Below are 55779 nucleotides of genomic sequence, written 5' to 3'. Positions count from 1 at the left end.
CCGATCCGCACCGGCACGGAGTTCTCATAGCCGGGCAGGTGCGGCAGCTCCCGTTCCATCAGGTTCCGGTCCCCGGTGATCGAGTACATGATCTGCAACCGCTCGGGGTCCCCGGCGATCGCCCGCAGCAGCCACTCCCGCCACCCCGCGGCGCCGTCGACGTGCCCGTGGGTCAGCAGCGCCTCGAGCGAGAGCGCCGCATCGCGCAGCCAGCAGAAGCGGTAATCCCAGTTGCGCACCCCGCCGAAATCCTCGGGGAGGCTGGTGGTGGCCGCGGCGACGATCCCCCCGGTGCGGCGATGGGTCAGTGCCCGCAGCACCAGCAGGGAACGGGCCACCGGCTGGGCATGCTCCTCGTGGACCCTCACCTTTCCCAGCCAGTCCGTCCACTCCGCGGTGGTGCGCTCGAGCTCCCTGCGGGTGTCCCGCGCCGGGGGCACCTCGAGCCAGGAGGGGAACCAGGTGAGGATCCAGGCAGCCTCCTCTCCGACGGTCAGGAGGTGACGTCCCTGGTGGGAACGGTTCTCTCCGGCGGTCAGCGGCGGTCCGTGCAGCGCGATCCCATCACCGCCTGCGATCGCGATCAGCACCTCCTCGCCGGCCGTGTCCTCGCCCCGCCGCACCCAGGGCGCGGCCAGCCCGTACTCGAAGCGGATCTTCAGCTCCTGGACCACCTCGACCTCGCCGCTGGTGCAGCGCACCAGGCGGATCAGATCGGCGTGGTCCTCGACGTCGCCGCGCAGGGACGCCGCGGAGCCGGGCGACGTGCCGGACGCGGAACCCGCCGCGGAGCCGGCGGCCTCTCCAGTCTCCTCGCCGTCACGTGCCGCGTCGGAGCCCTTCGCACCGGCCGACCCGCTGCCGGGCATTCCGGAGTCGGTGCTCTCGGCCTCGGTCGTGGAGGCGTCACCCCCGGCGATCGGCATGAACTCGGTGATGGTCGCCGTCCCGGTGGGGGAGCGCCACTGGGTCTCCAGCACCATCGTGCCGGGGAGGTATCGGCGCGAGAGGACCTCGCCGTCGGCGATCTGCAGCGACCAGTGGCCGTGCTCCTCAGTGCCCAGAAGCGAGCAGAACACCGCATCGGAGTCGAAGCGAGGCAGACACAGCCAGTCGATGTCCCCCTCGCGTGTGACGAGCGCGGTGGTGCGCTGATCGGAGAGCAGGGCGTGGTCTTCGATGAGGGGTGCAGCCATGGTGCCAGTCCATCACGGCCGGGGCGGTTCGGGGAGGACTGCGGTGGATTCATGACTGCCGCGCCTCCGCGCTCGCCGAGGGGCGGGAGATCCTGGTGGCGGGCCGTCGGGTCGCGACCATCAAGAACAAGACCGTCGGGACGCTCTCCCCACCGCCATGAGCGGGGGCCTCGCAGAAATGCACCCCGGCGACTCATGCGCGGGCCGTCATGAGTCGCCAGTGTGCATTTCTGACCTCGGGGGAGAGCCGGGGGTCAGTCCTCGTCGTCGGCGGACTGCTCAGGCTCCGCACCGGTGACGAACTCGCTGAGGTGCTGCGAGAGGGCGAGCCGGCTGGGCTCGTGGCAGTACATCATGTGCCCCGCCTCGTAGTACTCGATGCGGATCCGCTCGCTGTAGTCCTCGCGCGGGATCGCGAGCTGGGCGAGCACGGTCTCGCTGGCGTGGAACGGGGTCGCGGCGTCGTGATAGCCGTGGGAGACCAGCACCTTGGTGTGCGGGGACTTCCGCAGCAGCCGGGCGAGATCCGAGGCGACCTCGACCGAGCGGTTCTCGAAGTCCTTGTAGCTCCACGGGTGGACGCGGCCGGACATGATCTCGTAGATGACGTCGGAGGAGAACCCGAGCTCGCTGCGCAGGTACTGGTTGATCGCCGCGGTGTACGACGGGGCGAGCTGATCGATCGACGGATCCGTCTCCATCTTCGCGGAGTTCCCGTGACCCGCCGGGGCGGTGAAGCGGCCGTCGATCCGCCCGGTGACCAGGCCCTGGTCGCGCAGCAGCTCGGCGAGGAAGGCCAGGTGCTCCACGCGCAGATTCGCGCGCTCCACCCACTCCGGCTCCACCCCGATCAGGGCGCCGATGCGGGCAGCGGCCTCCTGCAGTTGCTCGGGGGCCAGGCGCAGCCCGGCGGCGAGCAGCGCGGGGTACTCCTGCTCGGCGAAGGCCTCCGCCTCATCGACCACATCCTGCAGCAGCCTGCCCTCGTGCTTGCCGTGCGCGTGGGCGATCGCCGCGTAGGTGGGCAGGTAGTGGAGGTAGGGGCTGTCGTTGCCCGCGGAGAACACGATCGTGCCGAAGTCGAGCACCGGCGAGATCAGCGCGATCCCGGCGACGGCCACGTAGTAGCGGTCCATCAGATGGGCGGCGACCGCGGAGGCGCGGGTGGTGCCGTACGACTCCCCGGCCAGGTGGATCGGGGAGGTCCAGCGCTGATTGCGGCTCAGCCAGTCGATGATGAACACGGCGATGAGGTCACGGTCGGCGGTGAGCCCGTGATGGCGGTCCGGCTTCTGCCCGGGAGCGGGGCGGGAGTAGCCGGTGGTCATCGCATCGACCACCACGAGATCGGCGTCGCGCAGGATCGTCTCGTGGTTGTCCAGCAGCCGGTGCGGGGGAGCGGTCGGGGCGCCGGCATCCCCGGAGTCCACGCGGCGGGGTCCCAGCAGGCCCAGGTGCAGCCAGACGGTCGAGGCGCCCGGCCCGCCGTTGAAGGCGAACAACACCGGGCGCGGCTCCGTGCCGTCGACGCCCTGGGCGACGTAGGAGACGGAGAACAGCTCCGCGTAAGCGGTGCCGCGCCCGTACTCCTCACCCTCGGGCTCCTCCTTCAGCACCACGGTGCCCGCGGTGGCCGTGTAGTCGAGCGCGCCGTCCGGGAGGGTCAGCGAGTGCAGTGTGGTGACCAGGTGGTCCTCACGGGCGGACTGCTCGGCGGCGGTCGACGGGTCGGGGGATGTGCCTGCGGCGGTCACTGCGGGGTGCGGCTGGTCGGTCACTCGTGCTCCTTCGTCGGATGCGGCGTCGCCATCGATGCTATGCGAGCCGTGCAGGCCTGCGACGCGCGGGCGCGGGACTCGCGAGGCCACCGCGACACGCGGGTGGGGAGTGCACGAAACCACCGACATCTGCCAGGAATGGGAGATATCGGTGGTGTCGACGGCCTCCGCCCGGCGCGTCCGAGGCAGGCCCCGGCGCATCGGGGGCAGGACCGGGGACGTCCGCCGAGGTCCGGCGCGTCCGAGATCGGAGCGGGGAAGCTGAGTCCGGGCGAGACTCGGCGGGCTCAGTCGAGCGCTGCGATGTCGCGGGGCTCCTCGGCGCCGTCCTCGTTCTCGCGCACGATCATCCGGATCGGGTCCAGCTTCGTCCAGACGAGGAAGAGGATCCCGACGATGACCATCGTCAGGCCCGCCCAGAGATTGGCGTTGACCCCGCCGGTCTTCGCGGCCTCGGCCGGGGTGAAGGCGAACAGGCCCATCACCAGCAGCACCAGGCCGAACAGGCCCAGCAGGGTGCCGATGAAGTTGCGGATGTCGAAGGCGCCTGCGGTCCGGACCGCAGCGGCTTCGGGGGTGCCGGATCCGCGGTCCGCGGTCCGGTTCTGATCCTTGTGTGTGTTCATGGGTTCTCTTCTCCGTCCGCGCTCAGGCGAAGACGATGTTCAGGATGATGACCAGGACCAGGGCGATGCCGGCCATGGGGGCGGGACGGCGCCAGAAGGGCAGGTCCTTCTCGTCGGGATCCACCAGGTCGGCCTTCGGGGTCTCCGAGTAGACCAGGCCCTTCAGCTCGTGCGCGGGCTTCGGGGCGGTGAACTGGGTGACGATCACCGAGACCACGATGTCGACGACGAACGCCGTCGCGGCGCTCACGAAGGCGAGGCCCTGGCCCGGCAGCTCGAAGACGCCGAAGAAGGTCGAGGCGCTCCACAGGGCGACGGCGGCGAGGGTGCCGGAGACCAGCCCGGCCCAGCCGGCCGTCGGCGTCATCCTCTTCCAGAACATGCCCAGGATGAAGGTCGCGAACAGCGGGGCGTTGAAGAACCCGAAGAGGGTCTGCAGGTAGTCCATGAGGTTCGAGAACTGGCCGGCGATCAGTGCGGTGAAGATCGCGATCACGCAGGCCGCGGCGGTCGCGATGCGGCCCACCTTCATGTAGTGGCCGTCGGGCGCGTCCTTCTTCACGTACTGCTGGTAGAGGTCGTAGCTGACCACCGTGTTGAAGGCGGAGATGTTCGCGGCCATGCCGGCCATGAACGCGGCCAGCAGGCCGGCGATCGCCACACCCAGCAGGCCGTTGGGCAGCACGTCCCGCATCAGCAGCAGCAGGGCGTCGTTGTAGGTGACACCGGTGGCCGCGGCACCGGCCGCGTCCCCGCCCACGTCCAGCTGCTTGAACTCGGTGAGCTCGCCGACCAGGATCGCGGCGATCATGCCGGGGACGATCACGATGAAGGGGATCAGCATCTTGGGGAAGGCGCCGATGATCGGGGTCATCCGGGCGGCGGTGATCGACTTGCTGGCCATTGCGCGCTGGACCTCCACGAAGTTCGTGGTCCAGTAGCCGAAGGAGAGCACGAAGCCGAGGCCGAACACGATGCCCACCACGGACAGCACCGGGCTGTCGAAGCCGGAGAGCGCCTGGCCGGGCCAGGTGTGCAGCTGCTCCTCGCCGAGCATGCCGTCACCGGCGATGCGCTCCTTCATCCCGCTCCACCCGCCCACGCGGTGCAGGCCGATCAGGGTCAGCGGCAGCAGCGCTGCGACGATCACGAAGAACTGCAGCACCTCGTTGTAGATCGCGGCGGAGAGCCCGCCCACGGTGATGTAGAACAGCACGAAAGCGGCGGCGAGCACGAGGCCCACCCACATCGGCCAGCCCAGCAGGCGATTCACGATCGTGGCCAGCAGTGAGAGGTTCACGCCGGCGATCAGCAGCTGCGCGACGGCGAAGCTGATCGAGTTCACCAGGTGCGCCCCGGTGCCGAAGCGCATGCGCATGAACTCGGGGACCGAGCGCACCTTGGAGCCGTAGTAGAAGGGCATCATCACCACGCCCAGGAACAGCATCGCGGGCACCGCGCCGACCCAGAAGTAGTGCATGGTCGGCATGCCGTACTGGGCGCCGGTGGCGGACATGCCCATGATCTCGACGGCGCCGAGGTTGGCGGAGATGAAGGCGAGGCCGGTGACCCAGGCGGGCAGCGAGCGTCCCGAGAGGAAGAATTCGATGGAGGTGGAGACGCCGCGCTTGGCGTACCAGCCCACTCCGAGCACGAAGGCGAAGTACAACGCGATGATCGCGTAGTCGATCCATTGGGCGTCGAGGCGGAGGTCGACCATGAAGCAATTCCTTGGGGACGGGGAGGCGCGGGGCGGCGGAGGCCGCGGGGAGCGCGCGGATGAGGCGGCAGCCGGAGGTGCCGGAGCGCGACGTTACCACCGGGTAGTTCGTCAGGTGCACCGGATGCAGGCAACGGCGGGCCAAGAGGGCGGCAGTGTGGTGCTTACCGCATCTGCAGGGCCTCGAGCGGGGCGCTGTGCGGTGCGCCGCGAGGGACTCGACGGGGATGCGCGGCGTGTCGGACCGCGCCCGCTCTTCCTATTCGTGAACGTTCACGGTAGCATCCTTGCCATCCACCGGATCGGCGCTACGCTCTGGGGGTATTCACCGACGAATTGTGACAGGGAGAGCGATGACGCCACGTCTTTCACGCCGAGCCGCGCTGGCGGGAGGCGGTGCGGCATTCGCCGCCGGCCTTGCCGCCTGCGCGCCGCCGAACCCCGGAGAGGTGAACGCAGAGCCCACCATTCCGCCGGCGGACGGCAAAGTCCACCTCAGCTATTGGGCCTGGCTCAAGGACCTGCAGAACGTCTGCGATGTCTTCAACCAGTCCCAGGACCGGATCCAGGTCGACGCCACGTGGATCCCCGGAGGCAACAGCGGCGGCTACGCGAAGATCCTCTCCGCCATCGCCGCCGGCGGCGGGCCGGACATCGCCCAGGTCGAGCTGCGTCAGATCCCCGAGTTCGCGCTCGCCGGCGCGCTGGTGGACCTCTCCCGCTACGGCTTCAACGAGAAGGAGTCCCTCTTCGATCCGGGTGCGATCACTCAGGCGAAGGTCGGCGACACCATCTGGGGCGTCCCGCAGGACACCGGCCCTGTGGCCACCTTCTACAACCGTGCGGTGCTCGAGGAGGAGCTGGGCCTCGCGGCCCCCGCCACCTGGGACGAGTTCTACGAGACCGCGGGCATCGTCTCCGAGGCCGGCAAGATGCTCATCAGCCTCGACCCCTCCGACGGCTCCCACCCGATCGCCTGGGTGATGCAGGCCGGCGCCAACTGGTTCCGCCCCGAGGGCGACGGGTGGATCGTCGACATGACCGGCGACGCCTCGATGCAGGTCGCCGAGTACTGGGACCGGATCTTCGCCGAGAAGCTGGTGGGCACCGGCTACGGCTCCTTCACCACGCCCTGGTATGCGGCGGCGGCCGACGGGAACGTGCTCGCCTCCATCAGCGGCTCCTGGTCCGACGCGCTGGTCAAGACCGTCCCCGACGGCGAGGGCAAGTGGGCCGTGGCGCCCATGCCCACCTGGCCCGACGGCTATGCCTCCGGCGGCCACGGCGGCTCTGCGGCCGCGGTGTCCTCCACCAGCCAGCATCCCGCCGAGGCGCTCGAGTTCCTGACCTGGATGTGCACCGACCCCGCCGGGATCGACGCCATGATCAAGCACTCCGGCATCGGCTGGTCCCCGGCCGCCGACTACATCGGCGAGAGCCGCCAGCAGCCCGATGAGTTCTTCTCGGGCCAGAACTACAACGAGGAGGTCATCGTGCCGATGGCCGAGGGTCAGAACCTCGAGTGGACCTGGGCGCCGCTGATGCAGCGGGTCCAGGCCATCGTCGGGGACGGCATGACCACCGCCGTCACCGGCGAGGTCCCGCTCGCAGACATGTTCGCCGCGGCGCAGACGGAGATCGTCGAGATCATGCGCACCATCGGCCTGAACGCGGAGGAGGCGCGATGAGATCGAGAACTGCCCCGTGGGTGCTGCTGGCACCCTTCCTGGTCCTGTTCATCGGCACGATGATCATTCCGATCATCATGGCGATCGGCTACAGCTTCACCCGAGTCGAGCGCTCCGGCCTGCTGGGGGAGGGTGGCACCAAGAGCGTCTTCGCGGGCCTGGACAACTACCTCGCCGCGCTGACCAACGCGAACTTCATCGAGTCGATCGGGCGCATGATCCTGTTCGGCGTGGTGCAGGTGACCGTGATGATCGTGGCCGCCACGATCCTGGCGCTGCTGCTGGAGAGCGCCTCGGCGAAATGGCCGGGCTTCTTCCGCGCCACCTACTTCCTGCCCTACGGGATCCCCGGCGTGATCGCCACGATCCTGTGGTCGTTCCTGTACATCCCCGGCCTCTCGCCGATCGTGGATGTCCTGGCAGTGGTCGGCATCGACGTCGACTTCCTGGGCCCGAGCATGGTGCTGTGGTCGATTGCGAACATCGTGACCTGGACCTACACCGGCTACAACATGCTGATCATCATCGCGCAGCTGAAGTCGATCCCGGGTGAGCTGTACGAGGCCGCGAAGATCGACGGCGCGACCTCCTTCCGGGTCGCGATGGCGATCCAGCTGCCGCTGATCCGCCCCGCTCTGATGCTCACGATCATCTTCTCGATCATCGGCACCCTGCAGCTGTTCGCCGAACCGCGACTGCTGCAGACCATGAGCGCAGGCATCACCTCGGAGTACACCCCGAACATGTCCGCCTACGCCTTCGCGTTCCAGTACAACGACATCGGCATGGCGGCGGCGCAGTCCGTGATCATCGCACTGGCCGCCTTCCTGCTCTCGGCGGTCGCGCTGGGGGTCTCCAACTGGACGGAGAAGCGCTCATGAGCACCGCCGAGATCGACACGACGACCACCGGACGACGCAAGCCGCTCGGCAACGCCGCCAAGGCAGCCCGAGGAGACGGTCGCGCCGGAGCCCGCGACGCCGGTCGCAAGCCGACCACCACGATCATCGTCACCGCACTGCTGGCGATCGTGGCGCTCTACTTCCTGGTCCCCGTCTACTGGGTGGTCATCAACGCCACCAAGTCCACCGAGGACCTGTTCGGCACCAGCGGCTTCTGGTTCGGTGAGAACTTCCAGCTGCTGGAGAACATGCGCGCCGTGCTCGACGCGAACGGCGGCATCTTCCCGCGCTGGGGTCTGAACTCCCTGCTGTATGCGGGCGTCGGCTCGGTGCTGGCGACCTACTTCGCCACCGCCGCCGGCTACGCCCTGGCCAAGTACCGCTTCCGGGGCCGAAACTTCGTGTACGCGCTGGTCCTGGGGGGAGTGCTGGTCCCCGGCACCGCCGTCGCCCTGCCGCTGTTCTTCCTGTTCAGCTCGATGGGCATCACCAACACCTACTGGTCGGTGCTGATCCCCTCGCTGGTGAGCCCGTTCGGGCTGTTCCTCGCCTCGATCTACGCGAGCGCCGCAGTGCCCGAGGAGATGCTCGAGGCGGGCCGGATCGACGGGGTGGGGGAGCTGGGCCTGTTCCATCGCCTCGCCCTGCCGCAGCTGACCCCCGCGCTGGTGACCATCCTGCTGTTCCAGTTCGTCGCGATCTGGAACAACTACATGCTCCCGCTGGTCATGCTGGCCGACGAGAAGCTGTACCCGATCACCCTGGGCCTGGACAACTGGCGGGCGCAGACGGATCGCCTGCCGGAGTTCTACCAGCTCACCATCGGTGGCGCCCTGCTCTCGGTGATCCCGCTGGCGATCCTCATCCTGGTGCTGCAGCGCTTCTGGCGCGGCGGCCTCACAGAGGGCTCGGTCAAGGGCTGACCCCCGGCCATCGGCCTGAGAGGACGCGGCCCGGCCCGCGCTGACAGGGGCCGACCCGGCCTGCGCCGACGCGATTGTGCGCTGTGCTTCCGTTCTTGGAAGCACAGCGCACAATCGCGTTTGAGGGTAGGGACCAGGGCAGGGGTCGGGACAGGGGGGGGAGGGAGAGTCGGCGGAGCGGGGTCACAGCGGCAGAACCGCGTCGATGCATCCCCCGGAAGGGGATGGCCCGGCAGTGAGCGCGCCACCCAGCACAGCGGCTCCGCCTCTTGCGTCCGTGGTGGGGCATCGCCTTTGATAGCGGCATGACCATTGACGTTCCCGGCCTCCCGCCACGCTCGCCGCTGGGCCGTCTCTCGCTCGGCCGCCGCGTGGTGCTCGCCGGTGCAGCGGCCCTGCCGCTGGCCGCCGTCGGCCTGACCGCCTGCGGCACGGAGGGCGACGGCGGGGCCGAGCCCGATCTCAGCGCGGAGCTCCCGCGGGCCGAGCCGGGCCCGGCGGAGGGCGCCGGCGACATGGTGGCTCCCTTCACCGCGAGGATGCTCGGCGCGATCGACCGCTCCGAGGTCAATGCGGTCTGCTCGCCGCTGTCTGCGCAGGTCGCGCTCACCATGGCCGGGATGGGCGCGGCCGGGAGCACCCGTTCCCAGATGGAGGAGGTGCTCGGCGGGAGCATGGAGGACCTCGCCGAGGGCGCGAACACGCTCTCGCAGCTGCTGGCGACCGTCGGCGAGCAGGAGCGGGAGCAGGATGACGACGAAGCGCCCGAGCCGGCGGTCGCCTCGCTCGTGAACGGCACCTGGCTCCAGGAGGGCTTCGAGGTCCAGCAGAGCTTCCTCGAGGACCTCGCCACCTGGTTCGGCAGCGGGGTCTTCGAGGCGGACTTCACCGATGACGCCACGCGGGAGGGGGCGCGGCAAGGGATCAACGACTGGGTCGAGGAGTCCACGGACGACCTCATCGAAGAGCTCCTCCCGGAGGGCATCCTGACCGCCGACACCCGACTGGTGCTCGTCAACGCCCTGCATCTGAAGGCCGCCTGGCCCGAGGAGCTCACGAAGAGCGGCGGCACCTTCACCACCGCGGACGGTGAGGAGCTGAGCGCCGAGCTGCTCCACGGCAGCACCTCCACCTGGTACGAGGACGGGACCTGCCGCGCCACCTCCCTGGACACCTATGGCGAGGACCTCGCGCTGGCGCTCGTCCAGCCCATCGGCGGGCTCGCCGAGGTCCTCGACGCCTGGGCAGAGGCTGCCTCCGAGCAGGGCTCCGGCCTTGCTGCCCTGCTGAGCGGCCTCGAGGACTCCCACGCTTCCACTCAGCTCACCGTCCCCGCCTTCGACATCGGGTGGGACTCCTCGCTCAAGGGAACGCTCGAGAGCCTCGGCATGACCGACGCCTTCAGCAGCGCGGCCGACTTCTCGGGCATCACCGGCACGGCGGAACTGGTGATCGACGAGGTGCTGCAGAAGGCCGTGATCACGATCGACGAGCAGGGCATGGAGGCCGCTGCGGCGACTGCGGTGATCATGGCCGAGACCTCTGCCCAGATTCCTGACCATGAGCTCGTGCTGGACGCGCCGTTCCTGTTCCTCGCCTATGAGCGCTCCACGCTCGCCCCGCTGGTGGTCGGCTGGATCGGCGATCCCACCGAGACCCGCTGACGGACAGTCCCGGGCCGCAGCGCTGCTGGCGACTACCCTGGTCAGACGCACTTCTGGATCGTTCTCGCAATGGAGGAGACATGACCGCTGCACGCCCCTGGCCGCTCGGAGTCCACGGGATCGCCTACGGCGGGGACTACAACCCCGAGCAGTGGCCCCGAGAAGTCCGCCTCGAGGACATCGAGCTGATGCGCGAGGCGGGCGTGAGTCTGCTCAGCGTCGCGATCTTCTCCTGGGCCATGCTCGAGCCGCGTGAGGGCGAGTACGACTTCGAGTGGCTCGACGAGGTCATGGGCAACCTCGCCGATGCCGGGATCAAGGTCGCCCTTGCCACCGCGACCGCCTCCCCGCCGCCGTGGCTCACCCGGAAGCACCCAGAGATACTCCCGGTCACCGAGGACGGCACCGTGCTCGGCCAGGGAGGCCGGCAGGCCTACGCCGTCTCCTCGCCCCGATTCCGCGAGTACGCGCTGCGGATGACCCGCGTGATGGCCGAGCGCTATCAGGAGCATCCCGCGCTCGCGCTCTGGCATGTCGACAACGAGCTGGGCTGCCATGTTCCCCATGACTTCTCCGACCACGCCGCCGTGGCCTTCCGCCGCTGGCTCGAGGCGCGCTACCAGAGCATCGAAGCGCTGAACCACGCCTGGGGCACCGCCTTCTGGTCCCAGCGCTACGACTCCTTCGAGGAGATCCTGCCGCCGCGCGCCGCCCCCACCTACGCCAACCCCAGCCAGCAGCTCGACTTCGCCCGCTACTCGAGCGATGAGCTGCTGACCCATTACCGGGCGCTGCGCGACGTGCTGCGCGAGGTCACCCCGCACGTCCCCGCCACCACGAACTTCATGCTCTCGAGCGCCACGAAGTGGATTGACTACTTCTCCTGGGCGGGGGACGTGGACGTGGTCGCCAACGACCACTACCTGATCGCCGCCGACCCGCGCAGTCAGATCGAGCTGGCCTTCGCCGCGGACCTCTCCCGCGGCGTCGCCGGCGGCGACCCGTGGATCGTCATGGAGCACTCCACCTCCGCGGTCAACTGGCAGCCCCGCAACCGCACCAAGGGCCGCGGGGAGATGCTGCGCAACTCCCTCTCGCACGTCGCCCGCGGGGCCGACGGGGTGATGTTCTTCCAATGGCGCCAGTCCCGGGCCGGCGCCGAGAAATTCCACTCGGCGATGGTGCCCCACGGCGGGCGCGACACCGACGTGTGGCGCGGCACCGTGGCGCTGGGCCGGGCGCTGCGATCCCTGGCCCCGGTGCATGGCAGCCGCGTGCTGAACCGGGTGGCGCTGGTGATGGACTACCCCTCCTGGTGGGCCAGCGAGCTGGACTCCCACCCCACCCAGGCCCTGCGCTACAGCGAGGAGATGCTGCGCTGGTACACCGCGCTGTGGGACCTCGGCATCGGCGTGGACATCGTCCCCACCAGCGCAGATCTGACCGGCTATGAGCTGGTGATCGCCCCGACGCTCTACACGGTCAGCGCGCCAGAGGCAGAGCGCCTGGCCGCGGCCGCCCGCGCCGGAGCGCAGGTGGTCATCACCTTCTTCTCCGGGATCGTGGACGAGAACGAGCACATCCACCTCGGCGGATATCCGGGCGCCTTCCGGGATCTGCTCGGTGTGCGCACCGAGGAGTTCTACGCGCTGCAGGAGGGAGAGATCCTGCATCTGGATGACGGCACCGCGGCGGACCTGTGGAGCGAGAAGACGCACCTCGAGGGCGCCGAGGCGATGCGCTCCTGGGCCGACGGGCCGCTGCACGGCTGGCCCGCGATCACCCGCAACGTCGTGGGGGAGGAGGGCGGCGCCGCCTGGTACGTCGCCGCGCGGCCCTCGGCCGAGGGGCTCGAGGCCCTGGTGGAGGAGATCGCCGGTGCCGCGGGCGTGGAGCCGGCGGTGCCCGGCCTGCACCGCGACGTCGAGGCGGTGCGCCGCTTCGCCGAGGACGGCACCACCTACCTCTTCGTGCTCAACCACTCCGATCGGGACCAGGTGGTGCAGGTCGACGGCCGCGAGCTGCTCACGGGCACCGAGGCGGTCGGCGCCCACACCGTGCCCGCCGGCGCGGTGGCAGTGATCCGGGAGAGCTGAGCGGCGGGGCCTGGCACGTGCCCTGCGTCCCGCCGCCCTGCCCCGCCCCTCTTCCGTCCACCGTTGCGCAGTGGGCGCTCTCAAGCCCCAGAACACCAACTATGCAACGGTCGGCCCGGGACCGCCGACTATGCGACGGTCGGCCCGAGGCGCGTGATGCCACGGGCCGGCCCGGCGTGCGCGATGAAGGTCCCGGCTGAGTCGCGCGTGATGCCGCGGCACACACCGCCCCGTTGCCGTGGACTTCCCGCGCTCAGCTCCGCCTGACACACTTGTGCAATACGTTTCACACGAGAGGACTCTCGACGATGACCGCCCTGCTCCAGCCCACCCCCAACGGCTTCCTGCGCGCCGGGGAGCCGCACCTGGTGATCTCCGGTGCGCTCCACTACTTCCGCATCCATCCCGAGCAGTGGCGCGACCGGCTGCGCCGCCTGGTCGTGATGGGCTGCAACACGGTGGAGACCTACGTGGCCTGGAACGTGCACCAGCCGGCCCGCGAGACCACCACCTTCGAGGGCTTCGCGGACCTCGGCCGTTTCCTCGACATCGCCGCCGAGGAGGGGTTGGACGCGATCGTGCGCCCCGGTCCCTACATCTGCGCCGAATGGGAGAACGGGGGCTTCCCCGGCTGGATCCTCGCCGACCGCAACCTGCGCCTGCGCAACCGCAATGCCCCCTACCTGCAGCTGGTCGACGCCTGGTTCGACGAGCTGATCCCGGTGATCGCCGAGCGCCAGGCCGCCCGCGGCGGGAACGTGGTGATGGTGCAGGTGGAGAACGAGTACGGCAGCTTCGGTGACGACAAGGCATACCTCGCGCACCTGCGCGACGGGCTCCTCGAGCGCGGCATCGAGGAGCTGCTGGTGACCTCCGACGGGCCGGCACGGATGTGGCTGACGGGCGGCACCGTCGACGGGGCGCTCGGCACCGTCAACTTCGGCTCCCGCACCCTGGAGGTGCTGGCGATGGCCGAGCGGGAGCTGCCCGCTCAGCCCCAGATGTGCATGGAGTTCTGGAACGGCTGGTTCGACCACTGGGGCGAGGAGCACCACGAGCGCACCGGCGGCGACGCCGCCGGCGAGCTCGCCGACATGCTCGAGCACGGCATGAGCGTGAACTTCTACATGGCCCACGGCGGCACCAACTTCGGCCTGCAGGCCGGCGCCAACCACGACGGCACCCTGCAGCCCACCACCACCAGCTACGACTACGACGCCCCGATCGCCGAGAACGGCGCGCTGACCGACAAGTTCCGCGCCTTCCGCGAGGTCATCGCCGCCCATCGCGAGCTGCCCTCGCTCGAGGAGCACCTTGCGCAGCTCGGCCTCGCCGAGAAGCCCGCCACCCTCCCTTCGGGTGCGCTTGCGATCGAGAAAGTCGCCTCCCTGCGCGGCACCGACCGCTTCACGCGCACGGCCGGGGTGCACCCGATGCCGCCCGCCTTCGAGGACCTCGGCCTCGAGCGAGGCGTGCTGCGCCTCTCGCGAGAGATCGAGATCCAGGCGATCGAGCGCGACGGTCGCCGCGAGATCTCCCCGCTGAAGCTCTACGACCTGCACGACCGCGCGTGGGTGTATGTCGACGGGTTCTACCTCGGCGCGACCGGCGTGGTCGGCAACGAGGAGCACGAGATCGATCCGGCCACCGTCGAACTGACCCCCTTCGTGGAACGTCTGCTGCCGGATGGCGGTCACCGCACCGTGCGCGTCGAGATCCTGGTCGAGAATTTGGGCCGCGTGAACTTCGGCCCGAAGCTCGGAGAGCGCAAGGGCATCCTCGGCGGCGTCTGGCAGAGCATCCGCTTCCTCAACGGCTGGGAGGCCGACGCGTGGCCGCTCGAGGACATGGGGGAGGAGCTGGCCGCGCTGCTCGAGGCCGCCCCCGCGCTCGCCGACGGGGCCGACGCAGCAGCTCCCGATGTCGCAGCATCCGATCCGATTGCGCCCGACGCCGATGCGCTGCCGGTGCTGGTGGGAGCATCCTTCGAGACAGAGAGCCCTGCGGATACCTTCCTCGACGTCTCCGACGCCGGCCACGGGGTGGCCTATGTGAACGGTTTCTGCGTGGGCCGCTACTGGAACATCGGCCCGCAGCTGACCCTCTACGTCCCCGCGCCGCTGGTGCGCGAGGGTCGCAACGAGGTGCTGCTGCTGGACCTCGAGAAGCAGCCCGTACAGCTCGCGCTCGCCGCGGAGCACGTGTTCGGGCGCACCGACCGCTGAGAGCGCGGGGAACGTGTTCCCCTTGACAGGGTGACGCAGATCGTAAATGCTTTCACACCATGTGTACATCAGTTCACCACGGAGGAGCACTGCGCTCCGGCTGCGAAGCTGTGACGATGAAGCAGTGCTGTCCCGGCTCCTCGTGAAAGTGGTCCCCTCATGAACGACCTCCGCATCGGCGTCATCGGCTTCGGCTCGCGCCATACCGTCGCCCTGCACGCCCATCAGCCGGGAGAGGGCTCGGCGATCACCGTCGTGGCCGATCCGAGCGAGCGCGGAAAAGCGAACGCGCGCGAGGCGCTCGGCGAGGACATCCCGACCGTGGACTCCGTCGAGCAGCTGCTGGCCGACCATGAGGTCGACGCGGTCATGATCCTGACCCCGGACTTCGCGCACGCCTCGGTCGCGCTGACCACCCTTGATGCTGGGATCCCCACCTTCTGCGAGAAGCCGATGGCGATCAGTGTCGAGGACACCGACGCGATGCTCGCGCTCGCGAAGGAGAAGCGGGCCCGGCTGTACATCGGCCACAACATGCGCCATATGCCGGTGGTGCGGCAGATGAAGGCGATCGTCGATTCGGGCCGGATCGGCCGGGTGCGCGCGATCTGGTGCCGCCACTTCGTGGGCGCCGGCGGCGACTTCTACTTCAAGGACTGGCACGCCGAGCGCGCGAAGTCGATGAGCCTGCTGCTGCAGAAGGGCGCCCATGACATCGACGTGATCCATTGGCTGGCCGGCGGCTACACACGCCGGGTCTCCGGCATCGGTGACCTCGCCGTCTACGGGGACGTCACCGATCGGCGCGACAACTCCGACCGGCTGATGCGCGATTGGTACGACGCCGACATCTGGCCTCCCACCGCTCAGAAGGAGCTCAATCCCGTCATCGACGTCGAGGACATCTCGATGCTGAACATGACGCTGGACAACGGCGTGCTCGCTTCCTACCAGCAGTGCCATTTCACCCCGGACTACTTCCGCAATTACACGGTGATCGGGGACGCGGGTCGGATCGAGAACATGGGCGACGACAGCGGGGACCAGATCCACCTCTGGGAGTCGCGCCGCTCGGGCCCCGGCCGGCCCGACGCCGTCGAGGTGATCGCCCGGGCCGACGGCGGCCACGGGGGTGCGGATCCCAGCCTGGTCGCCGAATTCCTGCGCTTCGCCCGTTCCGGCGGAACCACCGAGGTCTCCGCCGTCGCCGCGCGCGAAGCAGTGGCCACCGGCGTCTACGGCGCGGAGTCCATCCGCAGCGGCGGGGTGCCGCTGGACGTGCCGCCGGTCCCGCAGGAGCTGCGCGATTACTTCGACGACGGGCAGGTCTGAGGCCTCACCGTCGCCTCCCGTGTCGCCCGGGCCGTCCGCAGGCGGTCGCGCGGGCGGTCGTGGCGGCGCCGCAGCTCGCAGCATCGCGCTCAGACACCAGCCCGTCGCCCACGGCATCGATGCCGCGCAAGGAGCCCCGATGACAAGGAGCCCCGATGACCAGCGCCATCCCCACCTCTCGCGATGGCTGAGCGGCTCGCGCCGCGGCGGGCGAGCGTGCTCAGGCCGTAGCGGGGTGGGCGGTGACGACCTTGCCCCCGTAGCGGCGGCGGAAGCGCTCGATGCGGCCGGCGGTGTCGACCACACCGCTGCGTCCGGTCCAGAACGGGTGCGAGGCCGCCGAGACCTCGACGTCGATGACCGGGTACTCACGTCCGTCCTCCCAGGTCACGGTCCGCTCGGACGTGCGAGTCGAGTTCGTGAGGAAGGCGGTGTCTGCGCTCCGGTCACGGAAGATGACGGGGCGGTAGTCGGGGTGGATGTTCTTCTGCATGAGGATCTCCTCCGTTGATGACTGAAAGTTCAACGGAGTGGCAGGGCTGAGTATTCCCGCGCCGGAGAAGATTTGTCGGACGGGCCATCACGAGGCGGGAATGGTGCCGCTCAGCGGATCGCGCCGTACGCCGTGAGGGCCGCGTCGATGTCGACCGTCGCCACCGCCCCGGCGTGGACCGGCCAGGATGCTGCGACATAGCCATCCGGCCGCACCAGGTAGAGGTGGTCCCTCTGCAGCCGTCCGAGCGGATCCGGAGGGAAGGGGAGAGGTCCCTCGATCCAGCCGGGAGCGGCGGCGGGCCGGTCCGCACCGCACCCGTAGGTGTGCAGCTGCCAGGCCATCGCGCGCAGAGCCGCCGCATTCGCCTCCGTCGGCGGCAGCCGCAGACCGACGGCCCGGTCGCGCGCCCAGCGCGGCGTCGCCTGCCCCTTCGGCACTGGGTGATACCGGATCCGATACTGCCCGAGCAGCCCCGCAGCGTACGGGCCGAACGAGGTGCGCAGCAGCCGTGGTGCGAGCACCGCGAGCACATCCCGGCCCCGTCGGCGCAGGAGAGCACTGCGCCGGCCCGGCCGGGCGATCGCCCCGAAGGCGCGATCCGTCGCCCGGATCAGGGTGAGGGCCACCGGCCGGCGCTCGTCCTGGTAGCGGTCCAGCGCCGCGTGGTCGAGATGCCCGTCGGCGACCTCCGCCAGCAGGTTCGCCAGGTGATGAGCGTCCTGCAGACCGGTGTTCATGCCCTGACCACCCACGGGGGAGTGCACATGGGCCGCGTCGCCGGCGAGGAACACGGGACCGGCGCGGAAGGTCGAGGCGACCCGGTGATGGACCCGGTAGGCCGAGAACCAGTCGACCCGTTCGTAGCGGATGCCGAGGTCCTCCCAGGCGCCGGCCAGAGCCTGCTCCTGGTCGGGTTCGGCGTCGCCATGCAGCCAGATCAGCCGGGCGTGGCCGTGTGGTCCCAGCGGGAAGAGCAGCGCGAAGCGCTCCTGGCCGAAGCGCACCGACAGTGCATCGGACGGAGCACCTTCGACCCCGTGCAGATCGGCGACGCAGAAGGTCGCATCGTCCGTCACCCCGTCGAAGCCGAGTCCCAGCTGGTGACGCACCGGGGAGCTCGCGCCGTCGGCCCCGATCAGCCACCGGGCGCGGATCCGCAGCGGGCCGTCCGGGCCCTCGACGAGCGCCTGGACCCTGTCGTCACCGCCCGCAGGCTGCACCTCGAACGAGACGAGCCCGTGCCCGAACAGCACCGGCCGGCCCTCTGCGGCGAGCGTCTCGCCCAGCAGCGTCTCGGTGCGGTTCTGCTCGAACATCTGGGCGCCGGGGAAGGGTGTCCAGCCCTGCTGCTGGGTGGCGAATTCGATCCCGGCAGCGGCGCGCCCGCCGCGCAGGCGGACGCCGAGGGCGCTCTGGCCACTCTCCAGCACGGTCCGGGCAAGTCCCAGCTGGTCGAGGATCTCCATGCTGCGGGCCTGGATCACGATCGCCCGAGACTCCCGGGTGGGGCCCGGTTTCGGGTCGATGACCAGCGCAGAGACATTCCGTCGGGCGAGGACCAGTCCCGCCATCAGGCCGGTGGGTCCGGCGCCGACGACCAGCACTTCGGTCTCTCGCAGCGGTGGTTCCTGCGTTCTCATCACAGCGGCACCTCGTCTCGCGGCGGCCCGCGGCGGGCCCTGGCTCCACGGTAGACCCGGGCTGCGGCGCGCGCTATGCGCGTGATGTGGAGCGCTCATGCCGGGCCGGCCGGTCCGCGACTCGTGCCGGGCCGGCGGGTCGGTGCGCAGGGGTCGGCGCGGCCGACCCCGCCCGGCTCAGGCCGCGGCGCCGGCCAGCTCCCGCTGGGGGTGACGTGCCTGCTGGCGCGCCAGGTGCGCCGCGGAGGACACGTCCACCTCCACGACGGGGTAGACGTTGCCGTCCTCCCAGGTGGTGGTGTGCTCCGAGGTGCGGGTGGAGCGGGTGAGATAGCGCAGGCCCGCGCTCTGGTCGCGGAAGACGACGAGATGCGACTGTGGGGACTGCCTGTGGTGCTCGTGATTCTTGGTCGTGAACTGCATGGGAACTGCTCCTTCGGAGTCGGCCCTGGGCCGACGGATGTCTGGGTCCGGCGGAACGCCGGGGTGCGCATGCTGCGCGGGGTGCGAGGTGTCCGCTGGGGCGGATGGTCGCTGGCCGGGCTCCGCTGGGGCGGGGCCGAGGCCGGTGGCGCGCACCGGTCGCGATGCTCCACGGGAGGCCGCCGAGTCGGCGGGATGGAGGCGGCGCGAGGGCGCAGGCCCTGCGAGGCGGGCTCGGGATGCGCTGCCGTCATGGCAGTGCGCGAGCCGCGGGATTCGCAATGGTCGAGCAGGCGGATTCCACGCCCAGGTGGCGGGTTTCTCCGCCTGGTGACGACACATCGTCAGTCCGATTCGTGGGCTCGACCACCCATGAACTCGTCGGACGATATCAGGGATCAACCGAGAAGCCCAGGGTTTTATTCCCAGGGCCGACGGGATCACCTGTGGTGCCGGGGCTCGGGCCCGTCGACCAGCAGAACGGCCCGGACGTGCGTGTCGCCACGACACATCCGGACCGCCGTGCGGAGCGGGTCAGGAAGGTGAGGCCGGCGCTGCGGGGCGCCGTGGTCACCAGCTGGATTTCGTGATGCCGGGCAGCTCGCCGCGGTGCGCCATCTCGCGGAAGCGCACCCGGGAGACCCCTAGGAGCCGTGGCCCTGCGCTATGAGGTCCACGAGAACGCCTCCGCCCTGCGGCGGCCCCTCGTCGCGGCCGACGGTGTGATCGAGGACGAGCTGGCCCACCTCGAGGGTCAGGGGACCTCGTCGTCCCGGTGCCCCTTCCGTGCCTCGGGGTCCACGATCATCAGCACATCCACCGGGCCGCCCTCGGCGCCGAAGGCGTGGGGCAGCATCGTGTCGAACTCGGCGGACTGGTTCGTGTCGACCCGGTAGCGGCGTTCGCCGAGCAGCAGGGTGAGGGTCCCCGAGAGCACCACCAGCCACTCGTGTCCGGGGTGGGCGCGCAGGCGATCCGGCGCTGGCGGCGGGCCGGTGACGCGCCGGCGCAGGATCACCGAGTCCGGGGCGTGGCGGATCCGCCAGCGCAGGGCGTCCTGCCCGTGATCCGTGCTCGGATGGGAGACCACCTCCTGGTTCTGCATCTCCACCAGCTCGTCGAGGCCGGTGTCCAGCGCGCGGGCGAGGGTGACCAGCTGATCGAGCGCGAGGCGGCGCTGACCGTTCTCGATCCGGGAGAGGGTGGAGGGGCTGAGGTGGGCGCGCTCGGCGAGGTCGCCGAGCGAGAGGCCCTGGGCGTGGCGCAGGGCACGCAGCCGCTGGCGCACCAGGCCATCCACACCCTCGGAAGTTTGCGTCATGGGCAAGATGCTATGCATAAGGGGCAAGGCGTGTCTAGCGTGGCAGCCATGAACACCACAGATGCCTCCCAGTTCCAGGACCTGCCCGCCGACCTCGTGGATGTCGCCGTGATCGGTGGCGGCGCCGCCGGTCTCAACGGCGCGCTGATGCTCGCCCGCTCCCGCCGCAACGTCGTCGTGATCGATTCCGGCACTCCTCGCAACGCCCCCGCCGAGGGAATCCACGGCCTGCTCGGCAATGAGGGCACCCCGCCCGCGGAGTACCTGGCGCGCGGCCGCGCCGAGGTGCGCCGGTACGGCGGCGTGATCGTCGCCGGGGAGGTCGCCTCCACTCGCGCCGCCGCCCCGGCGGTCGACGGGGACCTCCGCTTCGAGATCGTCCTCGCCGACGGCCGCCTGCTCACCGCCCGTCGACTCCTGATCGCGACCGGAACCCGCGACGAGCTGCCCGAGATCCCGGGGCTCGCCGCCCACTGGGGCCGCAGTCTCGTGCACTGCCCCTTCTGTCACGGCTGGGAGGTGCGCGACCAGGCCATCGGCGTCCTCGCCACCCGCCCCATGTCCCTCCATCAGGCCGTGATGTTCCGTGCCCTCAGCGAGGACATCACGGTCTTCGCCGCCGAGGGGGTCGAGATCGACGCCGAGACCCGTGAGCGCTTCGAGGCGCTGGGCATCGCTGTCATCGAGAGCCCGGTCGAGGAGATCGTCGCGGACGCCGAGGGCCGCCTCGTCGGGGTGCGGCTCGTCGGCGGAGAACTGGTTCCGCGCACCGTGCTGACCACCGCGACCGTGCTGAGCCCGCGCCTCGACGGGCTCGAGGACCTCGGGCTCACCCTCGAGGAGATGCCCGCCGGGATGGGGCAGAAGATCGCCGCCGGCAACGCGGGTGCCACCGAGGTGCCCGGAGTGTGGGTCGCCGGCAATGCCGCAGACCCTGCCGCCCAGGTCGGGGCGTCCGCGGCGGGCGGCGCGCTCGCCGGTGGGCACATCCACGGGATGCTCGTGATGGCCGACGCCGACGCGGCGATCGCCGCGCACCGGGCGCGCCGCGCCGCCTGAGCCCGCCGCGTCCAGTGGAGCGCGACCGGGGGTGCAGGGCCGGCAGCGGTACCTTCCGTCGGCTTCGGGAGCGCATGACGTGCGCACTCGCGGCTCCGGGCAGTCGAGGGGTTCCGACGGTCGGATAGGGTGCTGTGCCTGGACCCAGCGATGCCGCAGCCGGGTGCCGGAGCCGGACCGGGGACGAGGGAAGCCCAGCCCCCGCGCGGATCGTCGACGACAAGGACTCCCATGCCACGCGCCCTCGCCCCTGGACAGCGCTCACGGATCCACGTGCTCGACGTGGAGACGGGGGAGGACCAGATCCTCCACGAGTCCGAGGCAGTGCTGTACGAGGCACCGAACTGGACCCTGGACGGCGCCGCGCTGATCCTCAACGGCGACGGCCACCTGTTCCGCCTGGACCTGGACGGGGACGGGGACCTGCACGTCGGCGGGGACCTGGACCGCCCGGACCGGACCGGCGGTGCGCCGCAGCGGATCCCGCTCGACGGCATGGCGCCTCTGAACAATGACCACGTGCTCGATCCCGACGGGGAGCACGTGTTCGTCTCCGCCGACGACAGCCACATCCACCGAGCCCTGCTCACCGGTGGCCCCGCCGAGCAAGTCACCCTCGGGGACGGGCTCCTGCACTACCTCCATGGCGTCAGCCCGGACGGTGCCACGCTCGCCTACACCGGCGTCCAGCGGCGCTCCGACGGGTCCTGGGTGCCCCCGAACCTGTTCACGATGCGCGCTGAGGGCGGCGAGAGCACCCAGCTCACCGAGGACGAGTTCCCCGACGACGGCCCGGAGTACTCCCCGGACGGGGCCTGGATCTACTTCAACTCCGAGCGGTCCCGCACCGTGGCCGGGCACGCCCAGCTCTTCCGCATGCGACCCGACGGCACCGGGATGGAGCAGCTCACCGATGATGAGCGCGTGAACTGGTTCCCGCACCTCTCTCCGGACGGTGCCCGCCTCGCCTACGTCAGCTTCCCGCCCGGCACCGAAGGGCACCCGGCGGATCGCGAGGTGATCCTGCGCCTGGGCGCAGCCGACGGCACCGGCATCCGCGATCTGGCCGCCGTGTTCGGTGGGCAGGGCACCATGAACGTGAACAGCTGGGCGCCGGACTCCCGCCGGCTCGCCTACGTGGACTATCCGCTGCAGAGCTGATCCCGGAGCGGTCGACCGCCACGGCGCCGGACCGGGCGCTGGGCTCCTGACGGGTCGGCCCGGACCTCTAGGTCGAACCGACTGCTCGTCAGTCGCCCGCAGCGTCCGTCCACGGGCGCTGCGGAGGGACGGCATCGATGCGGTCCCGCCGGATCCCGCCCGGACCGCGCACGACGTTCGAGGCCAGCGGGATCTGGTGCGAGGCGCTCTCGAGGATGTGCATGAGATAGCCGGCGGTGTTCGGCAGCGCCACCACGTCGCCGATCGCCACTCCGCCCGGGAAGCGCAGGCGCCGCCGCAGGATCAGCTCGGCCTCGATGCAGTAGGCGCCCACGAGGAAGGCGTCCACCGGGGCCGACGCCTCCCCGCCGGTCCTCACCAGGATCGGGTCGACGAGGAAGTCCTCGGAGGTGGAACGGCACTGGGTGCGGTTCATCTCCAGGCCGATCAGGGGGATCCCGTCGCTGGTCGTGGTGCGCTGGACGGTGCGGGCGAGGGTCATCCCGCAGCCGTCGAGCATCGACCGGCCGGGCTCGCAGCGCAGCTCCAGCTCCCGCTCCTGCAGCGCGTCGGCGGCGCGGACCCCGGGCTGGACCTCCGCTCCGAGGAGGGTGCGCAGCCACTGACCGCGCACCACCTGCTGGTGGTAGGGATAGACCTGCCGCAGCGGCTCCCCGCGCCAGGTCAGAGAATCCGTCGGATCGTCGCTCTGGTGGTCGTGGGCCTCCCAGAACGCTGCCCACTGCTCGGCATCATCGAGGTAGGACATGGGGATCCCGCCGCCGATGTCGATGAAGCTCGCGGGGTGGCCGCTCGACCGCAGGGCGTCGACCAGGCCGAGGGCCTCGCCGAGGGCATGAGCTCGGGCGAGGGGGTCGTAGCCGTGCAGGTGGAAGTGGATCCCCTGGATCTGCAGTCCGTCGCGGGAGCCCTCCCGGGATCCGGCCCAGCTCTGCCAGCTGGAGGCGGATTCGCCGAAGCGGGTGGGGCCCACGACGTCGCTCGGCGTCGGCGCGAGACGCAGCGCGACGGGCCGCGGCGGGTCGAGCGGCTCGCGGGCGATCTCCGCGTAGACGGCGGCGGCCTCGTCGAGGTTGTCGAGCACGAGCATCGCTCCGGAATCCAGCGCGAGGCGCAGCAGCGGGGCCGGCTTGATGGCGGCGGTGACGACCACGTCGTCGGCGGGCACGCCGAGATCGAGGACCTGGGAGAGCTCGCGATGGCTGCCCACGTCGAGTCCCAGCCCGGCCGCGTGCGCGGCGCGGACCAGCCCGAGCGTCTTGTTGGCCTTGCGGGCCACGAAGATCCTCAGGGCGACGCCCTCGGAGTCGGCCACGGCGGTCAGCTCGTCCGCGTTGCGCGTGAGCGCGCCGAAGTCGTGCACGTTCAGCGGGCTGCCGTGCTCCTCGAGCAGCGCCGCGCACGCCGTGGGGTCGGCGAGCAGCTCCCGCATCCACGGCTCGAGCCGTGCCGACAGGGACGGGATGCCCCGGCACCCCGTGCGCAGGCCGTCCCCCTCAGACACGGCATCGTCCGTGCCGAGGCCCTCTGTGCGCGCTGTCGTCGTCATTCCCTGCGCTCTCCCTGCTCTCTCAGTGCGTTCCGGCGGCGGACCTCGCCGCCGGGTCGTCTGCAGTGGATTCTCCCGGAGAACGGCCCTCGGCCGCGCCGTCGCCCATCCTCCCTGCGGCGAGGCCCCCGGCAGGTCCATTCATGGAGCGCCCGACGGAGCGGTCGATCGCGCGTCCGACGGGATCCCTCAGGGTGTGTGCGAGTCGAGCGGCCCAGTGCTCGATCTCGCTGTGCAGGTGCCGGTTGAGGGTGTCGTGGCCGATCACGTGGTCCTCCGTCGGGCGGCCGAGCAGCGCGAGTCCTTCCGCACGGCTCCCGTCGGCCCGGCGCGCCGTGGCGTCGGGATCGATGATCGCCCCGCGTCGTCCTGGGCGGACGCTCACCAGACCCGACCGGAGCAGGTGCTCCGTGAGCTCGTCGGCGATCCCGACGACCCCGGGCGGGGACAGCACCGCGTCGACCACGAGGTCTGCGGCCCCGGCACCCTGCGGGATCCCCTGGAGACCGCGGGCATCGATCGCAGTGCCTGCCTCGAGCCAGGACAGGTCCACCGCGCCGGAATCGAGCATGGCCAGCAGTTTGCGGGCATTGACCAGCGGCGGCCCGAAGGCGAATCTCTCCATCACCTGGGCGGTGCGACGAAAGGCGTCCCACTCGGCCACCGTCATGTCGCTGCCGCGGAGACCGGCGGTGATCAGCGGGTAGAGCGCGGACCAGGTGCGGCCCAGCGCCCAGGCGGGGCCCGGCGCACGGGCACCCTCCGCCACGGCCACGCTGCGGCGCAGGGCCCGCTCGGCCCGACCCGGGCCGGAGGGAAGGTCGGGCTCGGCACCGGTGGCGAGGGTGTGCTCGACCGCGCGGTACCGCTCGGCGGCGGAGACTCCCGTTCCCCGGAGCATGGCGGTCGCGGCATCGAGGACCACATCGAGCACCACATCCCGGGCGATCTCCCCCTGGGAGCTGGTCGCGGCCCGGAGACGCCGCTTCCCGTCCTCGATCGCAGCGGCGCCGACGGGAGGCAGCGGCGTGCCGGGATCGGGTTTCGCGTCCAGCAGCAGGCCGTGGCGCGCGGTCGGGAGGATCGTGGCCGGCTCCTCCGCTCCCCGGACGTGGACGACCGTCCTCTCGCGACGGGGATCCGGGTCGAACCTGCCGCCCCGCCCTTCGGTGAGGGCGAGCGCGGCGTCGAGGAAGGTCAGCGCCGCGCCTCGGACCGCCACCCGGGCCCCGGGAGGGATCTGCTCGGGACCGAGCATGGCCTCCACCGGGAGCACGGCAGGTCGGAGGGGGAGCGGGCCGCCCCATGACCTGGCGAGCGCGCCATGGTGGCGGGCCGCATGGCCGGTCGCCAGGAGCACCTCGTCGAACCGATCGAGCAGGGTGGATGCCATCTCCCGGGGCGCCGCGCCGTCGGCCGTGGCGGGCTGCTCGATCCCGACCCCCCACCGTCCACCACGGGGCTCCACCGAGACGACCCGGCAGCGGAGGTGGCGCAGGGTGCCGACGCGGGACAGCGAGTCCTCCATCCATGCCCACCGCTGCGTGAGATAGGCGCCGACGACGGCACGCGGCGGATACGGATCCTCGGCGAGCCCGGGGTGCTCCCGGCGCACCCAGGAGGGGAACGACGTCCCCGTCCCGGTGGCGGGTTCATCGAGGATCCCCGCGGTGACGTTCAGGCGGAGGTAGGGCGGCTGGTCGAGGGCATAGGCGGCGCCGGTCCCGGGAGGCCCGGCGGGGTCCAGCACCGTCACGTCCACGACGGCGGCGCCGGCCGTCCGGGTGCTGACGGCCCCGGCGCCGGCGGCGAGGTCTGCGGTGAGGCGCGCCGCGAGCGCTTCGAGGGCGAACAGCGCCTTCGGTCCCGCTCCCACCACGGCCAGCCGTCGCCCGGGACCGGTCGCGTCGGCGCCGGTCACGGGGTGTCCTGGGTGCTCATGGACGCTCTGGCCCGCCACGTCGCGCGGCGGCCTGCCGGGATGCCGTGGCCTGCAATGATGCGGTGGCGTCGGCGAGGGCGTCGGCGTCGGCCCCGAGGGTCTGCTCGACCCAGTCGTCGTCGTAGACCGTGCTGAGATAGGGCACGCCGCCGTCGTGCACGATGAACGCCACCCGCGAGCCGGGCGCCAGCTCGGGAACCAGGGAGCCCAGCGTGTGGACGATGCCGCCGGTGGAGGCGCCGGCGAGGATGCCCTCGCGGCGGGCCAGCAGGCGCGCCCCGACCACGCAGTCCAGCCCGCTGACGCGCACCACGCGATCCGGATCGACTGTGCGGGAGATGTCGGTGACCACGCCCGCACCCAATCCGGGCAGCGGGCGCGGTGCAGCCGTGCCGCCGAACAGGACGCTGCCCTCGGCGTCGACCGCGACCGTGCGGGTGTCCATGGAGTTCTCGCGGAGGTACGCGGTGCACCCGGCGATCGTGCCGGTGGTGCTCACGGCCGCCATCAGCACGTCCAGGCGATGATCGGTGGCCTCGGCGATCTCGGCCATGGTGCCGGCCGCGTGAGCGCCGGGGTTCGCAGGATTGCCGTACTGGTAGAGGTTCACCGCGCCCGGGATCTGCGCGAGCAGCTGCTCGACGCGGTGCAGCCGGGCGGTGAGCAGGTCCCCGGTCTCCGGATCGGGCTCCGAGACCATCTCGACCTGCCCGCCGAGCGCCCGGATGGTGGCCACCGTGGTGGCATTGGTGCGGGAATCGACCACGCACACGAAGTTCACCCCGTGCGTGGAGCACACTCGTGCCAGGGCGACCCCGAGGTTGCCGGAGCTCGACTCGACCACCGTGCCCCCGGCCACGAGGTGCCCGCGTGCGAAGGCGTCGCGCACCATCGCCAGCGCCGGACGGTCCTTGGTGCTGCCGCCAGGGTTGACGGACTCGAGCTTGGCGAGGATCTCGATCCCGGAGTCCGGGAACAGACGGTCGAGACGGATCAGGGGGGTGCGGCCCACGGCGGCGGAGATGCCGACGGTGATGCCGAGAGCGACGGCGCCGGAGGTGCCGAGGCGGGGCTCCGGGGCTGGCTGCGCGAAGTCTGTGGTCACTTTCGTCAAAATACGGCATCGCGGGGCTCGCGACGAGGGGTGTTCGGTACCGAACGGTCGGTTCCGCGCCCGGGACAGGAGGAGGCTTGTACCGTCGGACGGGACAGCACCGGCGACACGGGAGGATCCCAGATGACCGACGACACCCTGGCACTGAAGGACGTCGTGGACACGCTCCGCGACGCCGACATCGTCATGCTCACCACCGCCCTTCCGAACGGCAAGCTCCTGTCGCACCCCCTGTCCGTCCAGGGCGTGACCGATGACGGGGACGTCTGGTTCTTCGTCGGACTGCAGGGTGGGCAGGCCGAGGCGCTGCGCAGCGGCCCGCAGGTGAACCTCTCGATCTCGCAGGCAGGGTCGTGGCTGTCGGTGGCCGGGAGCGCTGAGTTCGTCGAGGACCGTGCCCTGGTCGAGCAGCTGTGGACCAAACGGGCGGAGGCCTACTTCCCCGGCGGCGCGGACGACCCGAATCTGGGGCTGCTGCGGGTCAGCGGCGAATCCGCCCAGTTCTGGGGTCTGCCTGGAGGCAAGGCCACCGGGATCGCGCAGATCCTCAAAGCGAAGGTGTCCGGCGAGCGCCCGCCCGGAGGCACCGCCACGACCGAGCTCTGACCACGGACGTCATGGGTCAGCCGGGAGGGGACGAGGGCCCGGAGCGGACACCCGACGGTCGATACATCGTGGTGCGCGGCCGCCGGTGGCGAGCCACTGACCCCGATCTCGCCGAGGAGATCACCGGCCCCCTGCGCTCCGAGCTGGGGCGGGCCCGCTCCGCGATCGGCAGGTCCCAGGACCCCGACGAGGTGCGGGCCTGGCGGGACCGGGTCCAGCTCGCCAAGGAGGGCCTGGGGGAGCGCGGCGAGGCCTGGTGGGAGATGGGGCCGGCCGATCGTGCGGAGCGGGCCCGCGAACGCCTGGACCGCCTGCGCTCCACGGACGTCACGGGTTGCTCCGCTCCGTGAGGATCGCGGGCCGAGAGATCAGACCGGCAGGCCGGTCTCGCGGACCGTCGCCCGATGCTTCGCCTCACGACCGGCCTTGCGCCAGCCGTCGATGGTGTCCCACGCAGCGACCCCGATGACGCTCAGCACGAACAGGACCACGACCACGCGAGCCGTGTCCGGCCCGCTCCCGTCGCTGGGGAGGATGAGGCCCATGAACTCGGGATTCACCAGGCGCTCGTTGCCCAGCAGGGTCAGGATCACGCTGACCCACACCGCCGCGAGAGCGGTGTTGGCGACAGCCAGGCCCGTGGTCCAGCCGCGGCGCAGATGGACGAGGACGGCGAGACCGACCTCGAGCAGGAGAAGCACGACCATGCCGAGCAGCGCCCAGGGCCACAGCTGCGGGTGGAGGATCTGGAGGTCGTGGGCCTGGCCGTCGATCTGCACGAATCCGCGGAAGCGGTCCCAGAGCACCGCGCCGATCATCAGTCCGGCGAACACCACGGAGGCGACCACCTCGGAGCGGCCCGCCCCCGTGGGGCGCGGCTCCGGCAGCTGGTCGAGATCCCAGTCGTGGCCGGTATCGGACCCGGTGCGCTCCAGGATGACGAACATCAGCGTCACCCAGAAGAACAGGTGCACGGTGGCGGAGATCCCCACGCTGATCGCCTGCCCGATGACCTCCCCGCCGGGGCGCCGATGATGACCTGGACGAGGGCGACACCGCCGACAGCGGCGGCGGGCACGATGGCCAGCAGGAGCTTGAGCAGCCGCCACCAGGCCAGATAGTAGCGCGGTCCCAGCAGGTGCAGCGGCCGGTCGGTGTAGCTCGCGGCGAGGGCGACCGGGTCACCGAGATCGGTGAGCACGGCGCGCTCGGCCTCAGCAGGGTCCTCGCCCTGCTCGAGACGCGACTCGATGGCGTCGGCGATGGAGGCCTCGAGCTCGGCGCGCACGTCGCTCTGGGTCTCGAGCGGGAGGGAACCGGTCGTGGCGCTGATGTAGCGCTCGGTCAAGGTGGTGGTCATGTCAGTTCTCCTCGGGCGTTCCCAGGTCGTCGGTGAGGGAGGCGATGGACCGGGAGAGATTGACCCAGTCCTGGCTGAGGGTCTCGGCCAGGCTGGAGCCGTCGGCCGAGGTGACGTAGAACTTCCGGGGTCTGGAATCCTCGGTGTTCCACTCGCTGGTCAGGAATCCCTGCTTCTCGAGACGCCGCAACAGGGGATAGAGCGTGTTGGCATCCGTCGTGAAGCCGCGTGACTCGAGCTGCTCGAGCAGGCTGTATCCGTACCCGGGGGTGCGCAGCAGCCGCAGGCACGCCAGTACGACGGTGCCGCGCCGAAGCTCCTGCAGGTGGGGATCGAAGGACTCGCTCATGCCCCACACCATAGTGTGCGTGACACACCATTGTCCAGGGGACTGCGCTGTCTCGGTGGTGCTGTCCGGGTGGTGCTGTCTAGGCGGTGCCCTCGGGAGATGGCCCGCGGCCGCGGAACAGGAACTGGGGGGTGCCGTCGTCGGCCGTGGCGCGTTCGGCAGCGACCCCGTAGGTGGCGCTGACCAGGGATGCGGGCAGTGCCTCCCGCGGAGGGCCCTCCGCCTGCACGAGCCCATCGGCCAGCACCAGCACCCGATCGCAGTAGCGGGCGGCGAGGTTCAGGTCGTGCAGGACCACGATGGTCGCCAGTCCCTTCGAGCGGACGATCTGCAGCACGTGGTGCTGCGAACCGATGTCGAGATGGTTGGTCGGCTCGTCCATGAGCAGCAGGCTGGGCTGCTGGGCGAGCGCCCGGGCGATCAGCACCCGCTGCTTCTCCCCGCCGGAGAGCTGTCCGAACTCGCGCTGCGCGAGATGCAGGGCGCCGGAGTCCTCAAGCGCCCGAGAGGCGATCTGCAGGTCCGCGTCGGACGTCGAGCCGAAGGTGCTGGAATGGGGGATGCGGCCCAGCAGCACCACATCCGCGACCGTCAGCGGTACCTCACCGGAGATGTCCTGCGCCATCACCGCGATCCGTCGTGCCCGCTCGCGGCCCGAGTAGGTGCTCAGCGCGCGGCCGTCGAGCAGCACCTGGCCGACGTCCGGCACGAGGGCGCGATGCAGGATCCGCAGGGCGGTGGTCTTCCCGCTGCCGTTGGGGCCGACGAGCCCGAGGACCTCCCCGGCTGCCACCGAGAGATCCACCCCGCGGAGCACCTGGGTGGCGCCGAAGGCATGGTGGAGCCCGCGGGCCCTCAGGAGCACCCTGGGCCCGGCCGCGGCGCTGGAGCCGGCGATGGTTCCGGCGCGGGTCTCCTCACCGGTTTCCTCACGGGTCTCGGCGTCGGACCCGGTCTGGTGTCGGAGCATCAGCCCTCGAGCTCGAGCAGCCACTCGTGGATCCTCTCCAGCCCGTCCACCACGAGCGGGGACGCGGGCTCGGCGAAGTTGAACAGCAGCGGCAGCGCCGCCTGTTCCTGGACCGCGCGCAGGCCCGAGAGCTGGTCCTCGCTGACCATCTCCGCGGTGAGGTCGCTGCCATCGCCCTCACCCTGGTAGAGCACGATCAGCACGTCCGGGTCCGCAGCGAGCAGCGGTTCGGCGCTGATCTCGAACACGCGCTCCGGGGAGTCCGCGAAGACGTTCTCGATGCCCAGGGCATCCAGCTGCGCGGTGACCATGCTGCCGGCGCCGTAGGTGTACAGCGGCCCGCCGCCGGCGGAGGGGTACAGCACCGCAGCGGTCGTCGTGCCGAGCCCCTGCGCGGACTCGGAGACGGTGGCCACCCGTTCCTGCAGCGAGGTCGCCAGGGACTCCGCCTCCGTGACCCGGTCGAAGATCTGCCCGGAGGTGCTGATCGAGGAGTACAGCGTCTCGAAGCTCGCGCGCTCCCCGCCGGTGCTGCAGAAGATGTCCTGGACCATGACCTCCGCACCCGCATCGGCCAGCGCCTCCCGGGTGACGCCGTCCGGCAGTCCGAAGACGATGTCCGGCTCCTGGGCGATCACGACCTCCTGCGAGATCAGCAGGTGACCGGAGGCGTCGATGTCCTCGGACAGCGCCGGGATCGCCTCGAGGCGGGCGCTCAGATCATCGTCGAAGTACCCGAGCGGGAAGGCCCCCGCGCGGGCGACGACTCGGTCCAGCACCCCGATCCCGTCCAGCGTGGTCACCGGCGCGGACTCCAGCAGCACGATCCGCTCCGGCGGGGTGTCGAAGGTGAGCGTGGCCTCGCAGTTGGCGAGCTCGAGCGGGAATCCGCCCGCGGTACCGGCGGCGTCACCGTCCGGGGCCGCCCCACCGCCGGCCTCGGAGCCGCAGGCCGTGGCGGTGAGGCCGACGAGCCCGACGATCCCTGCCAGGGCGGTGCGGCGGCTCAGGGGGCCGGCTGCGGGCCGACGAGCGAGGTGCTGAGTCATGGGGAACCTTCCGGAGGAGCGGTGGCGTGCTCAGCCCTGACGGGCGTAGAGGCGACGGACCAGGAGGAGCAGGAAGGGGGCGCCGATGGCGGCGGTGAGCACGCCGATCGGCAGCTCGCGCGGCTGCATCACCACGCGGGCGAAGGCGTCCGCCCAGAGCAGGAACAGTGAGCCCAGCAGGGCGCTCGCGGGGATGAGCACGCGGTGTCGGGCCCCGACCAGGCGGCGTGCCAGGTGCGGGATCACGAGACCCACGAAGCCTATCGCCCCGGCGCCGGCGACGGCGGCCGCCGTGCACAGCGAGACCACCAGCAGGAAGACGATCCGGGCGCGGTCCGGGGAGATGCCCAGCCCGTGGGCGATCTCGTCCCCGGCGCTCAGCGCATCCAGCACCCGCGCCCCGAGGATCATCACCACGACACCCAGCGCGGCAGCGAGAATCGCTATCAGCAGGAAGGCGTTCCAGCGGGCCAGCGACAAGGAGCCCAACATCCAGAACATCACCGAGCGCGACCCCTCCGCGGAGTCCGAGGAGAAGATCAGCAGGTTCGTCACCGCCGTGAGTGCGTAACCCACCGCGACGCCGGACAGCAGCAGCCGCAGCGAGGTGACCCGCCCGCCGGTGCGGGCGATGAGGAACACCAGCAGCGCCGCCGAGAGCGCGCCCACGAAGGCCAGCAGCGACTGCGCGTACTCCCCGAATGCCGCGCCGACCCCGAAGAGGATCGCGGCCGCGGCACCGGTGGAGGCGCCGCCCGAGACCCCGAGGATGTAGGGGTCGGCGAGCATGTTGCGCACCATGGCCTGCAGCGCGGCGCCGCTGATCGCGAGGCAGGCGCCGACGGCCGCCCCCATCAGCACCCGCGGCAGGCGCACGGCCCAGACGATGGAATCCGTCGCGGCCTCCCACGAGACCGTCATCGGCAGACCGAGATGCTGGGCGATCACCCGCGCGGTGACTCCCGGCGAGATCTGGACCGGGCCGATGCCCAGGCAGATCACCACGCTGAGCGCCGTGACCACCACGAGCACCGCGAGGGCGACGGCGGAGCGGCGGCCACGTGCACGCACTCCCAGCGCATCGGGTGCGGGCGCGGGTGCGGAGGATGCAGGGGGGCCCGGCCGGCTGGGGGCGGCGAGGTCACGCCCCTCGACGCGGCGGGAGGCGGCGGAGCCTGGGCCGGGGGAGGCTGCTCCCGGCGCGGCAGGCTCTGCTCCCAGGGAACATCGATCCGCAGTCATTTGCACGACCATACAAGTGATGTGGAGCGGGACTGCTCGATATGCCAGGGATTGCCAGGCGGGTGCTAGTGCGGATGGCGGACGCCGGGCAGGTGATCGGAGCCCATGTCGTGCAGCAGGTCGTGGATGAAATCGTCGGCCAGCTCGTAGCGCACCTCGCGGCCGGTGCGCACGGCGCGCACCCAGCCGGCTTCGCGCAGCAGTGCGAGGGCATGAGAGGTGGTCGAGTCGTGGGCCCTGGTGGCGCGGGCGATGTCCGAGCTGCGTATCCCAGGGTGGGCGTGGATGCAGAACAGGATCCGCAGTCGGCGCGTATCCGACAGCAGCGCCATCCTCTCCGCGAGCTGGTCGAAGCCCTTGGCCTGCTCGAGCAGTGTGCTCAGCTCGTCGACCAGCTCCTCGTCACGGACCTCCGTCGCGGGCCGCGGCATGTGCAGGGAGCCGGAGGTGTCCATGGAGAAGAGGGTACGCGGGCGGGTTCCGCAGGCGGGGAGAGGCGCCTCGCAGGCGGGCGGATTTTCTGCGCACGGATTTTCGCGCACGGATTTTCTAGCGGCGGACTTTTTGTTCGAGTGGTTTTAGAGAGGGCGGGAAATCCGCTCTCGGAAAAGTGACCAACGTCCCGGAGCGGCGAAAAAGGCCGGGCTACGGTGAATCCTGTCGTGAAGTTCTCCGAAGAATTCCGAGAAAAACCAGAGAACCCAGACGCCACCGCGCACCTCTCGCGCACTTCTTCACACCTGCGCACTCCCCCTGTGCGACGGGCTGTCTTCTCTCGGCTCGCGCCGTGCCGGCCCTCCCTCTGATGAACGATTGGATCCCCACCGACATGGCGAAAACTTCGGAGCTGTCGCCGACTCGACAGCCCGCGCATCATGTTGGCCACGGCAAGGCCGTGACCATCCTCCTGCTGGGAACCCTCTGCCTCGCCTTCTCCGGCATCTGGGTCAAGGCGTCCAACTTCGAGCCCGCGACCTCCGTGGTCCTGCGCTGCTGGCTGGCGCTGTTCTTCCTCGTACCTTTCGCCATCGTCGAGATCAGGAAGAAGGGGACCCTCAACAAGAACGGCATCATCTGGGCCGCGATCGCGGGCCTGATCCTGGGCGTCGACTTCACCGCCTGGAACTACTCGATCTTCTACGTGGGCGCCGGCATCGCCTCCGTGCTGTTGAACCTTCAGGTGATCATCCTGCCGCTGCTGGCGTTCTTCATCGACCGTGAGCGGATCCCGCGCAACTACTGGTTCGTGCTGCCCGTCATGGCAGTCGGCATCGCCATGGTCGGTGGCGTGTTCGACCCTGTCGGGGAGGCCGTGGGCCCTGCCGCGATCGCCGGCATCCCGATCGCGATCCTCGGCACCCTGCTGGGGGCGCTCTCGGGAGTTTGCTACGGCACCTACCTCTACACCTCGCGCAAGTCGACCCGGGTGAACCCCGGTCGTTACCTGCAGCCGATCGCGATCGTCTCCCTCTTCCAGGGTTTCCCTCCGATCGCCTACATGATCTTCCGTGGAGAGGGCTTCAACTTCACGCAGGGCATGCTGAATGCGGAGGGCGTGCTGCCCACCGCGCCGGATGGCGCTTTCGACCCCACCGGTGGGGCGCCGATCGACGGCATGAACTGGCTGTGGATGATCATGCTGGCGGTGCTGGGACAGTTCATCGCCTGGACCTTCGTCCAGATCGGCTCGGTGAACATGAACCCGACCCTCTCGGCCGGCCTGCTGCTGCTCTCCCCGGTCTCCACGATCTTCATCGCCGCGATCCTCTTCAGCGAGATCCCGTCGACCCTGCAGGTGATCGGTGTGGTCGCCGTGCTCGGTGCGGTCGCGTACCAGAACGGACTGTTCCACGCGATGCTCGGCAGATCCGCCTCGGACAAGAAGGATGTTCCGCCCGGCACCGACATCTACGACCAGACCCAGGACGATCCCCTGCGGCTGCTGGGGGAGAACACCCCTGACGAACCCGCCGACGAGACCTCGGAGTCGCCGCCCGCTTCCCGATGATGGCCGCTGCCGCAAGTGCCTCCTCCTCGGAGCGTGCACGGGCGGCAGGTCGCCCGACAGCGGGCGTCCCGTGCCGGAAGTAGCCGGGCCAGCGGAGCATTCGCACCATCGAGGATTCTTCGGGCCATTCCACAGGAAACCGCTGGAAACAGCGCCCGGGTTCCTCCAGGTATATTTCACTTCGTCCGGAGAAGAAAAACCAGTACCCCCCTCGTTCTTAGGAGAATCATGCGCCTCACTGCACGTGAACAGGAAAAGCTCTTGATCGTGGTGGTCGCCGATCTGGCGCGCCGACGCCGCGATCGGGGCCTGAAGCTCAACCACCCTGAGGCCGTCGCCCTGATCACGGCCGAGCTCCTGGAAGGGGCCCGGGACGGTCGTACCGTCTCCGACCTCATGGACTGGGGAGCCACCATCCTCGCGCGGTCCGACGTCATGGACGGTGTCGCCGACATGGTGACGGATGTCCAGGTCGAGGCCACCTTCCCCGACGGGACCAAGCTCGTCACCGTCCACGACCCGATCCGCTGACCAAGGAAGGCACACCACCATGGTTCGTGCACATGACCGCCGCCACTCCACCGATGTCGCCGTCACCCCCGGGGAATACCTGATCGCGGACGACGACTCGATCACGCTGGGCGACCGGCACAAGATCCTCTGCAATGCAGGCCGCGAGGCCATCTCCGTGGATGTCACCAACACCGGCGACCGTCCCGTGCAGATCGGCTCGCACTTCCACTTCTTCGAGGTCAACGAGGGCCTCGAATTCGACCGGGATGCCGCCTATGGCAAGCGACTCGACATCCCTGCCGGCACGGCGGTGCGGTTCGAGCCCGGTGACAAGCACACCGTCCCCCTGATCGATCTCGGCGGCACCCGTGAGGTCTACGGACTGAACGACAAGGTCAACGGCAAGCTCGATCGCTGACAGGGGCCCTCGCCGCCGTCGGTGACGAGGCCAGCCCGCGGCCGCGCGGCCGCGACCCCGGACCCCTGTGGTCCATCCAGACACCTGTGAGGAGAAGTGCCCCATGTCCTTCGAGATGACTCGTCGGCAGTATGCGGAGATCTACGGTCCCACCACCGGGGACGGTGTGCGCCTGGCGGACACCGATCTGATCGCCCGCGTCGAGGACGATCGGACCAAATACGGCGAGGAGGTGAACTTCGGCGGTGGCAAGGTGATCCGGGACGGGATGGGCCATAACGGTCGGCTCACCCGCGACCAGGGGGTCCCTGACCTCGTGATCGCCAACGCCCTCGTGATCGACCACACCGGGATCTTCACCGCCGATGTCGCTGTGCGCGACGGACGGATCATGAAGATCGGCAACGCCGGCAACCCCGACATCCAGGACGATGTCGACATCCCTATCGGTGTCGCGACCGAGGTGATCAACGGCGCCCACAAGATCATCACTGCCGGCGCCGTGGACACCCACATCCACTTCATCTCACCCGATCAGGTCGAGACGGCATTGGGCAACGGCACCACCACCCTCTTCGGGGGCGGGACCGGGCCCACCGATGCGACCGGTGCGACCACGGTGACTCCCGGACCCTGGAACATCCAGAAGATGCTGCAGGCCACCGAGAATCTCCCGATCAACATCGGCCTGCTCGGCAAGGGCCACGGCCACAACCTCGAGGCCATCGGCGAGCAGATCCGGGCCGGTGCGGCGGGTCTGAAGATCCACGAGGACTGGGCATCGACTCCGGGATCGATCGATCGTGCCCTTCAGGTGGCCGACACCTACGACGTGCAGGTCGCGATCCACACCGACACCCTGAACGAGTCCGGCTTCGTCGACAGCACCATCAAGGCGATCGCCGGCCGGGTCATCCACACCTTCCACACCGAAGGCGCCGGCGGCGGTCACGCCCCCGACATCCTCAAGATCGCCGGGCTGCCCAACGTGCTGCCCGCCTCGACCAACCCGACGCTCCCGTTCACGACCAACACGATCGACGAGCACCTCGACATGCTCATGGTCTGCCATCACCTCGATCCCCGACTGCCCGAGGACGTCGCCTTCGCGGAATCGAGGATCCGCCCCGAGACGATCGGGGCGGAGGACGTCATGCATGACATGGGCGTGCTCTCGATCACGTCCTCGGACTCGCAGGCGATGGGGCGCGTGGGGGAGGTCGTCCTGCGCACCTGGCAGGTCGCCCACCGTATGAAAGCCCAGCGCGGTCCGCTGCCGGGCGACTCCGCGCTGGACGACAACAACCGCATCAAGCGCTACATCGCCAAGTACACGATCAACCCCGCGGTCGCTCAGGGGATCTCCCATGAAGTGGGCTCGATCGAGGAGGGCAAACTCGCGGACATCGTCGTGTGGGATCCGAAGTTCTTCGGGGTCAAGCCGGAGATGGTCATCAAGAGCGGGCGCATCGTGATGTCGACGATGGGCGATTCGAACGGCTCGATCCCCACGCCGCAGCCGCGCACCCACCGGCTCAGCTTCGGGGCCATGGGCTCCGACGTGAACGAGAACTCGGTGACGTTCCTGCCCACCGTGGCTCTCGAGGACGATGTGCCCGGCAAGCTCGGGCTGCGACGTCGGTGCCTGGAGTCCCGTGGGAACCGGGACATCTCCAAGGCCGATATGCGCCTGAACGATGCCACTCCGACCATCGAGGTCGATCCGCAGACCTACGAGGTGCGCATCGACGGGGAGGTCGTTCGCTCCGAGCCGGCCGACGAGCTGCCCATGGCGCAGCGCTACTTCCTCTTCTGATCCCTGCTCTGCTCCGACCACATCTCCGACCCGACCATCTCTCCGATAGGAGGACCATGCTCATCACCCAGACCCTCGGGAACCTCTCCGAGCTTCCTGACTCCGAGCGCTCCGCTGTGACCATCGACCCGGTCCGTCTCGGCAACCTCGAGCTCGTCAAGCGCGTCCAGCGCGTCACCACGGCCTCAGGCCGCGAGATCGGCCTTCGCCTGCCCACGGAGCTGCGTGAGCTGCGTGACGGCGACGTGCTCCACCGGGAGGGCGATGAGGTCATCACCGTCGAGGTGCTGCCCAGCGACGTCCTCGTCATCCGCCCCGCCTCGATCCACGAGATGGGGGTGATCGCCCACGGGCTCGGCAACCGTCACCTGCAGGCGCAGTTCTTCGACGCGGACAGCGAGTACGGCCAGGCCGTCATGGTCGTCCAGTACGACCACACCGTCGAACACTTCCTGGAGCACCAGGCCGCCCTGTACTCCCGTGAGGACCGCGTCCTGCCGCACCCCTTCCGTCATGCCGAACACACCCATTAGTGGCCGCGCGCAGCTCGTTCTGCTGCACCTGACCGACTCGGCCCTGCCCACCGGCGGCTTCAGTCATTCCTTCGGGTTGGAGGACTACCTCCTGCGCGGCATCGTCGACGGCCCGGACAGCTTCGAGCGCTGGCTGCACTCCTACGTCCGCCAGACCGCGCACAACGAGGGCCTGGCCGCCCGGCTCGCCGCGCAGCTCGAACTGCGCAGCCGTACGGGGGAGGACGTGGCAGGGGAGGTCGCGGAGCTCGATGTGCTCATGCACGTCTCCCTGATCCCGGCGCAGATCCGCGCGGCGAACACCTCGATGGGAAAGCGGATGGGCAGGATCGTGCGCCACGTGGTCCCCGACGCCCTGACCGCAGCGGAATACATCTCCGCCATCGAGGCGGGGCGACTGGCCGGCTCACCGGCGATCGTCTTCGGCCTGGCCGTGAGTCATCTCGACGTCCCGCCCGAGCTCGTGGTGCGTGCCTTCCTGATGCAGCTGACCACGTCGATCACCCAGAACGCGATCCGCGGGATCCCGATCGGGCAGGACGCCGGTCAGCGGATCCTGGCCGGTACCCACGCCGTGATCTCGGAGACCGTCGAGGAGGTGATGCACCTGGAACGCGTCGACCTGGGCGCGGCACCGCCGGCGCTCGAGCTCGCCCAGATGCATCACGAGACGCAGCGCTCACGCATGTTCATGTCCTGACGTCGCGTCCCCCGATGTCACCGGACCACCCCGACCGCACCATCGTCACCACCGCACCCTCGTCACTACAGCAATCGTCACCACAGAGAGGACCCTCACCATGGCTCCCATCAAGATCGGCGTCGGCGGCCCCGTCGGCTCCGGCAAGACCCAGCTCATCGAGCGCATCACCCGTGCGCTCGACAGCGAGGTCTCCATGGCCGTGATCACCAACGACATCTACACCATCGAGGACGCGAAGATCCTCGCCCGCAACGGCGTACTGCCGGTCGAGCGGATCATCGGGCTGGAGACCGGTGGCTGCCCGCACACCGCCATCCGCGAGGACACGTCGATGAACGATGATGCCTACGAGCGGCTCGCTCAGCGGTTCCCTGATCTGGACATCGTGTTCATCGAGTCCGGTGGCGACAACCTCTCCGCGACGTTCAGCCCGGAGCTGGTCGACTTCTCCATCTACATCATCGACGTCGCCCAGGGCGAGAAGATCCCCCGCAAGGCCGGTCAGGGGATGATCAAATCGGACCTCTTCGTCATCAACAAGATGGATCTCGCCCCCTACGTGGGTGCTGATCTGTCCGTCATGAAGGCCGATTCCGAGGAGTTCCGCGGGGAGAAGCCCTTCGTGTTCACGAACCTCAAGACCGATGAGGGGCTGCCCACGGTGCTGGAGTGGATCCGCCGCGACGTGCTCATGCAGGACCTCGCCGTCTCATGAGCACCCTCGCGCTCCCGGCCGAGCTGATCGATTCCGCCTCGCTGCCTCCGCGGCTGTGGGACCTGCGGGACCTGCGCGGTCAGCTCGGTCTGGACGTCGCGGTGCAGGATTCGAGGTCGTACGTGCGTCGCCAGTCGCACAGCGGCTTCCTGCGGGTGATCCGCCCCCACTATCTCGATGGGTCGGGACAGGCGTTCCTGACGATGATCAATCCGGGAGGGGGCTACTTCGGAGGTGACGACTACCGGATCGACGTCCATCTGGACGAGGACGCCTCGCTGCTGCTGACCGACCAGTCGGCCACGACCGTGTACAAGACGCCGGGAGACTACTGCCTGCAGGAGGTCAATGTGTCCCTGGGGGCGGGGGCGGTGCTCGAGTACCTGCCATCCCAGGTGATCCCGTTCCGGGACGCCACCTACCACCAGCATCTGCGGGTCTCGATGGATCCGACCGCCACGTTCCTCTCCACCGAGATCATCACCCCCGGGTGGTCCCCTGACCGGGGCCTGTTCGAGTACGACGAGGTGCGCCTCCGCTCCGCGATCAGCGTCGGCGGCCGACCGGTGCTGCTCGACAACCTGCTGGTGCGGCCCGGGTCGCATTCCCACGAAGCGGATTCGCTGCTGTTCCTGGAGGACATGACGCATCTGGGAACGCTCACCGCGATCGATGCCCGTATCGACGACGAGGTGCTCGCGCTGGTCCGACAGGTCCTCGCGGAACGGGCCGCAGCAGCCTCGCAGCCCCTGCGCTTCGCGGCCACCTGCACCGGTGGGCCCGGTCTCTCCGTCCGGGTGATCGGTACGCACACCGACGACATCACCGCCTGCTTGCACGGGGTCGCGGACGCGCTGCGTGCCCGCTGGAGAGGGCAGGGCCCGCTGCAACTGCGCAAGCAGTGATCCGGTGAGCTCCAACTGGCGCTCCATGTCCCTCGCCCACCAGGGCGTCGTCCGGGAGTGCTGCGGCGGTCGCGGGCACATGCAAGTGCCGGGGTGATCCATGGGGACACCGCAGCCGGGGATCGCGGTCTGTCGATCCCGGTCAGGTCCGTCCACGTGATCGGCCCCTCCGTGTGCATCACCCCTAGACTGGCGCACGACCTCGCCCTGTTTACCGGGCCAGTGGGCGTTGGAGAAGGTCTCCGCCGGCTTCCAGGCCGTCATCGACACCTCCGGCGAAGGCATCGCCTTTCTCTTCGGAGGTCTGCTGCCTCTGGAGGCGGAGGGCAGCATCTTCGCACTCCAGGTGCTGCCGGTGATCGTCTTCTTCGCATCGCTCACCGCGGTGCTCTACCACTGGAAGATCCTGCCGAAGGTGGTCCACTGGCTCGGCGGTGCGCTGGGGAAGGCGCTCGGCACCGGCTACGCCGAGTCCGTCAATGCCGCCGCGAACATCTTCGTGGGACAGACCGAGGCCCCGCTCGTGATCCGCCCCTACCTCAAGGAGCTCTCCCGATCCGGCCTGTTCGCGGTGATGGTGGGCGGCCTGACCACCGTCGCCGGCTCCGTGCTGGTGGGCTATTCGCTGCTCGGTGCCCCGCTGGAGTACCTCATCGCGGCGAGCTTCATGGCGGCGCCGGGTGCCCTGCTGATGGCCAAGATCCTCATCCCGGAGGACGATCCTGACGCCGTCGCCCGCGAGGCGGCGATGGTCGCCACCACCAGCCACGCCTCGAAGGGGCGGGCCGGAACCGCTGCGAACGACAGTGCGGCAGGCAACTCGGACGCCGGCACGACGACCGCCGCGACGACGACCGCCGACGCCGACAACCCCGGCGCCGAGGCCGACCTCGGACCCGACGCCGAAGCCGCCGGGCGTGAGGAGGACGGCGAGCTGTCCTACACCAACGTCATCGACGCCGCCGCCGGTGGTGCGGCCGACGGGTTGAAGCTCGCCCTCAACGTGGGCGCCATGCTGCTGGCCTTCATCTCCCTCATCGCCCTGATCAACCTGCTGATCGGCGTGGTCGGCGGTTGGTTCGGCGCGGGTGACCTCACCTTCGAACAGATCCTGGGCTGGGTGTTCGCCCCGATCATGGCGATGATCGGCGTGCCGTGGCATGAGGCGGTGGCCTCGGGCAGCTTCGTGGGTCAGAAGGTCGTGGTCAATGAGTTCGTGGCCTTCGCCGGCTTCGGCCCGCAGATCGAGTCCTTCAGCCCCAAGACCGCCGCGATCACCAGCTTCGCGCTGACGGGCTTCGCGAACCTGAGCTCGCTGGGCATCCTGCTCGGCGGACTCGGCGGACTGGCGCCCAGCAGGCGCTCGGAGATCGCGCAGCTCGGCCTGAAGGCGATCCTCGCCGGCACCCTCGCCAACCTCATGAGCGCCGCGATAGCGGGGGTGCTGATCGGCTGACTGCTCAGCGGTGAGAACCGGCAGTTGGCCCCTGTGAGGAGCGGCGCGGCTCAGAACGTCCCAGCGGCCACGAGGTCGGTGCTGGAGAGGACCCGCAGAGGGGCGCGGGGGCGGAGTGCGTTCCGGCAGAGACGCGGCCCACCGGGGGGACGTCGGCTGCGGACGGACGCCGGGCCGGAGAGCAGCCCCGCCTGGAACGCCTCGAGGGCCGGCCCCGGCGTGGGGACGGCCCTCGAGGGGCGGGTGCGCCAAGGTGGCGTGCAGACGCGCGACGCGGAGCGCCGCCCGGCTCTCAGACGGTGGCGGGAACCCCTGCCAGTGTCGCGGCGAAGGGATCGAAATCGGCGGGCATCGGCTCCACCTCGGTGAAGGTCGAATCGATCTGCACGATGGTGCTCTCGGTGATGGCGGTCTCGATCCCCACCATGATGTCCAGCACGTGCGCCGCGATCTCGCCCTGCGCCCGGTGGGGAACGCCGGCCCGGATCGCACGGGCCATCTCCAGCACGCCCAGGCCGCGGCCGGTGGTCGCCCCGGTGGCGGGCACGGGCGTGGACTCCTGGCCGCGGTACTGGGTGAGCGCCGAGTCCCCGTCGAAGACGTTGGGGTCGGGGAAGGCGAGAGTCGCCTCGGTGCCGTAGACCTCGACGAAACCGGTGCGCGAGTGCGGGGAGTCGAAGCTCAGCAGCACGGTGGCGTTCTGCCCGGATTCGAAGCGCAGCAGCGCCGCGACCTGCGTGGGCACGGTGACGTCGAAGACCTCGCCGGCCTTGGGGCCCGAGCCGATGGTGCGCTGCTCGCGAGCCTTCGAGCCGACGGCGCTGACCGAAGCCACCGGCCCCAGGGCGAGCACCAGGGTGGTCGCGTAGTACGGGGCGATGTCGTAGAGCGGTCCAGCCCCCTCCTGGAACAGGAAGGCGGGGTTGGGGTGCCAGGACTCGGGCCCGGGGGACTGGAACAGGGTCAGGGCGCTGGCCGGTGCGCCGATCGCGCCATCGCGCAGGGTGCGCAGCGCGGTCTGGATCCCGGCGCCGAGCACGGTGTCCGGGGCGCCGCCCACGCGCACGCCCGCTGCGCCGGCCGCCTCGAGCAGCGCCTTCGCGTCGGCCGGGACGGTGGTGATCGGCTTCTCGGTCCACACGTGCCTGCCGGCGGCGACGATCGCCCGGGAGACCGCCGCATGCGCGGTGGGGATGGTCAGGTTCACCACGATCTCGACCTCCGGATGGGCGAGCACGTCCTCGGCGCTGCCGGAGGCGGGCACGCCGAACTCCGCGGCGCGAGCGGCGGCGGCCTCGGGGAAGAGGTCACCGATGATGTGCACCGCGACGTCGGGGAAGGAGGTGAGGTGGGTGAGGTACTCGGCCGAGATGGTGCCGGCGCCGATGATGCCGATCCCGACGGGGCCGGAGGCGTGCTGAGAGGTCATGGTGGGTCCCTTGATGATGGTGGAGGTCAGAGGTTCGGGATGCGCGTCAGGTCAGAGGTGGGAGCGCAGATGGGAGATCGAGGCCGCGATGCCCTCGAACATGTCTCCCGCGTAGTCGTCGAACTCGATCACGCCGTAGGCGACCTGCGAGGAGGCGTCCAGGGTCTGGGCCAGCGGCATCTTCCCCTCGCCCAGCGGCAGCTGCGCGGCGGGATCCTCGGAGAGGTCGCCATCCTTGAGGTGCACCAGCTGCACGCGCTCGCCGAGGGTGCCCAGCAGGGTGGGGACGTCGGCCCCGCCCACCGCCGCCCAGTAGGTGTCGATCTCGAGGACGACCTGCGGGTCCAGCTCGCTCGCGAAGAGCTCCAGGGCGCTGCGCCCCTCGAGCTGGGAGGCGAGCTCGAAGTGGTGGTTGTGATAGCCGACGCGGATGCCGGTGCCCGCGGCGGCCGCGGCCCGCTCGTTCAAGGTCGCCGCCAGGGCGCGCACGCGTCCCGCGTCGGTCCAGTCCTCGGGGTTCCAGAACGGGTCCACCAGATACTGCACGCCGACGGCCTGGGCGGCCTCGAGCACCTCGGCGAAGTCCACGTCACCCAGGAAGGACTGGTGGGCGCTGGGGAAGTCGATCGCGTGGTGCTCGCGGGCCTGCACCAGTTCGTCGCGGTATTCGAGCAGGTGGTACGGCTCGGCGTGGGTGAGGCCGAGCTCGACCAGGCGGGCGACGGTGCCCTGGAAATCGGCGGCGAGGGCCTCGCGCACGCTGTACATCTGGACGGAGATCTGCATGGGGTTCCTTCGAGGGGTCGAGGCGGGTCGGAGGGGTCGTGGGTGGTGCGGGCCGGAACGGGCCGCACACCGGGTCACTTCACGGCGCCGGCGGTCAGGCCTGCGACGAAGTTCTTCTGCATCATGAGGAAGCCGACGACCACCGGGATCGATACCGCGAGCGAGGCGGCGAGGACCTGGTTCCAGTAGACGTTGGTCTGGGTGGCGTATTGCCGCAGGCCCACCGCCAGGGTGCGCGTGTCCTCCGTGGTCAGCACGGAGGCGAACAGCACCTCGCCCCACGCGGTCATGAAGGCGTAGATCGCCACGGCCACGATCCCGGGACGGGCCGCGGGCAGGATGATGCGCAGCAGGATCGTGAGGTTGCTGGCGCCGTCCATCTTCCCGGCCTGGTCGAGCTCCCGCGGGATGCCGTCGAAGTAGCCCACCAGCATCCAGATCGCGAAGGGCAGCGAGAACGTCAGGTAGGTGATGATCAGCCCGATGCGGGTGCCCACCAGCGGAATCCCGAACGTCGCGTCGCACATGATAGATCCCAGGTCTGCGCGGCCGGGGAGGGCGGCAGGAGTGTCGAGCTCCGGCCGCGCCCCTGGTCCGATCACCGGAGGCCGGATGCCGGATGCCGGATGCCGGTGATGACTGATGGCTCAGGTGCGCAGGTGCGAGGCGCCGTTGAGATCGAGGATCGTGCCGGAGGCCCACTGCGCGGCAGGGGAGGTGAGGTAGAGGATCGCGGCGGCGACCTCCTCGGCTGTGCCCACCCGTCCGAACGGGCTCTGCGCCCTCAGGGCGTCCCCGCCATCGCCCTCGAGCTTCGGTCGCTGGCGCTCGGTGCCGATGAATCCCGGGGCGACCGACGCGACGGCGATGCCGTGCGGCGCGAGGGCGAGGGAAAGGGACTGGCCCAGGGCGTGCAGCCCGGCCTTCGCCGCGGCGTAGCCGGGGGCGTCCCTCTCGCCGCGGAACGCGCCGCGGGAACCGACGTTCACGATCACTCCGGGTGCCTCGCGAGAGATCAGCGAGCGGGCGACCAGGTAGGACAGGTTCGCGGGCGCGGTGAGATCGACGTCGAGCATCCGGGTGAAGCGCTGCTGCCAGGTGGCGTAGTCGATCTCCGCCACGCGGTGGTCGGTGCCCGTGCCGGGGGCGATCCCGGCGTTGTTGACCAGGATGTCGATCTGCCCCAGCGCACCCTCGGACTCCTCGACCACCCGCTGTGCGGTCGCCGGATCGGAGAGATCCCCGCCCACCAGTGCGTGGCCTGTGCCGTGGAGCAGCGCGAGGGTCTCCTCCGCCGCCTCCCGATCCGTGCCGTAGTGCACGGCCACTCGTTCCCCGCGCTCGCTCAGAGTGATCGCGGTGGCCCGGCCGATCCCTCGGGAGGCTCCGGTGACCAGTGCACATCTCATCTCGGCTCCTGTTCTCGCGGCGGCGCCCCGGCCGGGGCACGGTGCCATCATCGGGCATCGTCGCGCTCGTGCGGGCGCGGTCAGCGGGTGAGCGCGATCCCGATCAGCAGCTGGGTGAGCAGGAACCCGGTGACCAGGTTCAACCATAAGAACCGGCGCCAGCCCCGGTTCGCCTGCTCGGCCTGCTCGTCCGGCAGCGAGCGGAAGGGCCAGGTGCTGAGGAGATAGGGGAGCACGAGCAGCCCCGCGAGCATGGCCGGCCAGCCGGCCAGCAGCATCGTCACCCCGGCTGCGGCGTACAGCCCGATCGAGAGCCGCACCGTCGCCGCCGCCCCGATCACGGTCGCGATCGAGCCGATGCCTGCGGCCCGATCGGGCTGGACGTCCTGGACCGCGCCGAAGGCGTGGGAGGCCATGCCCCACAGGAAGAATGCTGCGAGGCTCGCCGCAGCGGTCAGTCCCACCGGTGCCCCGGTCAGCGCCAGTCCGAACGCTGCAGGACCCATGAAATGGAGGGAGGAGGTGATCGAGTCCAGCACCGGCCGCTCCTTCAGCCGCAGCCCCGGCGCGGAATAGCCGACCACCGCCGCCACCACTATCACCAGCACCACCGCAGACGCCAGCCCGCCCCACAACAGCAGCGCCACCACGAACGGCAGCGCGAGCAGCCCCGCCGACCAGAGCGTCACCGCGTGCCAGCGGCGGTCCAGGACGATGCCCTCGATCCCGCCCTTGCGGGGGTTTCGGAGGTCCGACTCGTGGTCGAACACATCGTTCACGCCGTACATCAGCAGGTTGTAGGGCACCAGGAAGAACAACGTGCCGACCACCAGGGGGAGATCCACACCGCCGCCGGCCAGGAGGTACGCGGCCGCGAAGGGATAGGCGGTGTTGACCCAGCTCAGAGGGCGTGAGGAGGCCAGCAGCTGGCGCGCAGCACCGGGCGCGGAGGCCACGGCGCTCATCGTTCGCGCTCCGGGGTCAGCAGCAGCCACAGCGAGGGCAGCAGCAGCCCGGCCGCGAGGGGCCAGGCGAGGTCCTCCACCGGGGCCAGCCCGATCCTCCAGCCCAGCAGCAGCGACTCCTCGAAGCGGAACAGATCGACCGCGATCATCAGCGAATCGAACAGCACCGTCATCACCAGGAGCACAGCGATGGTCCCGCCCGTGAGCAGCCACCAGCGGCGGCTGGGACGACGGAGCATCAGCGCCAGGGCGGTGGTGAGCACGGGGCCGATCAGGAACAGGCCGGCGAGGGCCGCGTAGCTCATCGCTCCTCCTCGAGGGTCGTGGCCGACGGGGCCGACGGGGCCGAGCGCCGGGCGGAGTCGCGGGGGCCGCGGGGGCCGCGGGGGCCGCGGGGGCCGCTGCCCAGCCTCGCCAGGAGTCCCCACATGACGAGGGTGAAGTAGCACAGGAAGGTGACGAACACGAGCTCCTCGAGCGGCAGCTCGGGGGCGAGCATGATCCCGGTCATCAGCGTGCTCTGTCCCATCCCGTAGTGTCCGGCCGCGATCGCGGCGAGGTCCCACAGCAGGAAATATCCGATGCCCAGGGCGAGCACCAGGAGGGTGCGGCGCGGCGCGCGCCAGAGGGCCAGCCCGAAGCGTCGGTCCAGCAGCCCCATGCAGACGGCCGGGATCAGCAGGCCGATCAGGTACACCGATGAGGTCATGCGACGATTTCCTCAGCAGACGCAGAACCAGACGCGGACGCGGACTCCGGCAACGGGGAGGCGGAGCGGTCGCCGCGCAGCCGCTTGGCGACCAGCTCTGCGCTGATCAGGCACATCGGCAGCCCGATGCCCGGGATCGTGCTGGAGCCGGCGTAGAGCAGCGAGCCGACCTTCCGCGAGACGTTGCCGGCGCGGAAGAAGGCGCTCTGACGCAGCGTGTGCGCGGGGCCGAGCATGCTGCCCTGCCAGGCGCCGAGATCCTCGGAGAACTCGGCGGGGCCCACGGTGCGGCGCACCACGATCCGGGAGGCCAGATCCGGGATCCCGGCCTGCTCGGCGAGCATCGTGATGGCCTCGTCGGCCACCCGCTCCACCGCCGCGCTGCCGGCGCCATCCAGCCCGCCGCGCCCGAGCCCGGGATCAGCGGGAACGGGCACCAGCACGAAGAGGTTCTCGTGCCCGGCAGGGGCGACCGACGGATCGGTGGCCGAGGGGCGGCACACATAGGTCGAGGCGGGGGAGGGCACACGCCCCTCGCGCAGGGCGCCGAAGTTCTCGCGCCAGTCGCGGGTGAACAGCAGGGAGTGGTGCGCCAGCTGCGGCAGCTCGCCCTCCACCCCGAGCATCACCAGCACCGCCCCTGGCCCGGCGGTGCGGCGCCGCCACCAGGAGTCGGGGAAGGTCTGCAGGTGCCGCGGCAGCAGGGTGGTCTCCACCCGGTGCAGGTCGGCGGTCGCGACCACCACGTCGGCGGGCAGCGCGCGGGTGGTCCCGTCGGGCCCCTGCACCTGGACGCCGCTCGCCCGCGGCCGGCCCCGACCGCCGGGCCGCGCGGCATCAGGGGTGGTGAGGATCCGGGTGGCGCGGGTCGAGGTGTGCACGCGCACGCCCTGCTGCACGGCCAGAGCGGTGATCGCTTCGATCAGATGGGTGAAACCGCCCTGCGGATACATCACCCCGCCGGTGAGGTCCAGGGCGCTCATCAGGTGGTACATGCTCGGGGTGCGGTCCGGGGAGGAGCCCAGGAACACCGCCGGGTAGCCGAGCACCTGACGCAGCCGCGGGTCTCGGAACCTGCGCGCGACGAAGCGCTCGAGCGGCTCGGCGAGCAGCTGCAGCAGTCGCGGCGCCTGCAGCGCGACCCGCGCGGAGAGGAAGGGTCGCAGCGAGGTGAACGAGCTGTAGAGGAAGCGTTCGAGGGCCACGTCGTAGGTGCGGGCGGCCGAGTCGAGATACTTCGCCAGCTGCAGGCCCGCACCCGGTTCGATCTCCTCGAAGGCATCGGCGTTGCGCGCGGCGGAGGCGCGGATGTCCAGCGGATCCTCATGCCCCTCGAAGAACACCCGGTAGCCGGGATCCAGCCCCTGCAGGTCGAGCTGCTCGGCGGCGGAGGTCCCCAGCAGGCGGAAGAAGTGGTCGAAGACCTCGGGCATCAGATACCAGGAGGGGCCGGTGTCGAAGCGGAATCCGTCCCGCTCCCAGCTGCCGGCGCGGCCGCCGAGCTGCTCACGAGCTTCCACCAGATCCACCGAGAAGCCATCGCGGGCGAGCAGGGCAGCGGTGGCGAGGCCGGAGATGCCGCCGCCGATCACCACGGCGGTCCGGCGCGTCCCGGATGCGGCGCCGGCGCTCATCGGCGCACCCCGAGCAGGGTGCGGGCGAGGATCGCCGCCTTCTCGTAGTCGGTGACCCGCACCCGGGCGCGTCGGATCTGCTGCGCCGGGGTGGCGCGCAGCCGGCGTGAGAGAGCGCTGTAGAAGCCGTGGGCGGCGGCCACCGCGCGACGGCTCGAGGCGGGCAGATGGGGGATGGCGGTGGCGGCATGTGCGAGGTCGGTGTCGATGTCGTCGAGCAGGTGGTCCCGCTCGGCGTCGCCGAACTGCTCGATCTCCAGCCCGGGGAAGTAGGTGCGCCCCAGCTCATCGTGGTCCTCGGCGAGGTCGCGCAGGAAGTTCACCTTCTGGAAGGCTGCGCCGAGAGCGCTCGCCGCCGGGGCGAGCCGCGCGTAGGCGGCCTCGTCCCCGCCCAGGAACACGCGCAGGCACATCAGTCCCACCACCTCGGCGGAGCCGTGCACGTACTCCGCGAGGCTCGCCTCGTCGTGCGTGGAGACCGCGAGATCCGCACGCATGGACGCGAAGAAGGGATCGAGGAGGTCGGGGCCGATGCCGCAGCGCCGGGCCGTGAGGGCGAAGGCCTGCACCACGAGGTTGGTGGAGCGGGCACCGGCCACCGCGCGTGCGGTCTCGGCGGCGAGGTCCTCCAACAGCCGGGACCGCTCCGCGACCGAGAAGGAGGGGTCCGGGTCGTCGACCGTCTCGTCGGCGATGCGGACCAGCGCGTAGATGCTGCGCACGTGGGTGCGCACCGGCTCGTCCAGCAGCCGGGTCGCCCAGCCGAAGGAGGTGGAGTACCCGGCGATCACGCAGCCGGCGCTGCGCTGGGCGACCAGGTCGTAGCGGCTGATCGGCATCTCCGCCGTGGTGTTCCGGCTCATCGCTCGCTCCGACCGGCAGGTGCGGACGCTCCGCGCCGCGGGCGCAGCCACTGCGCGGCGGCCGCGAGTGCGATCACGGTCGCGACCGCCGCGGCGGCGATCGCCACGCCCGGGGCATGGGGCTCGTCCGTCGCCCGCCCGACGGCGATCCATGCCAGGCCCCAGATCATCGCCAGCGGTGCTGCGACCGGGCGCCGGCCGGCGAGAGTGAGCGCCACCCCGATTACGGCGACCACCGCGAGCACCGCGATGGCCAGCAGCGAGGGGACGCCGAATCCGAAGAATCCGGCGCCCTTGAGCGCCGCCGCAATGTTTGCGCAGGTCGCGACGCTCACCCAGCCGAGGTACAGGCCGAAGGTGCCGTCCACGACGATCCGCTCCGGCAGCCCGCCCGGCGGCGTGGCCGCGATACGACGGAAGAGGTCGGCGAGGACCACCAGCAGCAGCGCGATGACGACCACGCTGAGCGCCACCCAGCCGGCCTGGACGGTGAGGATCCACGCCGCGTTCAGCAGCAGCGAGAGGATCGCGCCGGGGGCGATGCCGCGCGCATCGCGCCGGTCCCACCACTGCCACAGGGTGTAGGCGCCCAGGCCCGCGTAGATCACGGACCAGATCATGAAGGCGGAGCTGGCAGGCGCGAGGTGGGTGGAGTCCGCGGCGAGCAGCCCGCCCGCGGCCTCGGCGATCGGGTCGCCCCCGAAGGCGCCGACGCCGATCGCGGTGCCGACCATCGCCAGCAGGAAGCTGACGGTCACGGCGAGCTGACGGGCGAGCGGGCGCTGGGGGCGGGTCATGCAGTGTCCTCGGTGTCGGTGTCGGTGTCGGTGTGCGGGTCTGCGTCCGCCGTGCGGCGCGGCGCGGGCGGCGCAGCCTCTGCGGCGCGGGCGATATTGCGCTGCATGCCGCCGAACACGATTCCGTGGAAGGGCCAGACGGCCCACCAGTACAGGTCTCCGAGCAGTCCGTGTGGATGGTAGATCGCACGCTGGTGCAGGATCGAGCCGCCGCCCTCCCTCTCCTGGACGCCGAGCTCGAGCCAGGCCTGTCCCGGCACTCTCATCTCGGCGCGCAGGCGCAGCAGTCGGCCCCGTTCGAGGCGTTCGACCCGCCACCAGTCCAGGGCGTCGCCCACGGCGAGCCGGTCGGGGTGGCGGCGACCGCGACGCAGGCCGGGACCGCCGACGAGGCGGTCCATCAGGCCGCGCGAGATCCAGCCCAGGCGCCAGGAGTACCAGCCCCGTCGGCCGCCGATGCCCTCGAGCACCGCCCACAGGGTCTCGGGGGAGGCGTCGACGGGTCGCTGGCGCTCGTCCCCGCGCACGATGCCGCCGGACCATTCGGGGTCCTCGGGCAGCGGGGAGGACGGAGCACCGGCGGGTGTGGCCGAGTGCCAGGCGGTGGCGACGTCGAGCTCCCGGACGCGGGCCAGGGCCAGCTCGATCGCACGATCCACGCTGGTCAGGCCGCCCTCGGGGGCGGGGATCAGCGCGCGCAGATCCGTCTCGGCGGCGACCGATTCGTGGATGAGTGATTCGACCAATGGGCGCGCGATGCCGGTGGGCACCGGCGTGACCAGGCCGATCCAGTGGCTGGCCAGGCGCGGGGTCAGCACCGGCACGGTGAGGATCCGCCGCTGCGGGAGCCCGGCCGCTCGGGCGTAGGCCTGGAGCAGCTCGGCGAACGTCAGCACATCGGGCCCGCCGACGTCGAAGGTGCGGTTGGGTGCGCCGTCGAGCCGGGCCGCGCCGACGAGATAGTGGAGCACATCGCGCACGGCGATGGGCTGGATCCGATTGCGCAGCCACTGCGGGGCGATCATGACCGGCAGGCGCTCGGAGAGATGGCGCATGATCTCGAAGGAGGCGCTGCCGGAGCCGAGGATCACCGCCGCTCGCAGCACCACGGCCGGGACCGCACCGGCGAGCAGGATGTCCCCGACCTCCTTGCGAGAGGCCATGTGTGCGGAAAGCTCCTCGCCCTCGGGATGGATGCCGCCGAGGTAGACGATGCGCCCCACGCCGGCCCGCGCGGCGGCGTCGGCGAAGGAACGAGCGCCCTGCCGGTCGCGGTCGGCGAAGCTGCGCCCGCCGCCCATCGCGTGGATCAGGTAGTAGGCGACATCGACCCCGTCGAGCGCGGCCTCCAGGCTCGCCGGGTCCTGGACGTCGGCCTCCACCACCTCGACCCGGTTCCGCCAGGGGCGGTCCTCGAGCCGGTCGGCGTGCCGCGCCATCGCGCGGACCCGCAGCCCGGCGTCCAGCAGCGCGGGGACCAGGCGGCCGCCGATGTATCCGCTGGCCCCGGTGACCAGGGCCAGCGGGGCGTCGTGGGGAGCAGGTGTGTTCATGCGAGGAGCTCCTCATCCGCCCGGGGGCGGGGAACGGGGGTCGACGGGTCGGCAGAAGGACGGGCCGACGCGCGGGCCGGCATCCGGGACGGGTCGGGCTCGGGGACGGACGCGGGAAGGGTGAGCTCGGCGGCGCGGAGGATCTCCGCGGTCGCGAGGTCGAGCGAGGTGACGAGCCCGGGCGGCAGGTCGTGACGCACGGCCGCCTCGGCGGCGCTGCTCACGTGCCAGCGGGCGAGATCCTCGACCCAGGCGCGGGAGCCGCCGGCGGTCAGCAGGGACCGGGCGCGCCGTGCCTCATCCTCGCCGAGATCCTCGCGACCCAGCAGCGGCTGCAGCGCGGGCCAGACCTCCGTGGTCGAGGCGTGGGCGATCAGGGCGGTGCGCTTGCCCTCGCGCAGGTCGCCGAGCGCGCTCTTGCCGGTGCGCCGTTCGTCGCCGAACATGCCCAGCAGGTCGTCGAACAGCTGGAAGCCGATGCCGAGCAGGCTGCCGATCTCGTCGAGGGCGCTGAGCACCTCGGGGGAGGCATCGGCCAGGATCGCGCCGGCGCGCAGCGGCAGCTGGAAGGAGTACAGGGCGGTCTTCAGCTCGGCCACCGCGAGCGCTTCGCGGAGCACCACGGGACCATCTGCCGGGCCCAGCTGGAGACGCACGTCGGCGAGCTCACCGGCGGCCGTGGCGTGCAGGGTGCTCTCGAAGAGGTCGAGCAGGCGCTCGACCACGGGAGCAGGGGCCTCGCACCGGACGATGGCGCGCAGGGCCGCCACCAGCCCCAGATCGCCCGCGAGGATGCCGGCCGCCTCCCCGAGCCGCTGCGCCTCGCTCGCACCAGCTCCTCGCCGTCGGGCGTCGGCCGCGATCCCGCCTGGAAGGCTGGGTGCCCCGCGGCGCACCTGGTCGCCATCGATCACGTCGTCCTGGACCACGAAGGCGGTGTGCATCAGCTCGAGGGCGGCGGCGGCCTGGACCGCAGCGGGCCCGCGGGTTCCGCCGAGCGCCTTGTGGGTGGCCAGCAGCAGGTTCGGCCGGAATCGCTTGCCGCCGCCCGTGGCACGGGAGAAGGCTGCCCACAGGTCGTCGTGGTCGGGCAGCGGCAGAGTGCCGGGCCTGGTCGCTCCGAGGCGGAGCTGGCGCTGGATCTCCTGCTCGACGGCCCGGTGGTGCACCGTGCTCATGAGGTGCTCGCGGGGATGCGATCCAGGACCTCGCGCAGCTGCGGGACCTGCGAGGTCGTCCAGGGGCTGAGGGTCCAGGGTGCCAGCTCCACCAGGGCGGCGAGCTCCGCAGGCGAGACCCAGCGCAGATCCATCACCTCTTCATCATGAGGCACAGGCTCGCTCAGGGCAACGGTGACGAAGACCGGGCAGATCTCGTTCTCGACGACTCCTGAGGCGTCCACGGCCCGGTAGCGGAAGTCCGGCAGCGCCTCCTCGGGGGCATGCACCTCCATGCCCAGCTCGTGAGCGGCATGTCGTGAGATCGCGTCGGGGAAGGTCTCGCCCTGGCGCGGGTGGCCGCAGAAGGAGTTCGTCCACACCCCTGGCCAGGTGCGCTTGGTCAAGGCGCGCCGAGTGAGCAGGACCTTCCCGTCCGCGCGCACCACGTAGCAGGAGAAGGCCAGGTGGAGAGGGGTCGACGTGGTATGGATCGTGGCGCGGGGAGCCAGCCCTCGGGGGGTGCCGTCCTCCTCCATGAGGATCACGTGGTCCGCTTCGGTGGTTCCGGACTCGGTGCTCCCGGAGCGGGGGATCTGCCGTGCGCTCACGATGACTCCAATCTCTAGTTAGCCAGGCTATCTAAATGAACTGTAACATCCACCCATGACCGACACGCCACGAATCCCTGATCAGGGGCGGAGCAGCCGCTACTGGTACGGCGGCGACGACTCCGCCGTCACCCTCCTGCGCGCCCTGCGCACCTTCCGCGTAGCGGACGAGGATCTGCGCCGCCGGATGAGCGAGGGCATGGACATGAACACCACCGATCTCGCAGCCCTCCGCTTCGTGATCGCCCATGAACGCTCGGAGGACCCGGTGACGCCCCTGCGCCTGGCCCAGCACCTGCGCATCTCCGGCGCATCCACCTCCAAGCTGCTGGACCGGCTGACCGCCTCGGGCCACCTGCTCCGGGTGCCGCACCCACGGGACGGTCGCTCGCGAATCGTGATCGCCACGGATCACGCGCACTCCCAGGTGCGCGAGCGCATGGCTCGCATGCACGAGCGGATGCTCGAGATCGCGCAGCAGGTGCCCGCCCCGGCTCGCGCGGCCGCGATCGATTTCCTGCGCGCGATGGCGGAGCAGTTCGAGACCGAAGCGGCACCGCCGGAGCTCACACCCAGCGAGCCCTGAGCGCGCGAGCCCCGCGGGGCCTGAGGGTGCGGGCTCGTGGCGCCTGAGAGCTCGAGTCCCGAGGCGGCGCATGGCTCCGGCGGGATCGTGCACCGGGAACCCCCCAGGTGGAATACTGGGGGCCCGACGAGAGGGGCTCGTCGCGAGGACCCACCCCGTGCTCCGACCCAGGCGTGATGCCGGCTCCTCGCAATGGCGACGTCCTGGGAGCATCCGATGTCCACGATCAGCTGGACCGAGCACGGCACACCGCACACCGCACGATGGCATTCCGAGAACGGGGCGCCCCCGCCGGAGCGCCTCGAGGCCGTGGACGACGCCCTCACCGCGAATGCCGCGCTGCGCAGGATCCGCGCGGGGGTCGCGCTGCTCTGGCGCGGCGACTACCACAACGCCCGTCAGCTGCTCACGGCCATCGGACGCCGTGCGGATCGGCGCGTGCTGCCCAAGAACCTCGACATCGCCCGGCTGTTCCAGGCCCATCGGGCGGAACGGGCTGAGCGCGCTCGGCTGCTGGGCGGCGTGGTGGTGCTGCTCGAACCGGGCCACCGGCTCGCCCTGCGCCGTGCCCCGGACGTCGCCACGGCCTGCCAGCAGGCGTATGGCGAGCTGACCGAGCCGATGCTCGTCTCGCTCTCGGAGCTGCTCGGGGTGCTCAGCGCCCACCAGTGGCAGGAGAAGGGCGTCCCGATCTCGGCGCTCGAGGCGCACATCCATCCCCGGCACAGCGTGTTCTCCCCGGTGCGCTCGGAGTACGTGGACCTCGTCGCGCAGGCCCCCATGCCCGAGGTCGACGGGGGAGCGGAGGTCTTCGATCTCGGGACCGGCACCGGCGTGCTGGCCGCAGTGCTCGCCCGACGCGGCGCGTCCCGGGTGGTGGCCACCGATATCAACCCCCGCGCAGTCGACAGCGCCCGGGAGAACATCCGGCGGCTGGGTCTCGAGGACCGCGTCGATGTGCTCGAGGCGAACCTCTTCCCGCCCGGACAGGCGGATCTGGTGGTCTGCAATCCGCCCTGGTTGCCCGGGACGGCGACCTCCGCCCTCGAACTGGGGATCTATGACGAGGACTCGAGCATGCTCCGAGGAGTGCTCGACGGTCTCAGCGCTCACCTGCGCCCGGGCGGGGAGGGGTGGCTGATCCTCTCGGATCTCGCCGAGCATCTGAAGCTCCGCAGCCGCAGCGAGTTGACGGGGCTGATCGACGGGGCCGGCCTGGAGGTCATCGGCACGGTCTCCACCTCGCCGCGGCACCCCCGGGCGCAAGACCCTGACGACCTGCTGCACGCCGCCCGCTCTCAGGAGGTCACCACCCTGTGGCGCCTGCGCCCGGTGGTCGACTGAGCAGGCCCCGATCGGCCAGAAGCACCTACTGCTGAGTAGCCAAGATCTGACCTGGACAGATGCGCAGAAAGCAGGTGTGGTCGAGGCCACTTCGGAAATGGTCGTTCTGGCTTGACGGGGGTGCGCCGGGCCCGTAATGTTCTTCCTCGTGCCCCGGACAACGGGAACAAGGAACGGCCAGCGTGCCAGACCAAGATTCCCGCACTGACCTGGCACGGAGGGTCTTCCGAGAGGAGATCGCGGCGCGGATCACACCGCAGCGATTTGACTCGGAGAACTGGAAGTTGTAAGTTAGCGGAGTTGCCTCGGAGCGAAGAGCTGAAAGGTTCGGGTCTCCGGAGTGCGCGTGTTGCTTGATATCTCAATAGCGTGTCTGTTTGTTGATGCCATTTATTTGAATGGCAATTATAATACGGA

At 70.4% G+C, this 55779-nt stretch carries 53 protein-coding genes and 1 pseudogene (1 of these 54 only partly in view); 22 read left to right on the top strand and 32 right to left on the bottom strand.

Annotated elements, in window-relative coordinates:
- The 4 genes from Q0937_RS12730 to Q0937_RS12715 all read right to left on the bottom strand — a co-directional run.
- Positions 1-1196 carry the 5' portion of a glycoside hydrolase family 15 protein gene (locus tag Q0937_RS12730; protein WP_299304184.1) on the bottom strand. 778 nt of this gene lie to the left of the window's left edge, so the window shows 1196 of its 1974 coding nt (coding positions 1-1196); the start codon lies at positions 1194-1196; its stop codon lies off the left edge, out of view.
- A 254-nt stretch (positions 1197-1450) separates the two neighbouring features.
- Positions 1451-2974, bottom strand: a complete 1524-nt coding sequence (locus tag Q0937_RS12725) for a S10 family peptidase (protein ID WP_299304183.1) — start codon at positions 2972-2974, stop codon at positions 1451-1453.
- A 287-nt stretch (positions 2975-3261) separates the two neighbouring features.
- Positions 3262-3600 (bottom strand): hypothetical protein, encoded by a 339-nt coding sequence (locus tag Q0937_RS12720; RefSeq protein WP_299304181.1) that lies wholly within the window; start codon positions 3598-3600, stop codon positions 3262-3264.
- Between the two features lie 22 nt (positions 3601-3622).
- Complete coding sequence (locus Q0937_RS12715) at positions 3623-5320, bottom strand: sodium:solute symporter family protein (RefSeq protein ID WP_299304179.1); 1698 nt, start codon at positions 5318-5320, stop codon at positions 3623-3625.
- Between the two features lie 353 nt (positions 5321-5673).
- Between Q0937_RS12715 and Q0937_RS12710 the strand changes: the two genes are divergently transcribed.
- The 7 genes from Q0937_RS12710 to Q0937_RS12680 all read left to right on the top strand — a co-directional run bounded on the left by Q0937_RS12710 (position 5674) and on the right by Q0937_RS12680 (position 16150).
- Positions 5674-7008, top strand: coding sequence for an ABC transporter substrate-binding protein (locus tag Q0937_RS12710; RefSeq protein ID WP_299304177.1), 1335 nt, complete (start codon positions 5674-5676; stop codon positions 7006-7008).
- Complete coding sequence (locus tag Q0937_RS12705; RefSeq protein ID WP_299304175.1) at positions 7005-7889, top strand: carbohydrate ABC transporter permease; 885 nt, start codon at positions 7005-7007, stop codon at positions 7887-7889. The genes Q0937_RS12710 and Q0937_RS12705 overlap by 4 nt, the downstream gene beginning before the upstream one ends.
- On the top strand, positions 7886-8833 hold the full coding sequence (locus Q0937_RS12700; RefSeq protein ID WP_299304174.1) for a carbohydrate ABC transporter permease: 948 nt from the start codon (positions 7886-7888) through the stop codon (positions 8831-8833). The genes Q0937_RS12705 and Q0937_RS12700 overlap by 4 nt, the downstream gene beginning before the upstream one ends.
- A gap of 305 nt (positions 8834-9138) precedes the next feature.
- Positions 9139-10497, top strand: a complete 1359-nt coding sequence (locus Q0937_RS12695; RefSeq protein ID WP_299304172.1) for a serpin family protein — start codon at positions 9139-9141, stop codon at positions 10495-10497.
- An 80-nt stretch (positions 10498-10577) separates the two neighbouring features.
- Entirely contained in the window at positions 10578-12593 is a 2016-nt protein-coding gene (locus Q0937_RS12690) for a beta-galactosidase (protein WP_299304171.1), read from the top strand.
- Positions 12594-12901: 308 nt separating this feature from the next.
- Positions 12902-14818, top strand: a complete 1917-nt coding sequence (locus tag Q0937_RS12685) for a beta-galactosidase family protein (protein ID WP_299304169.1) — start codon at positions 12902-12904, stop codon at positions 14816-14818.
- A gap of 159 nt (positions 14819-14977) precedes the next feature.
- Complete coding sequence (locus tag Q0937_RS12680) at positions 14978-16150, top strand: Gfo/Idh/MocA family protein (protein ID WP_299304167.1); 1173 nt, start codon at positions 14978-14980, stop codon at positions 16148-16150.
- A gap of 220 nt (positions 16151-16370) precedes the next feature.
- Here Q0937_RS12680 and Q0937_RS12675 read toward each other — a convergent pair whose 3' ends face one another.
- The 5 genes and pseudogenes from Q0937_RS12675 to Q0937_RS12655 all read right to left on the bottom strand — a co-directional run bounded on the left by Q0937_RS12675 (position 16371) and on the right by Q0937_RS12655 (position 20030).
- Entirely contained in the window at positions 16371-16643 is a 273-nt protein-coding gene (locus tag Q0937_RS12675; RefSeq protein ID WP_299304165.1) for a type B 50S ribosomal protein L31, read from the bottom strand.
- A gap of 110 nt (positions 16644-16753) precedes the next feature.
- Complete coding sequence (locus Q0937_RS12670) at positions 16754-18286, bottom strand: FAD-dependent monooxygenase (RefSeq protein ID WP_299304163.1); 1533 nt, start codon at positions 18284-18286, stop codon at positions 16754-16756.
- A 177-nt stretch (positions 18287-18463) separates the two neighbouring features.
- Complete coding sequence (locus Q0937_RS12665) at positions 18464-18709, bottom strand: 50S ribosomal protein L31 (RefSeq protein ID WP_299304161.1); 246 nt, start codon at positions 18707-18709, stop codon at positions 18464-18466.
- A 570-nt stretch (positions 18710-19279) separates the two neighbouring features.
- A pseudogene (locus Q0937_RS12660) lies at positions 19280-19429 on the bottom strand (uS14 family ribosomal protein); the annotation flags it as partial.
- A gap of 34 nt (positions 19430-19463) precedes the next feature.
- Positions 19464-20030: a helix-turn-helix domain-containing protein gene (locus tag Q0937_RS12655; protein WP_299304159.1), complete on the bottom strand. Its 567-nt coding sequence runs from the start codon at positions 20028-20030 to the stop codon at positions 19464-19466.
- A 48-nt stretch (positions 20031-20078) separates the two neighbouring features.
- Between Q0937_RS12655 and Q0937_RS12650 the strand changes: the two genes are divergently transcribed.
- Entirely contained in the window at positions 20079-21089 is a 1011-nt protein-coding gene (locus Q0937_RS12650; protein WP_299304157.1) for an NAD(P)/FAD-dependent oxidoreductase, read from the top strand.
- Between the two features lie 231 nt (positions 21090-21320).
- Complete coding sequence (locus tag Q0937_RS12645; RefSeq protein WP_299304155.1) at positions 21321-22250, top strand: biopolymer transporter Tol; 930 nt, start codon at positions 21321-21323, stop codon at positions 22248-22250.
- Positions 22251-22338: 88 nt separating this feature from the next.
- On the opposite strand, the gene Q0937_RS12640 is transcribed toward Q0937_RS12645, so the two are convergent.
- From Q0937_RS12640 to sbnA, 3 genes are read right to left on the bottom strand one after another with little or no spacing between them, the layout of a single operon-like run.
- A complete protein-coding gene (locus Q0937_RS12640; protein WP_299304153.1) occupies positions 22339-23820 on the bottom strand; it encodes a Y4yA family PLP-dependent enzyme in 1482 nt (493 codons plus the stop codon).
- Positions 23821-23842: 22 nt separating this feature from the next.
- Complete coding sequence (locus Q0937_RS12635; RefSeq protein WP_299304151.1) at positions 23843-25741, bottom strand: FAD/NAD(P)-binding protein; 1899 nt, start codon at positions 25739-25741, stop codon at positions 23843-23845.
- Between the two features lie 16 nt (positions 25742-25757).
- Positions 25758-26867 (bottom strand): 2,3-diaminopropionate biosynthesis protein SbnA, encoded by a 1110-nt coding sequence (sbnA, locus tag Q0937_RS12630; RefSeq protein WP_299304147.1) that lies wholly within the window; start codon positions 26865-26867, stop codon positions 25758-25760.
- Between the two features lie 132 nt (positions 26868-26999).
- Here sbnA and Q0937_RS12625 point away from each other — a divergent pair, with 132 nt between their 5' ends.
- Together Q0937_RS12625 and Q0937_RS12620 are read left to right on the top strand one after the other, a co-directional pair.
- Complete coding sequence (locus Q0937_RS12625) at positions 27000-27482, top strand: pyridoxamine 5'-phosphate oxidase family protein (RefSeq protein WP_299304146.1); 483 nt, start codon at positions 27000-27002, stop codon at positions 27480-27482.
- Between the two features lie 11 nt (positions 27483-27493).
- Positions 27494-27832 (top strand): biopolymer transporter Tol, encoded by a 339-nt coding sequence (locus Q0937_RS12620; RefSeq protein ID WP_299304144.1) that lies wholly within the window; start codon positions 27494-27496, stop codon positions 27830-27832.
- An 18-nt stretch (positions 27833-27850) separates the two neighbouring features.
- Here the strand turns inward: Q0937_RS12620 and Q0937_RS12615 are convergent, their stop codons facing one another.
- From Q0937_RS12615 to Q0937_RS12585, 7 genes are all read right to left on the bottom strand, one after another.
- Positions 27851-28474 carry a hypothetical protein gene (locus tag Q0937_RS12615; protein ID WP_299304143.1) on the bottom strand — a complete coding sequence of 208 codons (624 nt, stop codon included), beginning with the start codon at positions 28472-28474 and terminating at the stop codon, positions 27851-27853.
- The gene (locus Q0937_RS12610; RefSeq protein ID WP_299304141.1) at positions 28435-28842 is read right to left on the bottom strand and encodes a permease prefix domain 1-containing protein; all 408 of its coding nucleotides are present in this window, start codon (positions 28840-28842) and stop codon (positions 28435-28437) included. Before Q0937_RS12610 ends, Q0937_RS12615 begins: the two co-directional genes overlap by 40 nt.
- 1 nt (position 28843) lies before the next feature.
- Positions 28844-29191, bottom strand: a complete 348-nt coding sequence (locus tag Q0937_RS12605) for a PadR family transcriptional regulator (protein WP_299304139.1) — start codon at positions 29189-29191, stop codon at positions 28844-28846.
- A gap of 79 nt (positions 29192-29270) precedes the next feature.
- Entirely contained in the window at positions 29271-30161 is an 891-nt protein-coding gene (locus Q0937_RS12600) for an ABC transporter ATP-binding protein (protein ID WP_299304137.1), read from the bottom strand.
- Positions 30161-31210 carry an ABC transporter substrate-binding protein gene (locus Q0937_RS12595; RefSeq protein WP_299304135.1) on the bottom strand — a complete coding sequence of 350 codons (1050 nt, stop codon included), beginning with the start codon at positions 31208-31210 and terminating at the stop codon, positions 30161-30163. Before Q0937_RS12595 ends, Q0937_RS12600 begins: the two co-directional genes overlap by 1 nt.
- Positions 31211-31240: 30 nt before the next feature.
- Positions 31241-32452 carry an iron ABC transporter permease gene (locus Q0937_RS12590; protein WP_299304133.1) on the bottom strand — a complete coding sequence of 404 codons (1212 nt, stop codon included), beginning with the start codon at positions 32450-32452 and terminating at the stop codon, positions 31241-31243.
- A gap of 65 nt (positions 32453-32517) precedes the next feature.
- Positions 32518-32907: a helix-turn-helix transcriptional regulator gene (locus tag Q0937_RS12585; protein ID WP_299304131.1), complete on the bottom strand. Its 390-nt coding sequence runs from the start codon at positions 32905-32907 to the stop codon at positions 32518-32520.
- A 350-nt stretch (positions 32908-33257) separates the two neighbouring features.
- On the opposite strand from Q0937_RS12585, the gene Q0937_RS12580 reads away from it, so the two are divergent.
- The 9 genes from Q0937_RS12580 to Q0937_RS12540 all read left to right on the top strand — a co-directional run bounded on the left by Q0937_RS12580 (position 33258) and on the right by Q0937_RS12540 (position 41519).
- The gene (locus tag Q0937_RS12580; RefSeq protein WP_299304107.1) at positions 33258-34460 is read left to right on the top strand and encodes a DMT family transporter; all 1203 of its coding nucleotides are present in this window, start codon (positions 33258-33260) and stop codon (positions 34458-34460) included.
- Positions 34461-34688: 228 nt separating this feature from the next.
- Positions 34689-34991, top strand: coding sequence for an urease subunit gamma (locus Q0937_RS12575; RefSeq protein WP_299304105.1), 303 nt, complete (start codon positions 34689-34691; stop codon positions 34989-34991).
- On the top strand, positions 34924-35391 hold the full coding sequence (locus Q0937_RS12570; protein WP_363323234.1) for an urease subunit beta: 468 nt from the start codon (positions 34924-34926) through the stop codon (positions 35389-35391). Before Q0937_RS12575 ends, Q0937_RS12570 begins: the two co-directional genes overlap by 68 nt.
- Before the next feature lie 103 nt (positions 35392-35494).
- Positions 35495-37207: an urease subunit alpha gene (ureC, locus tag Q0937_RS12565; protein WP_299304101.1), complete on the top strand. Its 1713-nt coding sequence runs from the start codon at positions 35495-35497 to the stop codon at positions 37205-37207.
- A gap of 56 nt (positions 37208-37263) precedes the next feature.
- Complete coding sequence (ureE, locus tag Q0937_RS12560; protein WP_299304100.1) at positions 37264-37740, top strand: urease accessory protein UreE; 477 nt, start codon at positions 37264-37266, stop codon at positions 37738-37740.
- Positions 37721-38440 carry an urease accessory protein UreF gene (locus tag Q0937_RS12555; protein WP_299304098.1) on the top strand — a complete coding sequence of 240 codons (720 nt, stop codon included), beginning with the start codon at positions 37721-37723 and terminating at the stop codon, positions 38438-38440. The genes ureE and Q0937_RS12555 overlap by 20 nt, the downstream gene beginning before the upstream one ends.
- A gap of 100 nt (positions 38441-38540) precedes the next feature.
- Complete coding sequence (gene ureG / locus Q0937_RS12550) at positions 38541-39158, top strand: urease accessory protein UreG (RefSeq protein ID WP_299304096.1); 618 nt, start codon at positions 38541-38543, stop codon at positions 39156-39158.
- Positions 39155-40063 carry an urease accessory protein UreD gene (locus Q0937_RS12545; protein ID WP_299304094.1) on the top strand — a complete coding sequence of 303 codons (909 nt, stop codon included), beginning with the start codon at positions 39155-39157 and terminating at the stop codon, positions 40061-40063. Before ureG ends, Q0937_RS12545 begins: the two co-directional genes overlap by 4 nt.
- Before the next feature lie 229 nt (positions 40064-40292).
- Positions 40293-41519 carry a NupC/NupG family nucleoside CNT transporter gene (locus tag Q0937_RS12540; RefSeq protein ID WP_299304092.1) on the top strand — a complete coding sequence of 409 codons (1227 nt, stop codon included), beginning with the start codon at positions 40293-40295 and terminating at the stop codon, positions 41517-41519.
- Between the two features lie 292 nt (positions 41520-41811).
- Here Q0937_RS12540 and Q0937_RS12535 read toward each other — a convergent pair whose 3' ends face one another.
- The 13 genes from Q0937_RS12535 to idi form a co-directional block, all read right to left on the bottom strand.
- Positions 41812-42948 carry a Gfo/Idh/MocA family protein gene (locus Q0937_RS12535; protein ID WP_299304090.1) on the bottom strand — a complete coding sequence of 379 codons (1137 nt, stop codon included), beginning with the start codon at positions 42946-42948 and terminating at the stop codon, positions 41812-41814.
- Between the two features lie 51 nt (positions 42949-42999).
- Complete coding sequence (locus Q0937_RS12530; protein ID WP_299304088.1) at positions 43000-43734, bottom strand: sugar phosphate isomerase/epimerase; 735 nt, start codon at positions 43732-43734, stop codon at positions 43000-43002.
- A gap of 74 nt (positions 43735-43808) precedes the next feature.
- On the bottom strand, positions 43809-44261 hold the full coding sequence (locus tag Q0937_RS12525; RefSeq protein ID WP_299304087.1) for a carbohydrate ABC transporter permease: 453 nt from the start codon (positions 44259-44261) through the stop codon (positions 43809-43811).
- A gap of 120 nt (positions 44262-44381) precedes the next feature.
- Complete coding sequence (locus tag Q0937_RS12520) at positions 44382-45143, bottom strand: SDR family NAD(P)-dependent oxidoreductase (protein WP_299304085.1); 762 nt, start codon at positions 45141-45143, stop codon at positions 44382-44384.
- A gap of 80 nt (positions 45144-45223) precedes the next feature.
- Positions 45224-46108 (bottom strand): prenyltransferase, encoded by an 885-nt coding sequence (locus tag Q0937_RS12515; protein ID WP_299304083.1) that lies wholly within the window; start codon positions 46106-46108, stop codon positions 45224-45226.
- A complete protein-coding gene (locus tag Q0937_RS12510) occupies positions 46105-46413 on the bottom strand; it encodes a lycopene cyclase domain-containing protein (RefSeq protein ID WP_299304081.1) in 309 nt (102 codons plus the stop codon). Before Q0937_RS12510 ends, Q0937_RS12515 begins: the two co-directional genes overlap by 4 nt.
- Positions 46410-46817 (bottom strand): lycopene cyclase domain-containing protein, encoded by a 408-nt coding sequence (locus Q0937_RS12505; protein WP_299304079.1) that lies wholly within the window; start codon positions 46815-46817, stop codon positions 46410-46412. The genes Q0937_RS12510 and Q0937_RS12505 overlap by 4 nt, the downstream gene beginning before the upstream one ends.
- On the bottom strand, positions 46814-48451 hold the full coding sequence (crtI, locus tag Q0937_RS12500; protein ID WP_299304077.1) for a phytoene desaturase family protein: 1638 nt from the start codon (positions 48449-48451) through the stop codon (positions 46814-46816). The genes Q0937_RS12505 and crtI overlap by 4 nt, the downstream gene beginning before the upstream one ends.
- Positions 48448-49314, bottom strand: a complete 867-nt coding sequence (locus Q0937_RS12495) for a squalene/phytoene synthase family protein (RefSeq protein WP_299304076.1) — start codon at positions 49312-49314, stop codon at positions 48448-48450. The genes crtI and Q0937_RS12495 overlap by 4 nt, the downstream gene beginning before the upstream one ends.
- Positions 49311-50111 carry a tryptophan-rich sensory protein gene (locus tag Q0937_RS12490; protein WP_299304075.1) on the bottom strand — a complete coding sequence of 267 codons (801 nt, stop codon included), beginning with the start codon at positions 50109-50111 and terminating at the stop codon, positions 49311-49313. Before Q0937_RS12490 ends, Q0937_RS12495 begins: the two co-directional genes overlap by 4 nt.
- Complete coding sequence (locus Q0937_RS12485; RefSeq protein WP_299304074.1) at positions 50108-51664, bottom strand: SDR family oxidoreductase; 1557 nt, start codon at positions 51662-51664, stop codon at positions 50108-50110. Before Q0937_RS12485 ends, Q0937_RS12490 begins: the two co-directional genes overlap by 4 nt.
- Positions 51661-52842: a polyprenyl synthetase family protein gene (locus Q0937_RS12480; protein ID WP_299304073.1), complete on the bottom strand. Its 1182-nt coding sequence runs from the start codon at positions 52840-52842 to the stop codon at positions 51661-51663. The genes Q0937_RS12485 and Q0937_RS12480 overlap by 4 nt, the downstream gene beginning before the upstream one ends.
- The gene (idi, locus tag Q0937_RS12475) at positions 52839-53432 is read right to left on the bottom strand and encodes an isopentenyl-diphosphate Delta-isomerase (protein WP_299304072.1); all 594 of its coding nucleotides are present in this window, start codon (positions 53430-53432) and stop codon (positions 52839-52841) included. The genes Q0937_RS12480 and idi overlap by 4 nt, the downstream gene beginning before the upstream one ends.
- A 55-nt stretch (positions 53433-53487) precedes the next feature.
- On the opposite strand from idi, the gene Q0937_RS12470 reads away from it, so the two are divergent.
- Positions 53488-54018, top strand: coding sequence for a MarR family winged helix-turn-helix transcriptional regulator (locus Q0937_RS12470; RefSeq protein WP_299304071.1), 531 nt, complete (start codon positions 53488-53490; stop codon positions 54016-54018).
- Between the two features lie 216 nt (positions 54019-54234).
- Positions 54235-55362: a class I SAM-dependent methyltransferase gene (locus Q0937_RS12465; RefSeq protein ID WP_299304070.1), complete on the top strand. Its 1128-nt coding sequence runs from the start codon at positions 54235-54237 to the stop codon at positions 55360-55362.
- Positions 55363-55779 lie beyond the last annotated feature (417 nt).

This window comes from uncultured Brachybacterium sp., from assembly GCF_947500705.1.
Classification (GTDB): Bacteria; Actinomycetota; Actinomycetes; order Actinomycetales; family Dermabacteraceae; genus Brachybacterium.
The sequence above is the reverse complement of the archived record's forward strand: the minus strand, read 5'-3'. Positions and strand labels throughout refer to the sequence as shown.

What these genes read in the sequence shown, in the direction of transcription:
- Q0937_RS12720 (WP_299304181.1), bottom strand. Translation starts at nt 3,600, where the DNA reads ATGAACACACACAAGGATCAGAACCGGACCGCGGACCGCGGATCCGGC.
- Q0937_RS12715 (WP_299304179.1), bottom strand. Translation starts at nt 5,320, where the DNA reads ATGGTCGACCTCCGCCTCGACGCCCAATGGATCGACTACGCGATCATC.
- Q0937_RS12710 (WP_299304177.1), top strand. Translation starts at nt 5,674, where the DNA reads ATGACGCCACGTCTTTCACGCCGAGCCGCGCTGGCGGGAGGCGGTGCG.
- Q0937_RS12705 (WP_299304175.1), top strand. Translation starts at nt 7,005, where the DNA reads ATGAGATCGAGAACTGCCCCGTGGGTGCTGCTGGCACCCTTCCTGGTC.
- Q0937_RS12700 (WP_299304174.1), top strand. Translation starts at nt 7,886, where the DNA reads ATGAGCACCGCCGAGATCGACACGACGACCACCGGACGACGCAAGCCG.
- Q0937_RS12695 (WP_299304172.1), top strand. Translation starts at nt 9,139, where the DNA reads ATGACCATTGACGTTCCCGGCCTCCCGCCACGCTCGCCGCTGGGCCGT.
- Q0937_RS12690 (WP_299304171.1), top strand. Translation starts at nt 10,578, where the DNA reads ATGACCGCTGCACGCCCCTGGCCGCTCGGAGTCCACGGGATCGCCTAC.
- Q0937_RS12685 (WP_299304169.1), top strand. Translation starts at nt 12,902, where the DNA reads ATGACCGCCCTGCTCCAGCCCACCCCCAACGGCTTCCTGCGCGCCGGG.
- Q0937_RS12680 (WP_299304167.1), top strand. Translation starts at nt 14,978, where the DNA reads ATGAACGACCTCCGCATCGGCGTCATCGGCTTCGGCTCGCGCCATACC.
- Q0937_RS12675 (WP_299304165.1), bottom strand. Translation starts at nt 16,643, where the DNA reads ATGCAGAAGAACATCCACCCCGACTACCGCCCCGTCATCTTCCGTGAC.
- Q0937_RS12670 (WP_299304163.1), bottom strand. Translation starts at nt 18,286, where the DNA reads ATGAGAACGCAGGAACCACCGCTGCGAGAGACCGAAGTGCTGGTCGTC.
- Q0937_RS12665 (WP_299304161.1), bottom strand. Translation starts at nt 18,709, where the DNA reads ATGCAGTTCACGACCAAGAATCACGAGCACCACAGGCAGTCCCCACAG.
- Q0937_RS12655 (WP_299304159.1), bottom strand. Translation starts at nt 20,030, where the DNA reads ATGACGCAAACTTCCGAGGGTGTGGATGGCCTGGTGCGCCAGCGGCTG.
- Q0937_RS12650 (WP_299304157.1), top strand. Translation starts at nt 20,079, where the DNA reads ATGAACACCACAGATGCCTCCCAGTTCCAGGACCTGCCCGCCGACCTC.
- Q0937_RS12645 (WP_299304155.1), top strand. Translation starts at nt 21,321, where the DNA reads ATGCCACGCGCCCTCGCCCCTGGACAGCGCTCACGGATCCACGTGCTC.
- Q0937_RS12640 (WP_299304153.1), bottom strand. Translation starts at nt 23,820, where the DNA reads ATGACGACGACAGCGCGCACAGAGGGCCTCGGCACGGACGATGCCGTG.
- Q0937_RS12625 (WP_299304146.1), top strand. Translation starts at nt 27,000, where the DNA reads ATGACCGACGACACCCTGGCACTGAAGGACGTCGTGGACACGCTCCGC.
- Q0937_RS12620 (WP_299304144.1), top strand. Translation starts at nt 27,494, where the DNA reads ATGGGTCAGCCGGGAGGGGACGAGGGCCCGGAGCGGACACCCGACGGT.
- Q0937_RS12610 (WP_299304141.1), bottom strand. Translation starts at nt 28,842, where the DNA reads ATGACCACCACCTTGACCGAGCGCTACATCAGCGCCACGACCGGTTCC.
- Q0937_RS12605 (WP_299304139.1), bottom strand. Translation starts at nt 29,191, where the DNA reads ATGAGCGAGTCCTTCGATCCCCACCTGCAGGAGCTTCGGCGCGGCACC.
- Q0937_RS12600 (WP_299304137.1), bottom strand. Translation starts at nt 30,161, where the DNA reads ATGCTCCGACACCAGACCGGGTCCGACGCCGAGACCCGTGAGGAAACC.
- Q0937_RS12595 (WP_299304135.1), bottom strand. Translation starts at nt 31,210, where the DNA reads ATGACTCAGCACCTCGCTCGTCGGCCCGCAGCCGGCCCCCTGAGCCGC.
- Q0937_RS12590 (WP_299304133.1), bottom strand. Translation starts at nt 32,452, where the DNA reads ATGACTGCGGATCGATGTTCCCTGGGAGCAGAGCCTGCCGCGCCGGGA.
- Q0937_RS12585 (WP_299304131.1), bottom strand. Translation starts at nt 32,907, where the DNA reads ATGGACACCTCCGGCTCCCTGCACATGCCGCGGCCCGCGACGGAGGTC.
- Q0937_RS12580 (WP_299304107.1), top strand. Translation starts at nt 33,258, where the DNA reads ATGAACGATTGGATCCCCACCGACATGGCGAAAACTTCGGAGCTGTCG.
- Q0937_RS12575 (WP_299304105.1), top strand. Translation starts at nt 34,689, where the DNA reads ATGCGCCTCACTGCACGTGAACAGGAAAAGCTCTTGATCGTGGTGGTC.
- Q0937_RS12570 (WP_363323234.1), top strand. Translation starts at nt 34,924, where the DNA reads ATGTCCAGGTCGAGGCCACCTTCCCCGACGGGACCAAGCTCGTCACCG.
- ureC (WP_299304101.1), top strand. Translation starts at nt 35,495, where the DNA reads ATGTCCTTCGAGATGACTCGTCGGCAGTATGCGGAGATCTACGGTCCC.
- ureE (WP_299304100.1), top strand. Translation starts at nt 37,264, where the DNA reads ATGCTCATCACCCAGACCCTCGGGAACCTCTCCGAGCTTCCTGACTCC.
- Q0937_RS12555 (WP_299304098.1), top strand. Translation starts at nt 37,721, where the DNA reads ATGCCGAACACACCCATTAGTGGCCGCGCGCAGCTCGTTCTGCTGCAC.
- ureG (WP_299304096.1), top strand. Translation starts at nt 38,541, where the DNA reads ATGGCTCCCATCAAGATCGGCGTCGGCGGCCCCGTCGGCTCCGGCAAG.
- Q0937_RS12545 (WP_299304094.1), top strand. Translation starts at nt 39,155, where the DNA reads ATGAGCACCCTCGCGCTCCCGGCCGAGCTGATCGATTCCGCCTCGCTG.
- Q0937_RS12535 (WP_299304090.1), bottom strand. Translation starts at nt 42,948, where the DNA reads ATGACCTCTCAGCACGCCTCCGGCCCCGTCGGGATCGGCATCATCGGC.
- Q0937_RS12530 (WP_299304088.1), bottom strand. Translation starts at nt 43,734, where the DNA reads ATGCAGATCTCCGTCCAGATGTACAGCGTGCGCGAGGCCCTCGCCGCC.
- Q0937_RS12525 (WP_299304087.1), bottom strand. Translation starts at nt 44,261, where the DNA reads ATGTGCGACGCGACGTTCGGGATTCCGCTGGTGGGCACCCGCATCGGG.
- Q0937_RS12520 (WP_299304085.1), bottom strand. Translation starts at nt 45,143, where the DNA reads ATGAGATGTGCACTGGTCACCGGAGCCTCCCGAGGGATCGGCCGGGCC.
- Q0937_RS12515 (WP_299304083.1), bottom strand. Translation starts at nt 46,108, where the DNA reads ATGAGCGCCGTGGCCTCCGCGCCCGGTGCTGCGCGCCAGCTGCTGGCC.
- Q0937_RS12510 (WP_299304081.1), bottom strand. Translation starts at nt 46,413, where the DNA reads ATGAGCTACGCGGCCCTCGCCGGCCTGTTCCTGATCGGCCCCGTGCTC.
- Q0937_RS12505 (WP_299304079.1), bottom strand. Translation starts at nt 46,817, where the DNA reads ATGACCTCATCGGTGTACCTGATCGGCCTGCTGATCCCGGCCGTCTGC.
- crtI (WP_299304077.1), bottom strand. Translation starts at nt 48,451, where the DNA reads ATGAGCGCCGGCGCCGCATCCGGGACGCGCCGGACCGCCGTGGTGATC.
- Q0937_RS12495 (WP_299304076.1), bottom strand. Translation starts at nt 49,314, where the DNA reads ATGAGCCGGAACACCACGGCGGAGATGCCGATCAGCCGCTACGACCTG.
- Q0937_RS12490 (WP_299304075.1), bottom strand. Translation starts at nt 50,111, where the DNA reads ATGACCCGCCCCCAGCGCCCGCTCGCCCGTCAGCTCGCCGTGACCGTC.
- Q0937_RS12485 (WP_299304074.1), bottom strand. Translation starts at nt 51,664, where the DNA reads ATGAACACACCTGCTCCCCACGACGCCCCGCTGGCCCTGGTCACCGGG.
- Q0937_RS12480 (WP_299304073.1), bottom strand. Translation starts at nt 52,842, where the DNA reads ATGAGCACGGTGCACCACCGGGCCGTCGAGCAGGAGATCCAGCGCCAG.
- Q0937_RS12470 (WP_299304071.1), top strand. Translation starts at nt 53,488, where the DNA reads ATGACCGACACGCCACGAATCCCTGATCAGGGGCGGAGCAGCCGCTAC.
- Q0937_RS12465 (WP_299304070.1), top strand. Translation starts at nt 54,235, where the DNA reads ATGTCCACGATCAGCTGGACCGAGCACGGCACACCGCACACCGCACGA.